Consider the following 42245-nt stretch of genomic DNA (forward strand, 5'->3'; position numbering starts at 1 on the left):
GCGTTCCAGATCAAGTTTGGCTAAATCCCGTACTGCGATAGCTTTTGCCAACTGATGCCTGACGGTTTGTAATCCGTTGTTGGACTGGTCAATTTCTTCTTGTGACATCGCCTGAATCCCTAAACGTTGCCGCCGACCGGACTCACGCTGTTTCTCCGCCGCCAGTGTTTGGTAATAGGCCACATCGGCCTCGGCTTCAGCCAACGCCTGCTGGTAGCGCGGTTGGTCAATAACAAACAAAATCTGCCCTTTCTGCACCAGTTGATTGTCTTTTACCGGCACATCGGTGATCAAGCCACTGACATCCGGTGCGATAGCCACCACATCGGCAGTGAATTTGGCATCACGGGTCCAGGGTGATTCGGTATAAAAAGCCCAAACGTTGAAAATAGCGATAACCGCCAGTAAAACCACCAATAAGGTGATGCCGATACGGATTATTTTTAATGAAAAAGTACTCACGGCGACCTCAGGAAAAAAGACGGGATATTAAATAGAAAAGACAACAATACAGCGCGGTATTAAAGAGTGCCGGATGCCAGACAAACTCATAAATACCAGTAGGTTGTAGCACACGGCGCAAAATAAAGAACAGCGCCAGCGAAAGGAGCAACTCAAAAAATATTGGCGGAAAAGAGAGGCCAAATATCACCATCACCGGAAGCAACGTCATTCTGTAGATCCTTTCTATTATAGGGTGCCGGTGAACCAGCCATAAGACTAACTTGTAGGTTAAACTTAACTAAGCAACATGACTGTAACCTTAGCGAGGCGAGATAACACTTCGACAGCGTGGCTTGCAAACCTAAAACGATTCTCCCGACAGCAGTATATTAGCCTGCTTATTATCACCTTATCTACGATGTGTGATCTAAATCACTTTTAAGCTACAGTTAACAATCAAGCGTTAGCAATCAACTCAGGGTGGACCATGGAAAGACTAAAACGGATGTCAGTATTTGCCAAGGTGGTTGAATGTGGGTCTTTTACTGGCGCCGCACGGCAGTTAGAAATGAGCGTGTCGTCGATTAGCCAAACAGTGTCAAAACTGGAAACCGAGCTGAATGTTAAGCTGCTTAACCGCAGTACTCGCCGCATTGGTTTAACTGAGGCAGGCCGAATTTACTATCAGGGTTGTCGGCGCATGTTGCAGGAAGTACAGGAAGTCCATGAACAACTCTATGCCTTTAACAACACCCCAACCGGAACCTTACGCATCGGCTGCTCATCAACGATGGCACAAAATGTACTGGCAACGATGACAGCAGAGATGTTGAAAGAGTATCCCGGCCTATCCGTTAATCTGGTTACCGGCATTCCGGCACCGGATTTAATTGCCGATGGTTTAGATGTGGTGGTCCGCGTTGGTGCATTACAGGATTCGGGGCTATTTTCACGCCGCCTTGGTTCCATGCCGATGGTGGTCTGCGCCGCCAAAAGTTATTTAGCACAACATGGCACACCAGAAAAACCCAGTGATATGACCAATTTCTCCTGGCTGGAATATAGCGTGCGACCAGACAGTAACTTTGAGCTAATCGCACCAGAAGGTATTACCACGCAAATATCGCCCCAGGGCCGCTTTGTCACCAATGACTCACAAACCATGATCTGTTGGCTTAAAGCGGGTGCCGGTATCGCTTACGCACCGTTAATGTGGGTAATAGAGGAAATTAAACGCGGCGAGGTGGAAATACTGTTTAAAAAATACCATTCAGATCCGCGCCCAGTATATGCACTCTATACCGAGAAAGATAAAATGCCACTTAAAGTTCAGGTCTGTATCGACTATTTGACCGAGTACTTTAAACGAGTGGCTGAGGTATATCAGGGATATCGCTAATACCTCTTTAGAGGTATTAGCGATATAATGCTCTATAGCAATATAAGAATTAATCTCATCTGATTGAGAAATATCCCATTGATAATAATCCGACCTATTATTGGATTGTAAATGCATGTTATTCCTACAAGTTGACAAAAATCACCACTACCTTTCCAATATGTGAAATAGACTAACAATTATATATCAATATATATTGCAGTCTACATATGGCGCATTTAACTACAACAAAGTGGTGCATATGTTTCTCTCAAAAAATTTGCTGGTATTTATTACTACGGTTCAGGAAGGCTCGCTGACCAACGCGGCCATTAAATTATTTTCCACACCGCCGCCAATGAGCAGGAGTATAAAAATACTCGAGGATGAACTTGGTTTTAAACTATTCACGCGTACAACCACTGGGCTAAAACTAACGGATATGGGAGAAGCACTTTATAATGACATTTACCCTGCGTACATCTGTTTAACTGAACTTAGCACGGCCTGCAAAAAAAACAAAAGTGGCACGATCAATATTGGTACGCATCAACTTAAATCAGAACATGCAGGTTTTCTGTGTGACTACTTCTTAGATTCCGGCAACTGTAACATTACGTTAAAGGAGAACACTCCAGACGTAAATCAGCTAGATATAATATTAAGCACCAAAGAAATAAAAGACTGTGGTTTTGATGTGGGATTAGCCACCAATTGTAAAGCAATTTTGCTATACGGATCACATATAAACGGATTACCGAATAAATCAGCGCATTTAAAACAGCTTACATTACTACAAAGCACTGTTTTTTCCTCTTCATGCTGTTTTAAGAATTTTTTAAACCATATGAAAAAACAAGGTTTCAGAGGAAATGTATTAAACGTTGATGACCCCAGAACTCGACATAATTTAATCAAAAAAGGGGCAGGTATATCACTGACAGTAGAAGGATTTAATACAAAACAAGTGAACTATCGTGCTTCCAATATAAGCTGCGATAAAAATATAAATTTCAACATTGACTATTATATTTTTTTTAAAAGTAGAGCTATCTGTAAAGAGTCTTTTATCAAGTATGTGCGAGCAAACTCATCGTTATCATGGCGAGAGGTGAAAGTTAGAAATTAATAAAAATTACTGTTCCCATAGAGAGCTCAGTCTATCGCTATGTTGAGCTCTCTCATCCCCTAAAGAGATAGAGGTAGGTTATGCAAGATAAAACAAATAATACCACGTCAATTAAAGTGAATAAAAATCACGCGGAGCAACGCGCACAGCAATTACGTAGTGATCCTGTGCTAAATGGAATCAAAAAAATGCATATCTTCGAAGAGGCAGCCCCTCGGCGGAACTCAGGTACAGCACTGGCCGACAATGCTATTCCAGAAAGAACAGATAAATATGTCGATCCGGCATCGATTCAATCCATATTCTCCCCAGTCCGCTATTTGTGTGAGCTATACAACGTTGCGCAAGAGCTACACAGCGAAGAGAACTCACTGCATATTGATAAACGTCGCCCGGATCTGAATAGTCTGGAATTGAGCGAAACCATGATGCAGCAAGAAGTTTCCACACTGGATATTTTGCTGGAAACATTGCGGGAAAGGATCACTTTATCAGACTTGTCGGTTCCGACAATTAACTCTGCCGATGATTCATTCACCCTGCCTTATGATGATAATCTCACTATCATCAATGCGGTACTGGAGAGTCAATCAACCAACTTGCGCAATATTGCAGCTCTGTTGGCAGACAATGCTGATATACAAGCATTAGAACTGACCCCAGCGTTGGTACAGGAACAATTAGGGCTAAATCCAGTCAGTTATGAGTTGCTTAAAACCAAGCCGACACAAGAGGCCAACCGTCAACGTTTGGCCCATGCGACTAAACTCAGTGTCGATCAGCTCAATACGTTAGTATCCAGTATTCAAGATGGCGGTGTAAACGAAGAACAGATTCTGCCAGTACTATCTGAGTATGTGCGGCTTAATCGCCAATATGGTCTGTCGGCTGATAAGTTTACCATGATGGCTGGCAAACAAGAGGTGACTGCTGATGATCAGAAAGAGCCTCGCATGGCGACTATCGCATCTCTGTTTGGCCTGAGCGCCGCACAAGCGGAAATGTTGCTCACCTTATGCGGAAAACCTGAAGCATGCCAGAACATGGCTGAAAAGAATGCATCTCAGGTTCTGGTTACCGTCAATCTACTGGAAAATATTGTGCAATGGATGAGTGAGCAAAAACTGGATCTTGCCGCACTCAACGCCATGTTAACCACCCAATACAGCAAAACCGCCACACCGGAGCTGTTTAATTTCCTCTCCAATATCTACCATTCGGTGGATGAATCAGCTGATGCTACCTTATTAAAACAGAATCTGTATCGCAGTCTGGCTGCCGGTTTCCATTTGAAAACAGAAGTGGTCGCCGGTTTAGTCAGTTGGCTGGAAAGCAATGATAGTGAATTTACTGCCCAAAAATTCAATCAGGCTGTTATTGAGATCTTTAGCAACCGCCCAACAGTGGAAAAACTGGAACATCATCCACTGTTGGTGACTCAATGCCAAAAACTGAGCCAGTACGTGCTGATCGCTCAATGGGCTGGATTGACTCAGCAAGATCTTGCATTACTGTTGCAACCAAAATTGTTCAATGGCGATGAACAACCATTACACATTAGCCTATCATCATTGCGTTTACTGGCTGAATTTAAAGCCTGGCAACAGCAGGTAACAGTGCCAGTCTCTGAGGCATTACGTTATTTCTCATTATTCAGCTCTCACACTGATGTGGATCAGTTACAGATAGAACAAAAGGGATTAGAAAAGCAATTAGCAGAAGAAAATAGCAAACTAAAACCCATCGATGATCAACGGAAAAAAATATCAGGAGAGCTTGAATTATCAAATGAACTATTACATAACTTGAATTTAGAAATAAAAAAAATAGCATTATCCATCGCTGAAAAAAAAGATTTAATTAAAAAAATAACCATCTTAAGTAGTCAAGAAGCTAATGATCTCTTCGGCACCGGTATTTTTGGTGATAATGAAGTGAACAAGAGAAAAAAAGAAAAATATCTAGAAGAGTGTAATACACTAATATCAGAAATGGAAGTTAAAAACAAGGAGAAACAGAGTAAAATCTTAAGAATACAACTGTTAAATGACTCCTTGCATTTAATTAATTCTGATAAAACCCAGGAAGATAAAAAGATAGAATCACTTAGAGAAAAAATAAAAAACAACAATAAAATAATTACTGAAATTAATATTTCAGAAGAAAGGATGCTAGTCAAAATTCATGGCTGGGATAAGCAACAAGCTAACGAAATGATTGCCAGTATCTTCCCTGAACAATATCCAGTAAATTTTATGGCTGTAAACCAACTCTGTAAACACATGAACATGATCGACCAACTAAAAATCACCGACAAAGATGTACTGAATTTAAAATCTTTAGCATTAGGTACTAATGATGACAAATCAGTGATTGAAATAATGGCTGAAAGCTTTCTTCCCAGCCTGTAATACCTAATTTAAATCTAAAAACTTATAGGATATAACATTATGTCTAATGCTATCGTATTGAAAAAAATCAGTGAATCACGCCGTGACGCATTGGTGAACTATGCCCTGGCCAAAAAAACATTTGGCAAAGAAATTAAAACTGCTGACGAATTGTATCAACACCTGCTGCTGGATACCAAAATTGGCAGCGAGGTAAAAACCTCAAAAGTTGCCGAAGCTATCAGCAGCCTGCAACTCTATATTGAACGCTGTATTGACGGGGCCGAACCTGACGCGGCCGCCGATAAAGTTGCCAGGCATTTCAGCACGGATAACTTCCTGCATAACTGGAGTGTTTATAATAAACGTTACTCTCGTTGGGCGGGTAAAGAAAAGCTGAAATACTATGCTGCCGATTATATTGATCCGACCTTACGTTATAATAAAACAGAACTGTTTACCGAGTTCGAACAAAGTATTAACCAGGCTAAATTGACTGAGAATTCAGTGACGAAAGCGATGCAAAAATATCTGATTAGCTATGAAAAACTAGCACGATTGGATACCATCAGCCACCTGGTCACACCTAAAAAAGATACCCACTTCTTTATTGGACGCACTAAAGAAAAACCCTATCAGTATTTTTGGCGCAGTTGTGCAGAAGATAGCACTGTAAATAAAAATCAATTCATTTGGTCAGAATGGAAGGCAGTTAATAGTAATATCGATGGTTCACAGAAAGATCATATTACCGTTTTTTGGCAAAGAAATAGATTGCATCTCTCATGGGCATCGAGTGAGGTTAGAAAATCAGCAGATAACAAAGAAATAACCATCAATTATATTAACTTTTGTTATAAAAATGATGATGACAATTGGGTAAATAATGGTAAATATGAAGTAGAAAATGACATTAACAAGTTTAATATTGATCAATTAAATAAAATAGATGGTGAGTATACTGAAGGGATTGGTTATCGTTATAAAGTAAACACAATAGAGAACCCAACAGGATTAACCGCAGAAGGGGCGTTGACATTAGTTTATAATGAAACCACGACACTAGTGCATCAACTGAGGACGTTTAGATCAACATCAATAAGTGCTGAATATATCACCATCACCCATATAAACATTCATTTTAAAGATGGTTCAGTAGAAAGAATTGAAAATAAAATAATAGAGGGGACTACACTGAATGGAAAAGAAAAACCTACACATATTTCCTTCAGTTGGGAAATACCTGCGAGGAAAAGTAACTCTGATGGCTCAAATATTATTATTACTGACCAACCAACGAAATTGGGGGTAAGCGATCCTCTGGATTTAATCAGTAACTTACAAGTCAGCATCGACAAGTTTTTTGATTACAACCTACAAGATGAGTCCGTTACTCTGAAAGCCTTTTACCAGTCTTATGGCATTTATCTGTGGGAACTGTTCTTCCATATTCCATTATTAGCATCTGCCCGTTTCCTTACCGAACAACGCTTTGATGAAGCCGAACGCTGGTTAAAATTCCTGTTTAATAGTGCCGGCTATCGCAATGAAAAAGGTGTTTTACAAACGGATGGCGATAAACCCCGCTATTGGAATATATTGCCACTGCAAAAAGATACTGACTGGGACAGCAATACCACACTGGCAACAACCGACCCTGACGTTATTGCCATGAAAGATCCGATGCAATATAAGTTAGCGGTCTTTATGCGCACACTGGATGTATTAATTGCCCGTGGTAATCAGTCCTATCGTCAGTTGGAGCGCGACACTCTGGTTGATGCCAAGATGTATTACGTGCAGGCCAGCCAATTATTAGGGCCACGCCCTGAAATTACTGTCGCACATGACTGGAACGATCTGAGTTTAAAAGATAACGCGAAGTCCATCTCCGGCAACACATCAGACGGCAACTTCCTGCCACCGTACAACGAAGTGCTGCTTTCCTATTGGGATAGGCTCGACATTCTGCTGTATAACCTGCGCCATAATCTTAGCCTGGAAGGGCAACCGCTGTATCTGCCGCTGTTTGCAACCCCGATTGATCCAAAAGAGTTACAACGCCAGCACACTGCCGGTGACGGGATCAGTACATCTCTGACCCCAACTGCTGTTGCCACCAGCCTGTACCGTTTCCCCCTGCTGTTGGAACGAGCCAAAGGTGCCGTCAACTCAGTGATGCAGTTTGGTAACTCATTACAAAATGCGTTAGAGAAACAAGATAACGAAGCCTTGACGCTACTGTTACAACAACAACAGCAACGGGTATTGCAGCAAACCCGCGATATTCAAAATGCCAATATCGAACTTATGCAAAGTAGCCGTAAAGCCACCCGAGTGATGAAAAGCAGCGCCGAAGAACGCCGGGATTACTATAAGAAATTAATTAAAGAGGGTATTTCCAGCGATGAGCAGAACGTTTTAACAGCCCGTACTGCTGCATATGTTCTGAATATGAGCTCGATAGCACCAATCAGTGTCGGAGCAGCACTCGATCTGGCACCTAATATCTTCGGGCTCGCTGACGGGGGTTCTCGTTGGGGAGCGGTTGCACAAGCCACTGGCTATTCCATGCAGATCACCGCCAATGGCATCGAACAGGGGGCAAACATCAGCGATATCAGGGCCAACCATGCGCGCCGTGCGCAAGAGTGGCAGTTACAGCAAACCCTGGCCGAGAAAGATGTTGAGCAGTTGCAAGAGCAGCTCGTCGGGCTGGATCTTCAGATCTCAATGGCGCAGAAACAGAGCAATCTGGCTGAAATGGAGCAATCCCACGCGCAGGCCGTTTACCAAATGCAGAGCACCCGCTTTAGCGGTAAAGAGCTGTACAACTGGATGGTTGGCCGCCTGTCTGGTCTGTATTACCAACTGTTCGATGCCGCGCAGCCACTGTGCCTGATGGCAAAAAGTGCACTGGAACGTGATATCGACACCAGCAAAACACAGCATCTGTTCGCGCGCTCAGGTTGGAATGATCTATATCAAGGGCTGCTGGCCGGTGAAGATCTGATGCTGAATCTGCAAAAACTGGAAAATATCTGGCTGATGGAAGATGAACGCGCATTAGAAGTGGATCGTACCATTTCGCTGGCGCAAGTTTATCATCGCTCTACCACCAATAACTTTGATTTATCCAGCGCAATTTCTGATGCTATCAATGCCAAACAGGATACCAGTGGTGATCCTATTAGCATCACAGAGGGCATCTTAAGCGCCAAAATCAACATCCGTGATCTGGCATTGGAGCAAGACTACCCGGCAACCATGAAACTGGGCAAAAAACGTCGTATCAAACAGGTTAGCGTGACACTGCCTGCGGTGTTAGGGCCATATCAGGATGTACAAGCCGTTCTGAGCTACACCGGGGATAAGACAACCTGCGCCAAAGGCTGTGAGGCTATCGCCATTTCGCGCGGCATGAATGACAGTGGCCAGTTCCAACTGGACTTCAACGATGGTAAGTACCTGCCCTTTGAAGGGATTGATATTACCGATAATGGCAGTTTCGAGCTGCGCTTCCCTAATGCGAATGCGAACGGAACGCAACAGGAGCTGTTACAACGCCTGAGCGATATCATTTTGCACATTCGCTACACCATCCGTTCCTAAAACCGCAGTTACTTACTTAACCCAACAGGCCTTCGTCAGGAGGCCTGACAGGAGTCCATTATGGAAAACAACAAACAACAGATTGGTGTAGCGCCATTATCGCTCCCTAAAGGGGGCGGTGCTATGACAGGAATGGGGGAATCACTGGGTGCTATCGGCTCAAGTGGATTAGCCAGCTTAACCGTGCCTTTGCCTATTTCTGCTGGCCGTGGCTATGCACCGGCACTGGCATTAAGTTACAGCAGTGGCAGCGGTAATGGCCCGTTCGGCCTCGGCTGGAATGTGGGAATAATGGCGATTCGCCGTCGCACCGAGCGTGGCGTCCCTCACTATGATAGTCGTGATGAGTTTATTGGTCCCAATGGTGAAGTCCTGATTGCCGTTTCTAAATCAGACAGCGAATTTAAATATCAAGATAGTGCATCAAATAACTTTAGCGTTACCCAATATCAGCCGCGCGTAGAGGGCGGTTTTGCTCGTATCGAATTCTGGCAGCCTAAAGACACCACATCCAACCAAACCGCTTTCTGGCGGGTTTACAGCACTGATGGCCAGCAGCATTATCTGGGTATAACCCCACAGGCACATATTGCCGCTGCTGAGCATCCAGCACATATCGCAGAATGGTTATTGGAAGAGTCTATCTCCGCCACCGGCGAGCATATTTGCTATGACTATCAAGGTGAAGATGACGCCCACGTTGATGCAGCAGAAAGTGCTGCTCATCCACAAGCCAGCGCTCAGCGTTATTTGCAGCAAGTACGCTACGGCAATCTGACGTCAAGCGAGACGCTATTTAGCGGCCAAAAAACGCGCCCCCAAGACGACAAGTGGCTATTTACGTTGGTATTTGATTATGGCGAACGCCCAAATACCTTATCTGAGGTTCCACCACGTGATTCAGATGCTGTCTGGTCAGAGCGGCAGGATCCTTTCTCGCGTTACGAATACGGTTTTGAAGTCCGCACTCGCCGCCTGTGCCAACAGGTCTTGATGTACCATAACCTACAACTGTTGTCTGGCGATGAAAACCAAAGCGATGCGGCACTGGTGGCTCGCCTGCGCCTGAACTATCTGGCCAGTCCGTATGCCAGCCAGCTCATCAGTTGCCAGCAAGTGGCCCATGAAACAGACGGCACCACTCTGACCTTACCGCCACTGGAATTTGATTATCAGGAGCTGCAAACTGGCGCAGAGAACCACTGGCAGGCGATGCCTGAATGGGACAAATTTAGCCCCTATTATCAGTTAGTTGACCTGAACGGTGAAGGGTTGCCGGGCATGTTGTATCAAGACAGTGGCAGTTGGCGCTATCACCCGCCAGTGCGCACCGCGGATAGTGAAGATGGCGTCAGCTTCGGCGCGGCACAAATTTTGCCCACTATCCCTACCTTGCGTGATAGTGCCAGCCTGATGGATATCAATGGCGATGGCCGTCTGGACTGGGTTATCAGCCAACCGGGACTGGCGGGTTATTACAGCCGTAACCCTGATCAAAGCTGGACCCAGTTCACCCCGCTGTCTGCATTGCCCGCCGAGTATTTCCACCCACAAGCCCAATTGGCGGATTTGATTGGCAATGGCTTATCTGATCTGGCGTTGATCGGGCCGAACAGTGTGCGCCTGTATGCTAATCAGCGCGATGGTTTTGCTGCCGCGCGGCAAGTCTATCAAGACCCTGCCATCGTTCTGCCGATCCCCGGTGCCAGTAATGCTGAGTTAGTGGCTTTCAGTGATCCACTGGGGAGCGGGCAGCAACACCTGATGCGGGTGCGCCACAATAACGTCACCTGTTGGCCGAACTTAGGTCATGGCACCTTTGGCAAACCGGTCACATTGAGCGGTTTTAATCAGCCGGTGGACAGTTTCAACCCGCAACATATCTGGCTGGCAGATATCGACGGCTCTGGCAGCGTTGATTTGATCTATGCCAACAGCGATCACCTGCTGATTTACCGCAATCAGAGCGGGAATAGTTTTGCCGCCCCACTGAAACTGCCCTTGCCGCACGGTGTTCGTTACGATAACACCTGCCAACTGACATTAGCCGATGTACAAGGTCTGGGGGTCACCAGCCTGCTGCTGAGTGTGCCACATATGGTAAATCGCCATTGGCGCTACGACTTCACGACCCGCAAGCCTTATCTGTTATCCACCGTCAATAACAATATGGGGGCTGAGAGCCGCTTGTCCTACCGCAGTTCAGCGCAGTTCTGGCTGGATGAAAAAGCGGCGGCGGCCAGTAAAAAACAGAAAATTGCCTGTGGCCTACCTTTCCCGATGCATTTGTTGGCGCGCACCACGCAATTTGATGAAATCACGCAAAATAGCCTGAGCCAGCAAGCTTATTACTACCACGGCTTTTATGATGGTGCCGAGCGCGAGTTCCGTGGTTTTGGCCGTGTGGATACGCTGGATACCCATGTTGATGCCCAGGGTTCCGCTCAGGAACGCACGCCACCGTCGCTCACTCGCAGTTGGTTCCATACCGGCCGTGCTGATGATGAAACCCGCTATCAAGCAGAATATTGGCAGGGAGATGACCAGGCATATCGGCCAGCCACGACCCGCCTCACTGAATTCAATCGTCAATCTGAAACTGATGATTTACTGGCAGACATCACACCAGAACAGGGCTATTGGCTGTATCGGGCGTTGAAAGGCAATCTGTTGCACAGCGAACTCTATGGCCTGAACGACGTGCCTTACACCACCAGTAGCGCCCGCTATCAGGTGCGGCAGGTACGGGCGGCGGATAGCCGCGCGGTCTCACCCATCGTAATGCCAATGTCACTGGAGCAACTCAGTTACCACTATGAGCGCATTGCGCAAGACCCACAATGCAGCCAGCAAATTGTGCTGCGTTGTGATGAATATGGTCATCCGCTGCACTCGGCTGCTATCAATTATCCGCGCCGCCCTCAGGACAAAGTGACGCCTTACTCCTGGTTGGCAGACCAGCACTGGGCCAGCAGTTATGACGAACAACAACGGCTGTTGCGCATCAGCGAAAGCCAGCAATCCTACCGGCATGTGATTGAGGACAACGGATTACTGCTCGGCCTGCCGTGGCAGCAACGCGGCGATGCACTGACTTATGCTGCTGATGCAGTCCCGGCTAATGGCCTGAATTATGAAGTTGTGTTAGATAAAGAAAACAGACTTGGCACACCACTTGAACAGGTTTTTGCTGGCCAAAATGAAGTGTTTTATCACCAAAAATACCCGCTGCAAGGGCTGGTTATTTATAGCGAAACCGCTGAGTTTGATGACAGTTCACTCACTGCGCTAAATAAGATGCTACCGACCTATAGAGAACAGAGTCAGCAACTGCGAGCCGCAGGTTACACCCTTGCCCCACGTTTGTTTGATCATAATGAAGAGATCTCTGTGTGGGTGGCCCGCCGTGGCTTCACTGAGTATGCCGGTGCCAGCAACTTCTATCATCCATGGTCACAGCAGAGCTCTCAATTAGTGGGTAAAACTCATCTACATTGGGATCGACACAATTGTGCTGTTACCGCCATCACGCTGGCTGATGGCAGTACCACTACAGCCGAATATGACTATCGCTTTATCACCCCGTACCAGTTGACTGATATCAACGATAACCTGCATCAGGTGGCATTGGATGCCTTTGGCCGGGTCACTTCCTCACGCTTTTGGGGTACGGAATTACATCAGGGCCGCGTGGTTGACAGCGGATTCACTGAGGCACCCTTTACTGCACCAAATAGCATCGAAGAGGCGATTGCCAAAGAGAATGAGATAGTCGCTGTGGCTCAATTCTCTTTTTATCAGCCATTTAGCTGGATGATAAAACCGGACAATGAGTTTGTTGATGGATGGCTCAACAATTCTTCACTGGATTTTAACACCTTAATCCAAAACCAATTCCTCACGGAAGACGGTTATCTCTGCGCTCTGGGTTCACGCCGTTGGCTGCGACAAGGTAAGTATCCATTAGATGAATATATGAGTATGGAAATTCACGATAGCCAAGAACGCCACCCGCCTCATGCCATAACCGTAGCCACTGACAGCTACGATCGCGAGGCGATAAAACAACAGCACCAGCAAGTGATTGTGTGCAGTGATGGTTTTGGTCGTGTGCTGCAATCGGCACAACGTGTTGAGTCTGGCGAAGCTTATATCCGCGATACAGATGGCCGGCTGCAAACCGACAACAACGGGATAACTGTCAGTAATACAACCTCGCGTTGGGCGGTTTCTGGCCGGGTCGAGTATGACAATAAAGGGCTGGCCATCCGTGCCTATCAACCTTACTTCCTTGATAACTGGCGTTACATCAGTGATGACAGCGCCCGCAAAGATACCTATGCCGATACCCATGTTTACGACCCACTGGGGCGTGAAATCAAGGTAATTACCGCCAAAGGTTATCTGCGCCGGGCGCAATACTTCCCGTGGTTTGTGATCAGTGAGGATGAAAACGATACCGCAGCAGAAGTCAGCGCAGCTAAAAACTAACACTATCAGCCATTAACCCTGATCGGCATACATTGGCGGTCAGGGCCACTGATGGCTAACAACCAAAGGTAACCCAAATGCACTTACTGGCCCCCGGCGATAACTTTGTTCTGACCTGGGTCATTATCGGCGTTCTTTCAGCCTGGGGAGGTCTGGTTCGCTACATCTTGAATAAGGATACCCAAGAGGACGAATGGAGTTGGGCTGCGGTGATAAGTCAGGTCATTGTTTCCAGTTTTACCGGCTTGCTGGGTGGCCTGTTCTCTTTCGAAGGTGGCGGAAGTCCCTATATGGCTTTTGCCATTGCCGGCCTGTTTGGCGCCATGGGCAGCACTGCCCTGCAATATATCTGGAACCGTTTTTTTGGTCACCATAACCCTCCTAAATAACAGAGGTCACTATGCAACAGGATAAACCACAGTTTCGCTTTGGTCAGATTAGCGAACATAACCTACGCGGCATTCATCCCGACCTGGTATTAATTGTGCGCCGTGCATTAACCCTTAGCACTATCGATTTTCGTGTTATCGAAGGAATTCGAACCCCTGAGCGCCAGCGCCAATTGGTGCGTAACGGCAGCAGCAAAACCCTTAATAGTCGCCATCTGACTGGTCATGCCGTCGATTTGGCCCCGATGGTTAACAATCAGATCCCATGGGAAGACTGGAGCACTTTTCATCAGGTGGCAAAAGCGATGAAGCAAGCCGCCAAAGAGATGGAACTACCGCTGCAATGGGGTGGTGACTGGAAAACCTTTAAAGATGGCCCACATTTTGAACTACCCAGAGAGGTCTACCCATGATTGGTTTACGCATACTCCCCGGACTGGCCAAAGTCGCCCTATCACTGGTGGTGGTGGCTATCGTGATGTGGCTGGTACAAACCGGCCGAACCCTGGAACGACTGAATATGGAGAATGTCGCGCTAAATACCCAACTAGTTCGTTTTGGCGAGATTAATCAAAGACTTAATGAGCAAATTTTACTCACTACCAGCTACCTGCAAAAAGTTCAGGAACAAGAACGTATTGAGGGAGAAAAAAGCGGTGAACTACAAAAACGCTTACGTGCGGCACAAAAAGGTAACAAATGTGCTGATGAGCCTGTGCCTGATGATGTTATCCGCATGCAGCAGCAAGCCATCGGTAACCATAAATGAGTGTTTGCCTTTCCCTACTGCTTTATTACCACCGTGCCAAATGCCGGAGTTTAATGTGAAAACCTGGGGTGACTACCCGCAGTATGTCGAACAAACCCGTCTGGTACTGACCCGTTGCAATACTAACCGTGAGTCAGCGCTATTTTTCTTACAACAACGCAAGGAATAAATTTATGTCTAAAAATGTCTCGATGAGCGCACCAACCCCCGCCATCGCCATCAGCGATAACCGCGGGCTGGGTATTCGTGCACTGGCCTATAACCGCGCTGATGTCAGTCAGGCAGCCGATGAGCTGATCACTTGCAACCGTTATAATCCACTGGGGCAACTGATTGCCAGCCGTGATGCCCGGCTTGAAATCGATAACTTCCGCTATCAGTATAACCTTGCCGGAACCGCGCTGCGCACCGAGGGTGTCGATAATGGCACCTTGCTGCAACTGGCTGATATTGAAGGCCGGCCAGTGATGAGTTTGGATGCCAAAGGCACCCGCAGTTGGGTTACCTATGAGCCAACACTGGGCCGCCCGCTGGAGCATCATCAGCACATTGAAGCGGGGCAGAAAACCATTACCGACCGCTTCTTCTACGCAGATAACAGCCAACAGCATAAAGCCGCCAACCTCAACGGCCAGTGCATCCGCCATTACGATACCGCCGGATTACAGCAGCTTATCAGCCTGTCTATCACCGCTGCGCCACTGCAACAACAGCGCCAGTTGCTCACCGACACCCTCGGGCCGGTGGACTGGTTTGATGACGAACAAAGCTGGGCCTCCCGCCTTAGCGATGAACAGTTTATCACTCGCGGCACCACCGATGCCCTCGGCCAGCCATTGACCCAGACTGATGCCAAAGGCCATACCCAGCAGATGGCTTATAACCGCGCCGGTCAGCTCAGTGGCAGTTGGCTGACACTGAATGGCGGAGCTAAACAGGTGATTGTAGCATCCCTCACCTACTCCGCTGCCGGGCAAAAACTGCGCGAAGAGAGTGGCAATGGCGTGGTGACTGAATATCGCTATGAAGCACAAACTCAACGGCTTATCGGTATTAAAACCACCCGTCCGGCCCTGAAAGACCGGCCAACCCTGCTGCAAGACCTGCGCTACGACTATGACCCGGTTGGCAATATTCTGGCTATCCATAATGATGCCGAAGCCACCCGCTTCTACCGCAATCAAAAAATCGTGCCGGAAACCACTTACCGCTATGACACCTTGTATCAGTTGATTGAGGCCACCGGCCGTGAATCCGATAAAAACAGCGCGCAAAGTGCCAACCTGCCCGACTTAGTCTCACTGACTGACGGCAACCAATATGTCAATTACACCCGCCGTTACAGCTATGACCGCGCCGGTAACCTGCTGAAAATCCAGCATACCGGTGCCAGCAACTACACCACAAACATCACAGTATCCGATACCAGCAACCACGGCATTCAACAGCAGGATGGGTTAACTGCCGCTGATATCCGCAGTCAGTTTGATGCCGCCGGTAACCAACAACAACTGCAACCCGGCCAGCCGCTGCAATGGGACGCCCGCAATCAGTTGCAACAGGTGATTACCGTTAGGCGTGATAGCGACGACAATGACTACGAAAGCTACCTGTATGGCAGTGATGGCGACGACAATGACTACGAAAGCTACCTGTATGGCAGTGATGGCATGCGCATCGTTAAGCAAAGTATTCAGCAACGCCAAACCAGCAAAGTAGTGTATTTGCCGGGGCTGGAACTGCGCACTCAGCATAATAACGATAAGCTGACGGAAGATTTTCAGGTGGTAACCGTCGGCGCCGCGGGTCGCGCCCAGGTGCGGGTATTACTGTGGCAACACGGTAAACCGGATGATATTGCTAATAATCAATTGCGCTACAGCTTTGATAACCAAATTGGCTCCAGTTTATTAGAGCTGGACCATAACGGCGATATTATCAGCCAGGAAGAGTATTACCCGTTTGGTGGTACAGCGGTATTTGCCTCGCGTAATACGCTGGAAGCGAAATATAAAACTGTGCGTTATTCCGGTAAAGAGCGCGATGCCACCAGCCTATATTATTATGGCTTCCGCTATTATCTGCCGTGGCTGGGAAGATGGCTCAATGCCGATCCGGCAGGAACCATTGATGGGCTGAATTTGTTCAGGATGGTCAGTAATAATCCGGTAAATTTCTTTGATGGAAACGGGTTTCAGAAAAGTAAAGATATGCGATTAAGTATTGCAAAGGAAATGATTTCTAAAATTAGCAAACATGAACCAAAGGCAACAAAAATACTCGATGAAATAGCCTATAAATTAGGAGCTGAGCTTTATGGAAGAGAGTATAGACTAAAAACAAAAGAATCCTTAGCTGAAAAATTAACAATCGCTGAACCACATGAGATGAACGATGTATTGCGTTACACTATAGGTTTTCCATATGGACGAAACGATGAGAGTATATCATTAACTCAAGAGCAGGAATTTGTTTCAAATGTTGTATTTACATTAAATACCTTAGCAAGAAAAGGATATAAAGCTGTTCTCCTCAGAAACACATTTCATGAATCTCAAGCATACAGAGGTATTAATGCTAACTTCACATTACCAGATAACTCAGCAAAATTTGAAATACAAATACATACTGCACAAAGTTTCAAAATTAAAAGTGAAGGACATATACGTTATGAAGGTATAAGAGACCTCGAGCGTGGGATGCAATCTGGAAAATATGAGGGCAATAATGAAAATAAATCTAAGCTTATAAAACTTAAAGAGAACCACCTCAAAGCATCTGAAGTAATAGCTTCACCAACAGGAATTCATGAATGGATCCCTTCTATAGGAGCTAAAAACCTCAATTTCAAATGGAAAGATAAGAGAATGCTTTCTTCAGAAGAAACTACATTTTTCAGGGGCAGGATAAAGGAAAATATGAAAAAACTTAAAAAGTTACCGTATTAATAATATTAATATAATATGCCCAGTATGATTAATCTGCTGGGCTAAATTATCAGTAAGAACCAAAGTGAAGAAAACGCTCTACCTGACACATTCAAAACGACTTCACAACTTGACTTCACTTTCAATCTCCTTACAATGGCTTCACATAGTGACATCATGGAAGATCACATGAAAAGTGTAGTTACCAATCTGAGGAATAAACAAAAGAACACACTGGAAAAAATATTTAAGTCCCCCACCCCAACAGGAATAAAGTGGCCTGATATTGAGTCACTCATCAAAGCTCTGGGTGGAGAAATCAATCAGGGAAGCGGTTCACGAGTAAGATTGCGGCTCAATAACAGTATTGCCAGATTTCATCGGCCTCATCCATCCCCCGATACCGACAAAGGCGCAGTAGTCAGCCTGCGAGAGTGGTTAGAGAGCATAGGAGTTAAGCCATGTCCCAAACAATAGCAGCACCTAATATAATGAATGTCGCCGGGCAAGCAGCCCTTATCACTTATGTTCCTGAAATCGGAATGTTCCGTGGGAAATTTTTAGGGCTATCTGGATACTGTGATTTTGTCTCTGATAGCATTCAGGGGCTACAAAAAGAAGGGGAGATTTCTTTACGTGAATATTTGGATGATTGCCAGAGTAGTGGTATAGAACCTTACGCAAGTCAGGAAAAAATCAAGACATTTACCTTGCGCTACCCAGAATCTTTTGGTGACCGATTAAGCCATGCTGCGGCCGAACATCAAGTATCGATTAATGCTTTTATTGTTGAAACACTCAACGATAAAATGAAACACGCTTAATAAATAACACCAGCTTTTGTGCTTAATATTGATCGTTTAACGTACTGACTCATCCCTTCCTATCATTAGGGAAGGAATGAGTGATAAACAACCCCTACGCCGTGCCCCCCACCGTCAGATTGTCTAGCTTCAAAGTAGGTTGGCCAACGCCAACTGGCAGGCTTTGGCCCTCTTTGCCGCAAACGCCGACACCTTTATCCAGCGCTAAATCATTGCCGACCATCGAAATCTGCTGCATGGCTTCGATGCCAGAACCAATCAAAGTGGCCCCTTTCACCGCACGGGTGATTTTACCTTTTTCGATTAAGTACGCTTCGGAGGTTGAGAACACAAACTTGCCGGAAGTAATATCCACCTGACCGCCGCCAAAGTTAGGTGCGTACAGGCCATATTCCACACTGGCGATAATCTCTTCCGGTGTCGATTTACCGGCCAGCATATAGGTATTGGTCATCCGTGGCATTGGTAAGTGCGCGTAGGATTCACGGCGGCCATTACCGGTCGGTGCAACGCCCATCAGGCGCGCGTTCAACTTATCCTGCATGTAACCTTTCAGAATACCGTTCTCAATCAGCACGTTGTATTGGCCCGGCACCCCTTCATCGTCGATAGCCAGCGAGCCACGGCGGCCTTGCATAGTGCCATCGTCCACCACGGTACACAGTTCTGACGCCACCAATTTACCCATTTGGCCGCTGAAGACTGAGCTGCCACGGCGGTTGAAATCACCTTCCAAACCATGACCGACCGCTTCGTGCAGCAGCACCCCCGGCCAACCTGCGCCTAAGACGACTGGCATAGCACCGGCAGGGGCGGCAACAGCCGACAGATTTACCAGTGCCATTCTGACCGCTTCATTGGCAAAGTTATCGGCACGCACTTCACCGTCCACCGTTTCGAGGAAATAGTCATAACCAAAACGACCACCACCACCACTGGCACCACGTTCGCGTTTGCCGTTGTCTTCCACCAATACGCTGACCGACAGCCGCACCAATGGGCGCACATCTGCCGCCAGCGTGCCGTCGGTGGCCGCGACCAGGATTTGCTCATAGACGCCGGTCAAACTGGCACTGACTTCCTGCACCCGCTTATCAGCAGCACGGGCCACTTTATCGACCCGATGGAGCAGCGCAATTTTATCTTCGCGTGACAAACTTTGTAGTGGATCGAGCAGCGGATAGAGCGCCTGATAGTGAATCTCGCCCAAGGTATGCACTTTACCGTTACCGTTATCACGCACAATACTGCGTGCGGCATGAGCACTTTGCTGTAAAGCATTCAGGGTGATTTGGTCGGCATAAGCAAAACCGGTCTTTTCACCACTGACCGCGCGCACACCCACACCCTGATCAATATTGTACGAGCCATCTTTGATGATGCTGTCTTCCAACACCCAGGCCTCGTGGTAGCTGGACTGGAAATACAGGTCAGCATAATCGAGGCGGCGTTCAGACAATTGCCCCAACACTGAGAACAAGTCCTGATGGTTCAGCTTGTTAGCAGCGAGTAACTGCTCACTGACAAACGAGAGGCTCATAGTTTTCACTCTTTAATTAGATGATGGTTTATGCGATGACGGCAACGGAGATGGCAGGAAGCGATTGTGCTGCAACACTGGCATCTGATTACGGATAGTATTCAAACCTGTGGTTTCAATTTTTACTTTTAAGGCAGCAACCGCATCTGGGTTCTGCCCTAATATTTTACCCCAGGCATCAACCGCCATAGTGTGGCCCCAGGTGCGGCGGGTGGCCCCATGACGCCCTACCTGTGCTGCGGCCAGTATCACGCACTGGTTTTCAATCGCCCGTGCGCGCAATAAAATCTCCCAGTGAGCTTCACCGGTCATTTTGGTAAAGGCCGCCGGCACTGAAATAATCTCAGCCCCCTGCGCCCGCAAAGCCTGGAATAAGCCTGGGAAACGTAAATCATAACAAACCGTCATGCCCAAGCGGCCTACCGGTGTATCAACCACCGTCAGTTGTTCACCCGGCTGATAAGTATCAGATTCACGATAGCGGCCATGAATATCGTTAATATCCACGTCAAACATGTGAATTTTGTCGTAACGAGCTTTAAGTTCGCCCTGGTCATCAAACAGCAAGCTACTGGTAGTGATAAGCTCCGGTGACTCGCGGCTTATCATCGGCATGGAGCCAACTTGAATCCACACACCGTAATGGCGTGCCATCTCGCGAATTTGCTGTTGCAGCGGCCCGTCATTATGTTGCTCGGCATGGTGCCGATAAGAGGCAGCATTGGCAAATAACAGGGCATTTTCCGGCGTCATAACCAGTTTAATACCAGAGTTTAACTGTTTGATCTGCTGCTCAATTTGAGCCAGATTGTCACGGGTATTTTCACCGCTGCATAACTGCAATAATGCAACATTGGCATTTTTCATGGCGCCTTACTCTCCTTTAGCTGGCGTAATACTTCATGGATGGTTGGTTGATCCAAGCTACCGGTAATCTGGTAACGAATCAGCGAAACCTTGCTCCATAATGGCCCTAATATCTTCGAGGCCGCAAATACCGCAGCCCCAACCACTGGGTTGATCGCAAAGGCTGTTGCGACGCCGACAGTGGCAGAAATCTCTGGTGTAATAACCGCTTCCATGGCTATCTGGCGTTTAACCAAGTCCACATTACCACTCATGGCAATATCGGCCGCCAATCCATCCACCACTAAATCATTGGTGTGCATTACACCATTTTTAATGTTGGCCGTGCCACGAATAGAATCAAACGCAAAGTCACGACTAAACGTATCACTAAAATCAAGCTGGAGCTTACGTAATAGTGCGTCAAAGCTGACCAAACGCAGTAGCTGACCGGCGCGCCCACCACCGAGATCGCTCAGTTGGCCTCTGCCCAATCTACTCTTTAATGTCCCATTCAGGGTATTAATCTGTGGCTGCCACGGGACTCCACGCCAGTTAACATCGGCATTGATATCAAAAGAGGCATTTTTTATCGGGGTTGTCAGACCGAAGAACGAAATGGTTTCATCGATTTTTGGCCCGCTCAGCGCGATATTAAGCGCGGTTTTATCACCACTGCTGTCTTGCTGCCATTGGCCGGAAACTTTAGCCCGCCCATTGCCAGCCTCAATCAAGCCGTTAGTTAACGCCAGCACCGAGCCTTTCGGCGTCAGATCTGCGTTAATACGCCCGACATTTTGCCCCAGAATCCAACAAGATTTGCAGCGTAATTGCAGCGCAGGCCAATCACGGAATGAAATTTTACTGGCAGTTTGTGGCTCCTGCAACGCAGCTTGCGCCAGAGGATCTTGTGCTTCGTGCGTGGTCCATTGCGGGTTGTAATAAAGATAATCGATATCAGCATGCCATGGCCCATGTTCGGCCATCAGCAGGCTACCATCCACTTCCTGACCTTTTGCCGTGACGTGAGTACCGGTTAATAATGGCTCAACCAGCAGTGTCAGTTGGTGCCAAGCCTGCCCACCGACCAAAAGCTGTGGCGTCTGTAAAGTCAGCCGGGTAGGAAGGATGACATTGGATTTATTGCCTTTTATTTTTGGTGGTACTGATGCGCTAAAAGGTGCGCTGACACTGGTAAACTCCGGTGCCAGCAACGCCAACCAACTCTCACCATCCAGTGCCGGTAGTTTAAGGACCAAACCTTTATCCTCCGGCAGTGGCGGGACTTTTTTGCTGTCGGATTGCCAGATAGCCCGCGCCAGCTCTACTTGTTCTTTTTGCAACAACCATTGGCTGTTGAATGTATTGTTGCTGCCAGCACTGCCGGAGAGGGTAAACGCCTCCAGCCCCCCCACCACCTGTACATGCATGGGTAATGCCTGACCACTTGTTTTATCTAGTGGAGCAGGTAAGTGACTGCTTACTTTCTTCAGGTCAGCCGTCAGATCAATTTTATAGCCTGGCTTGCCATTTTTCGGTAATTGTACGGCGACTTTGCCTTGCCAATTGGCGCTACCACTGAGCAATTTCGCAACATCAGCGGGAACACCGGGCAACTTGGCCGGTAACCAGTCACCACGCAACCCAACATTCACCAAAAAGTTTTTTGGCTGCTCTTGCGTAGTGAAATCAACCGCCAATGGCTGCCCAAACCAGTTAGCAGATAAGGTATCGCTAGCAAGATTGCCATCGTTGAAGCGGAACTTGCCACTGATGTTTTCCAGTTGGCTTTGCAATGGCTTCACCAACAAGCTGTTGTTATTGAGCGTCACTTCGCCGCTGGCGTGGGTAATACGGTCTTCTTCCAACGGAATATCCAAATGTAAGCGCCCACTAACTTTACCGCCGACTTGCAGCTCTTCCAGTGTTTCCGCCACAGAATCATGCAGTGGTGTCGCCGTAAAGTAGTCATGAATATCACGCCCTTCGCCAACCACTTCGGCGTCGACATACAGCTTTTCTTTCAGATAGTCAGGGATAATCGCGCTGATATTACTGCCAGTGACCTTACCCAACATCGCGTGAGGGGCATCCATCCACAAACCTTCGTTGAGGAAATTGAGGTCGATAGCCAAATTCTCTAACGCAGGCCAATCTGGTTGGAATTGGAAGGTGGCGTTACGCAGTGGCACATAAACCTGGAACTGGCCTTCTTTATGTTTATAAGGGAAATCATGAGGATTGCCGTTATAGATAAGTGTTGCGTTGTCTACCTGCCCACCCTGTAACGCCTCGGTCAGATAATCTGCCAACTTCTTACCCATCAGCGGTTCAGGGAAATAGCGCCATGCATCGGCCGCATCATACAGGCGGATGCCGGTCAGGATTTTCAGCCATGGCTGCCCAATATCAGGTTGCTGATAGTGGAAGCTGCCGTTGCCCCACAGCGATTTAGCTCGGACATCGAGCTGGTCACTCCACAGTTCCCAGCCTTTATCATCAATCTGCCAGTTGACTGCACCACTGGCCTGACTGACTTCCAGCGGCGCGCGGAACATATCACCATAGGGTAATAGGCTGTCTTTGAGATTGATATCCAACCGCCCACGCGCTGCGGAACCGCTCAGCGCACCGGCAAAATTATTAACCCCCGGCAACAAATCCCATTGTTGCCAACTGATATTGTGCCATTTGGCCTGAAAACGGGTTTTTTCTGGTTGGCTGATAGGAATGTCCAATGCCAGTGCATCGATATTCCCTTGTGGCCGCAAATCCGCCCAACGATTCATCAGCTCAGGGGTAAAAAGTGACAAGGTCGGTAACAGTGGCCCCACCCGCTCCAACTGAATATTGGCGGCGCGAATGCGTAACTCCTGGGATTGGTCTGGGCCAATAAACTGCGTGTTTTCCGGTAACCACAGGGCAGATAAATGCCCTTTAGGCCATGCCTGACCATCGGTTTTCAGTCTTAGCTCCGGCGCATCAACCTGCCAGCCATTACCCTGACGGCGGCCTTCCAACACAAAATTATCTACCGCCAACTGATGTGATTTGCCCGCGACAGTCCAATTGGCCTGCCCCTCACTGAGTAACACATTGCCACTGTAAATAGTGCCACTCTTGATACTCAGCCAGGCCGCCAGGCTAAATTCCGCATTATCCAGCCCGGTATTGGTGTGCAGCCAGCGGCTGATCCACGGTTTCAGGTCGATCTTGTCGGCCTGCATATAGACCATGCCATTATTGAGGATGCCCTGATTATCGTGTAGATCCATCCGCACCTGCACCACACCGTGCTGACCATTAATGGTCGACAGGCTAATCTGCCCCTCGGCGCGATGCCGGTTCCGGGAGTTAAGCCAGGTGAGCTGTGGAATCTCTAATTCAGCGCGCGGGCCAGATGGGGTGAGGAATGAGACACGGCTGTTACGCAGATCAAAGTGATCTAATTGGCGCAAGAAGATATCAGTCAGATTACTCGCTTCAAGATTGCGGCTGCTGTTTTGCTGCATATCCAGTGTGGTGTTCAAATCTAACTGTAACTGATAGAAGGTCATATCGCGGAACTGCCAGCGCCAGTGCAACAGTGACTGCCACACATCAAGCGCAAGGGTCACCCGCTGCACCTGCCAATCGGCTTTCGGCAATTTAGCGCGAATATCGCGCAATTCCAACGTTGGGCCGAACGGTTCCCACGATCCCTGCATGAACCCCACTTCCAGTGGAATACCGCTGATGGACTGAACCTTGGCCACGATTTGCAGACGATAGTCGTTGATGAGAGGCAGCATCATGCGTAGCCCACTGACCAACAGTGCCACCACAACAATCATTGTGGCGCCTGTCGCAAATATTATCCTGGGCAGTCGCCTCACACATCTCTCCTTGCTATCCGCTGCAAGTGTGGCAGCGGGAAATCTTACATCATCACCACATCAAACTGTTCTTGGTTATACAGTGGTTCAATCTGCACTTTGACCTGCTTGCCGACGAAGATCTCCACTTCAGCCAGAGCATGTGACTCCTCACCTTTCAGTGCTTCTCCTACCGCTGGAGACGCATAGACCAGGAAGCGATCAGAATCGTAAGCGTGGTGAACTCGGACAATTTCACGCAATATCTCATAGCACACGGTTTCTACCGATTTAACGGTGCCACGACCACGGCAGGTTGGACATTCGTTGCATAAAACATGCTCGATGCTCTCCCGCGTGCGTTTGCGGGTCATTTCGACTAAGCCTAGCTGAGAGAAACCGTTAATACTGGTTTTTACCCGATCTTTACTCAATGCCTGTTCTAATGAATGCAATACACGACGACGATGCTCTTCATTACTCATATCAATGAAATCAATAATGATAATCCCCCCCAAATTACGCATGCGTAGCTGGCGGGCAATGGCCTGAGTGGCTTCAATATTGGTATTGAAAATAGTCTCGTCGAGATTACGATGCCCCACAAAAGCACCGGTGTTGATATCCACGGTGGTCATGGCTTCAGTTTGATCAATAATCAGGTAACCACCTGATTTTAGCTCAACTTTACGTTCCAATGAGCGCTGGATTTCATTTTCGACATCGTAAAGATCGAAAATCGGCTGTTTGCCCGAGTACAAATCCAGCTTTGCGGTCATTTCAGGAATGTATTCGCTGGTAAATTCCACCAGCAGGTCATAAGTCAGCTTGGAGTCGATTCGGATTTTATCCAGTGCCGCACCGGCAAAATCACGCAGTACGCGTTGCGCCAGTGCCATCTCGCCATACAACTTATATTTGGTGATATTGCGTTTCTTCCTCTCCTGGACTTTAGTCCACAGGCGTTTGAGGAAGGCAGCATCGGCTGATAGCTCTTCTTCGCCAATTCCTTCAGCGGCAGTACGGATAATAAAACCGCCCTGTTCATCGCAGTAAGCCGCCACGGTTTTTTTCAGGCGTTCGCGTTCGACTTCACTTTCAATTCGCTGCGACACCCCAACATGGGCCGCTCCTGGCATGAGTACCAGATAGCGAGAAGGTAGAGTGATATCCGTGGTCAAACGTGCGCCTTTAGTGCCGAGGGGGTCTTTCACCACCTGCACCATTAAATCCTGCCCCTGGCGCACCAGTTCAGCGATATCGCGCACATTGAAATTTTTCTGTTCATCCCCGGCCACGCATTCGGTGTGGGGCATGATATCGGAGGCATGGAGGAAGGCGGCCTTATCCAGACCAATATCGACAAACGCCGCTTGCATACCCGGTAAAACCCGGCTGACACGACCTTTGTAGATATTACCGACGATCCCTCTTTTCGCTTCTCGCTCAATGTGTATTTCTTGCAAGATGCCACCATCAATGTAGGCAACTCGCGTTTCAGACGGTGTGATATTGACCAGTAATTCAGCTGTCATGTATTCCTCTCACATTACGTAGCGCAATGAAATTACTTAGTAATTCATGGGTTTCTACCAACGGCAGCCCCACTACGGCATGGTAACTGCCGGTAATAGTTCTGACGAAACAACCACCTTTCCCCTGAATACCGTAAGCGCCCGCTTTGTCCATGGGTTCACCGGTAGCAATATAGTCACTGATTTCCAACTGGGATAACACACGAAATGTCACATCTGTCACCACCATGGCAGATAACACATCTTGCCGATCAGCCAGAGACACCGCAGTAATCACCTGATGTTGCTGACCGGACAGCGCATTCAATATTCGCTGCGCATCGGCTTTATCCCGTGGTTTTTCTAAAACTTGCCCATTTAACACCACGATGGTATCGGCCCCTAATACCGGCAGATCCTGTGGTGCGACCTTCACCCCAGCCTGAGCTTTCTCCAACGCTAAGCGCCGGACATACTCTTGCGCACTTTCATCTGGATGGCGTTGCTCTTCGACCTCGGTTTTCAGTACCTCAAAAGGGACATCAAGCAGGGCCAGTAATTCACGGCGACGCGGAGAGCCAGAGGCAAGATACAGGGCAGTCATGGGTCTTAAGTCCTTATTGCACCGCAAATTGGCGGCGAATTTTACGCATTAACAAAAATAGCCAAGGCCACAAAATACCGTTAACTACACTACTCCAGAATACTTCTGGGCGGAATGAAACATTAATCACTAAAAACTCAGACCAGAACACCACGACATCCATGGTAAGCGAAAGCAGCATCACGATGAGTGCCTGCTGCCACAGTGCCATATTGCGGAATAGTTGAAACTTAAAAGCGACCAGATAAGCAATAATACTGAGTGCCAGCGCCCGGACCCCAAGTGTTGAACCCAAAATAAGATCCATAATCAGCCCGAGAACAAAGCCAGTGCCAACATTCACACGGTGGGGTAATGCCATCACCCAATAAATTAATACCAATGCCAGCCATGACGGTCGGAACATATAAATCTGTTCCGGCCACGGCATAATTTGCAGCACCATGGCAATCAGGAAGGATAACCAGATAACCCAACGGCCATTGCTGCTGTAACGGTTCATGGCGATACTCCCGGTGCAGTCACTGCTGTTGGTGTGGCGGTTGTAGCGGCCGATGGTGCCGGTGGCCCCATAGCATCTGCGGCAGGCAGCACTTGTGACATCATCGGAGCCAGTCGTTCATTGGCTACGCGGCGAACTTCATTTGGCGGCAATGGCATCTCGCCATTACGGTCGGCCCCCCACAATAACAACAAGTAGCGTAGGCGCTGTAAATCAGCGGTTGGTCGAGCCTGAATCACGGTATAAGCCCGCTGATTATCAACTTTGACAGAAGAGACCACCGCGACCGGATAACCTTCAGGGAAACGTCCACCTAACCCGGATGTCACTAATACATCACCCACGCGAATATCTGTATTGCTGGGTAAATGCTCTAGTAATAAATCATCGGTACAGCCACTCCCTGCGGCAATCACACGAATATCATTGCGCAGCACCTGAATAGGTAGCGCATGGGAGGCATCACAAATTAATAATACACGGCTGGTTAGTTTACTCACCGCGACAACCTGGCCGACCACACCCCGGTCACTAATAACCGGCTGGCCTTCGTATACCCCGTTGTTAGAACCTTTATCGATAACCACCTGATCACTGTAAGGATCTGTCCCGCTGGACATCACCTGCGTGACCATTTTTTGTTCATCCTGACGCAAAGGAGAACCCAGCAATTCACGTAAGCGGTTATTTTCCTGCTTAAATTGCCCGAGCAACTGAAGGTCAGTATTTTTAAGCAACAACTCTTGGCGTAACGCACGGTTTTCCAACTCTAGCTGTTCACGGGTAGCCAGAGTTTCAGAAACGTTGTCGAGAACTTTGCGTGGCCCATTGGCCAGAAAATAGAAAGGGCTAACGGCAGTGTCCATATAGGTACGTATTTTGACAAACGTGCCCAATCGGCTATCAGCGATAACCAAAACAATGGCTGCAAGAACGGCAAAGAACAGTCGCAGTTGCAGGGATGGACCCCGGCTAAAAATCGGCTTCATAAATTATGCGTATTCCTCGACGACAAAAGGAGGCGCTAAATCGGACGAATTTATCCTTCTTACGTTGAGTAAGCTGGATATCGATTCATCTGATCTAGTTCTCCTCCTTTTTGGCTGACTATTATTCTTCGCTGAACAAATCGCCGCCATGCATGTCGATCATTTCCAACGCTTTGCCACCGCCGCGAGCGACGCAGGTCAATGGATCTTCTGCCACCACTACCGGAATACCGGTCTCTTCCATCAGCAGGCGGTCCAGATTACGCAGCAATGCGCCACCACCGGTCAGCACCATACCGCGTTCAGAGATGTCAGAGGCCAATTCTGGCGGGCACTGTTCCAGCGCAACCATTACCGCGCTAACGATACCCGTCAGCGGCTCTTGCAGCGCTTCAAGGATCTCATTGGAGTTCAGTGTAAAGCCACGAGGTACACCTTCAGCAAGGTTACGACCGCGCACTTCAATTTCCAGAACTTCATCACCCGGATAAGCAGAACCGATGCTGTGCTTGATACGTTCGGCAGTCGCTTCACCAATCAATGAACCGTAGTTACGGCGCACATAATTAATGATCGCTTCATCAAAGCGGTCGCCACCGATACGGACAGAAGAAGAGTAAACTACGCCGTTCAGAGAGATAACGGCCACTTCTGTGGTACCGCCACCAATATCCACAACCATCGAACCGGTTGCTTCAGAAACCGGCAGCCCGGCACCAATGGCCGCAGCCATAGGCTCTTCAATCAAAAACACTTCACGAGCGCCAGCGCCCTGAGCGGATTCACGGATCGCACGGCGCTCAACCTGAGTAGCCCCGACCGGTACGCACACCAATACACGCGGACTTGGGCGCATAAAGCTGTTGCTGTGAACCTGCTTGATAAAGTGTTGCAGCATTTTCTCGGTAACAAAGAAATCGGCAATAACGCCGTCTTTCATTGGGCGAATAGCTGCGATATTGCCGGGGGTGCGCCCAAGCATCTGTTTGGCATCATGGCCCACAGCCGCAACGCTCTTCGGTGAACCGGCACGATCCTGGCGAATAGCAACCACTGAAGGTTCATTCAGTACAATGCCTTGTCCTTTAACATAAATAAGGGTATTGGCGGTACCCAAGTCGATGGACAAGTCGTTGGAAAACATGCCACGAAATTTCTTAAACATAACGAAAGGATAATCCTGCAAGCTGGGGGCGGAAAATAAAATCCGCCTACTTTACCAACCACACGAAGCAGCGACAAGGCGCAAAAACGTCCTGATTCGGTGAAAAAGTAGCTGCGTTGTTGACATCTCGTTCCATCACGAACCCATGTCGCTTGAAAAGGTTGAATAAACCCTCGGCACAACACAGATTCTGCGTAACGACCGGCGTAACACAGCACATAAAATCTAACATTTAACCTGATTCTCGTCGGAAGTAAGCGCCCACCAACGATTTACGGAAATGACTGGCACATTCTACGTTAATTTTTGCTCAACGATCAGGCTAAACATACTCCTAATACGAATATTTTTTCTTTCCGGGGTTTAAAAGTGTTGGCGGAGCAAAAAAATTGCCCTGTCCACCATAAATCCCCTTATCCTTCAGCGTTTGCCATTCTTCACGGGTAAGCACTCCTGCGGCAAAAACTTTTGTATTCGTCCCTGCACTGGCACCGGTCAGACTTTCCACAAACAACTGATTTTCATAACGTAAATTAATGCTTCTTACTAACCCAGGATGAAGTTTAATCATTTCAACCCGCAGTGATTTGATGTAAGAGGTGCTAACAACCGTTAATCCGGCCTGCGACACCATCACCTTGCAGCCCACGCCGAGCAATAAACGCATCATCGGACGGATTTGGTCGATATGTTGACACACATCTGCCTCTGCAAGTTCAAAGATAATGCGCTTTCTATCAGACGTTCTGCACTGTAAGAGCGTATCACGCAGCCAACGCTGGAAAGAACGCTGCAATAATGAATCAACGCAGATAGAAAATGCCAGAGTTTCGTCCGGCCATAAAGCTAATAAAGGAATTATCCGATCAATTTTTTGACGGTCATAACGCTCAGCCAGACCGAGCAACTGCACTAATGGTGTAAATTCAGCAGCCAACAACTCTTGCTCACCATCATATATACGGCTGATTATTTCACGGTGATGAATTTTACCGTCAACAGTAATCACCGGCTTCTGATAAAGCCTTGGCCCGCCGTTAGCCAGCGTCTGCTCCAGCAAAGTGCGCCATTTGACACTACCACGCCCTTTTTCTGACACTTGAGTATCGAATACATACCAGCCATTCCCCCCATACATCGCCGCATTTTTAGTCGCTTGTCCAGCATTATCCATAATCTGTTCAACGGACTCACCACTGCGATACGCCACAATCCCCATATGCAGCAATGATTCGCGGTCAATAACATGGGGTTCAGGTAACGCCCCGACCGCATGAACCAATTGGGCAGCCATAACATCGGCATCTTTCAGCGTCTTATGGGGCAGCAAAATCGCGATATCACTCTGATGGTAACGCGCTAATAGTGCAGAGGGATGACGAGCAACAAAAGAAGAAAGCAGGTTAATCAACGAATGCATCAGTTCTTGTACCTGCTGATGGTCATCCGTATCATTTAAACTATCAAAATCAGGCAACTGCACCATTATTACTACCCCATGGGCGCCCTCTTCCTCCAATTGGGTAGTCAGTTGATTATCAAAAAACTGGCGATTACTGAGACCGGTTTTGGCATCTCGGGCGGCAAAAGCGCGAATCAGTGTATCAACACGGTTACGCTCCTCCCTCACCTCTATCAATTCGGCCAATAGCCGATCAATGGCACGACTGGCGCAAGGCGGCCATTCATGTCCGTCGCTACTGATAGCATATTCACGTTCGCCGTTAAGAATACGCCTCGCTCGGCGCTCCAGTTTTTCCTGGCCTGCGGTCTGATCACGCAACCAGCGAAAACTTAGCAGTAGCATCATGGCAATCACCACAACCACCAGCGATAAAATAGCCGCAGCGTAAAGAGAGCGGGCGTAGCTGCTCAAAGGGTCAATATAGGTGAAATGCATCGAAGCCCCGGGTTGATGCAGCATCGGTACCACCAGGTTGCGGTGCCTACTTTCGCTATTCCAGGGTGTATAAATTGCAGGGAGCTTGAGATGATATAGCGTGTTGGCTTGATCCTGAATGCTGAGCTCCACCACACCAACTGTTCGCATCATAATAGGCAGCCACTCTCGCGCTTTATCCGCCGGTTGCAGCAGAAGCGACTGATCATAAGCTGTCACGATACTTTGAAGACGATGCTCCATTTTTTTCTGGCACAAATAGAAGAAACTTACCGTGCTACCCAGTAGCACTAAGCACATAGCCGAGACGACCAGTAGCGTCATAAACGCAGAAAGTTTGGTTGTAAATCGCATCCCTTAGCCTTGCGAAGCGCAATTAAGTGAAGAAAAGCCCTCATTTCCCTTGAGGAGCACACTATATGACAAAAATAGGCTATAAAACTGACTTTTTACTTCATAATGCGACAATAACACAATATTTTCGCCCCTTTCCCTGATGTTCGATTAGTCCCTCTTCAAAGGATAGCCATGATAAAAATCAATGAATTGATTTTTGTTCTTGATCAGGCTCGAAGGTTGCTGTTACCGCTATATTAGCTCACTCTTAACCCATCCCTTTTTTGAATTATCCACACTATTTATACCCAACGTTATTGGCGTTGCAGAAAAATATATCGGGAGAGTGATACATGCGAGCACTTGTACTTGAGCAAATTGAAGGCCGTACTGTCGCCGAAGTGCGTGAAATATCGCCCTCGCAATTGCCAGCCGGTAATGTCACGGTTGATGTCAATTGGTCCAGCCTGAATTATAAAGACGCGCTAGCCATCACCGGCAAAGGGAAGATTATCCGCGAATTCCCTATGGTTCCGGGCATTGATTTTGCTGGCACGGTTCACAGCAGTGAAGACCCACGTTTTCATATCGGTCAGTCAGTGTTACTGACCGGCTGGGGGGTGGGCGAAAATCATTGGGGCGGTTTAGCCGAGCAAGCGCGTGTTAATGGCGACTGGCTGGTCCCCATGCCTGAAGGATTGGAACCCCGAAAAGCCATGATTATCGGTACCGCAGGGTTCACTGCCATGTTGTGCGTCATGGCTTTGGAAGACGGCGGTGTCACCCCTGAAAGCGGCGAAGTGGTGGTCACCGGTGCCAGTGGTGGCGTAGGTAGCACCGCAATTGCCTTACTGTCGGCGCTCGGTTACCAGATTGCGGCGATCTCGGGTCGTGACAGCAACAGTGACTATTTGAAAAGTCTCGGGGCGCATCGGGTGCTCTCTCGCAATGATTATCTTGATGCGTCGCGCCCACTGGAAAAACAGTTGTGGGCTGGTGCAATCGATACTGTCGGTGACAAATTGCTGGCCAAAGTGCTGGCACAGATGAATTACAACAGCACCGTTGCCGCCTGTGGCTTGGCGGGTGGCTATACTCTGCCCACCACCGTGATGCCATTTATTCTGCGCAACGTGCGCTTGCAGGGCGTGGATTCGGTGATGACACCTCAACCGCGCCGCCAGCAAGCCTGGCAGCGGCTGCTGAAAATCTTACCTGACAGCTTCTATCAGCAGGCATCACAATCAATCACACTAGCAGATGCTCCAACTATCGCCGCACGCCTGCTGGCGAATGAAGTCACTGGCCGGACGTTGGTTAAAGTTCGCTAATTATTGATTTTGCAAAAGTCACCGGGTGGATATTGTTATCACCCGGCCCTATCACTCCGCTCTCAGAAATTTCATATTTTTCCCAGCAGCCTCGCACTTGTGTCCATAAGCCGCCATGATTAATACCATAACGGTCAGTATGACTCCCCTGCCCGATGGAGTAGGTCTATGCACAACTTTTTCTCTCATTCAAAAAATAGTCTTCGTGGTAGCAGTACCAAACCACGCAAGCTGACCGAAGCTGACGTCACGCCAGAAAGTATTTTCTATCAGCGCCGCAAGGTGTTGCAGGCGTTGGGGATCACGGCGGCGTCACTGGCCTTGCCCACCGCGGCACAGGCCGACTTGTTAGCATGGTTTAAAGGCAATGATCGCCCTAAAGCGCCCTCAGGTAAGCCACTGGAGTTTACCAAATCAACGGTGTACCACCCGGATCTGGCGATGACACCGGAAGAGAAAGTGACTGGTTACAATAACTTCTACGAATTTGGTCTGGATAAAGCTGATCCCGCCGCCAATGCTGGCACGCTAAAAACTGAGGGTTGGCAGATACGTATCGACGGTGATGTGGCTAAACCAATGACACTGGATATCGATGACCTGATAAAACGCTTCCCGCTGGAAGAACGCATTTATCGTATGCGCTGCGTCGAAGCCTGGTCCATGGTGGTGCCGTGGATTGGTTTTGAGTTAGGGAAACTGCTCAAGCTGGTTGAACCGACCAGTAATGCCCGCTATGTCGCATTTCAAACGCTGTATGCACCGGATCAGATGCCGGGACAGGAAGACCGTTTTATTGGTGGCGGGCTAAAATATCCGTATGTCGAAGGCTTACGACTGGATGAAGCTATGCATCCACTCGCCTTTATGACTCTGGGGGTGTATGGCAAAGCCCTGCCACCGCAAAATGGTGCCCCGCTGCGGCTTATCACACCGTGGAAATATGGTTTTAAAGGGATAAAATCTATCGTTCATATTCGCCTGACCCATGATCAGCCGCCCACCACTTGGAACCTCAGTGCGCCTAACGAGTATGGTTTTTATGCCAATGTGAATCCCCATGTCGATCATCCGCGTTGGTCGCAAGCTACTGAGCGCTTTATCGGCGCCGGCGGTATCCTTGATGTGCAGCGCCAACCTACTCTGCTGTTCAACGGTTATGCGGACCAAGTTGCATCCCTCTACCGTGGCTTGGATCTGCGGGAGAATTTCTGATGCGCCTGAGTCTACGGCAGATTAAAGGGTTAAAAGTGGCTATCTGGCTGGCAGCAGCGCTGCCTTTGCTGTGGCTTATTTTATCGGTTAATCAGGGTTGGCTCAGTGCCGACCCCGCCAAAGATATTCAGCATTTTACCGGCCGCATGACACTGAAACTATTGCTAGCCACTTTAGTGGTCACGCCGCTGGCGCGTTATGGTAAACAGCCCCTGTTGATCCGCTGCCGCCGGTTATTAGGCTTATGGTGTTTTGCCTGGGGAACCCTGCATTTAGTCAGCTACTCCTTGCTGGAACTGGGGCTGAGTAATATTGGCCTGCTGGGGCGCGAGCTGGTCACCCGCCCCTATCTGACATTGGGAATTATCAGTTGGTTATTGTTACTATCACTGGCCGCCACCTCCACCTTATGGGCGCAACGGAAAATGGGACCCAACTGGCAAAAACTGCATAATTTGGTGTATGTTGTCGCCATCCTTGCGCCAATTCATTATCTTTGGTCGGTGAAAACGCTTTCGCCACTGCCGATTATCTACGCCGTGGCGGCGGTTATATTGCTGGCACTACGCTATAAAAAATTTCGGCAATGGTGCCGTTAGTGGCCGGAACTTATCATGATTCTCCCCGTCATAAATAATGCTGAACGCACAGTTCGCACTCTTTTCTATTGAATATCTTCGCTGATAAGACCAGTATTTAGCTGCTAATTGCTACGATATCATTATAATGCCCGACCTTAGTGCCGATCGCAGTGTCAAATTCGTCGTAAAAAGGTGACAAATCGGTGACATCAGGTTATTTTTTACGATGATGGACTAATTGCCGGAGATACCAGCACAATGTCGGATAAGTTGCACATTTTGCTTCTGAATGGCCCTAACCTGAATCTGCTTGGAACGCGTGAACCGGAAAAGTACGGTTACACTACATTGGCTGAGATTGTCAGTCAGTTAGAGGCTCAAGCCCAGGGATTGGATGTGGCGTTGTCTCATTTGCAGTCAAATGCAGAACACGCGCTGATCGATAGAATTCATCAGGCACGGGGTAATACCGATTTTATCCTGATCAACCCAGCAGCGTTTACGCATACCAGCGTGGCACTGCGTGATGCATTGTTAGGTGTACAGATCCCGTTTATCGAGATCCATTTATCTAACGTGCATGCCCGGGAGCCTTTCCGTCATCATTCATATCTCTCTGATATTGCAGTTGGCGTAATCTGTGGACTTGGCGCAGATGGCTACAACTTTGCTTTACAGGCAGCGGTAAATCGCTTGTCAAAATCCAACTAATGCAACACACAAAGAGTACGGAATCACACTCATGGATATTCGTAAGATTAAGAAACTGATCGAACTGGTTGAAGAGTCCGGCATTTCAGAGCTGGAAATCTCAGAAGGCGAAGAGTCAGTACGTATCAGTCGTGCTCCCGCCGCACCAAACTACCCAATGATGCAACAGCCATATGCTTTTGCTGCACCACAGCAACAGCCCGCACTGGCTGCCGCCGTTGCACCAGCACCTGCTGAAGCGGCTGCACCAGCAGCAATCAGTGGCCATATCGTGCGCTCCCCAATGGTCGGTACCTTCTACCGCACCCCGAGCCCGGATGCTAAAGCCTTCATTGAAGTAGGTCAGAAAGTTTCTGCTGGTGACACTCTTTGCATCGTTGAAGCGATGAAAATGATGAACCAAATCGAAGCAGATAAATCCGGTACTGTAAAAGCCATTCTGGTTGAAAACGGTCAGCCGGTTGAATTCGACGAGCCTCTTGTCGTCATCGAGTAACGAGGCGTTCCATGCTTGATAAAATCGTAATCGCTAACCGTGGTGAGATTGCGCTGCGTATCCTGCGAGCTTGTAAAGAGCTGGGGATCAAAACTGTGGCAGTTCACTCTACTGCGGATCGTGATCTTAAACATGTGTTATTGGCTGACGAGACTGTTTGTATTGGTCCCGCACCTTCTGTTAAAAGCTATCTGAACATCCCGGCAATCATTTCTGCGGCTGAGATCACCGGCGCGGTGGCTATTCACCCCGGCTATGGTTTCCTGTCTGAAAATGCTGATTTTGCCGAACAGGTAGAACGTTCAGGTTTCATCTTTATCGGCCCACGTGCCGAAACTATTCGCCTGATGGGTGATAAAGTTTCAGCAATAAGCGCGATGAAGAAAGCTGGTGTACCTTGCGTACCTGGCTCTGACGGCCCATTGACTGACGACACTACCAAGAATAAAGCCTTTGCCAAACGTATCGGTTACCCGGTCATTATCAAGGCATCTGGCGGTGGTGGTGGTCGTGGCATGCGTGTGGTTCGTCATGATAAAGATCTCGAGCAGTCCATCAACATGACCCGTGCGGAAGCCAAAGCGGCTTTCAATAACGACATGGTTTATATGGAGAAATACCTTGAGAACCCACGCCATATCGAAGTTCAGATTTTGGCTGACGGTCAGGGTAATGCTATCTATCTGGCTGAGCGTGACTGTTCTATGCAGCGCCGCCACCAGAAAGTGGTTGAAGAGGCACCAGCACCGGGCATCACCAGCGAATTGCGCCGTTATATCGGTGAGCGCTGCGCGAAAGCCTGTGTAGAGATCGGCTATCGTGGTGCGGGGACTTTCGAGTTCCTGTATGAAAACGGCGAGTTCTATTTCATTGAAATGAACACCCGTATTCAGGTTGAACATCCGGTTACCGAAATGATCACCGGTGTCGATTTGATCAAAGAACAACTGCGTATCGCTGCGGGCCAACCTCTCTCCATCAAACAAGATGAAGTGAAGGTACACGGCCACGCCGTGGAATGTCGGATCAACGCCGAAGACCCGAATACCTTCCTGCCAAGTCCGGGTAAAATTACCCGTTTCCATGCGCCGGGCGGTTTTGGTGTGCGTTGGGAGTCTCATATTTACGCCGGTTATACTGTGCCACCATATTATGACTCCATGATCGGCAAGCTGATCACTTACGGTGAAAACCGTGACGTGGCGATTGCTCGTATGAAAAATGCGCTGGCAGAACTCATTATCGACGGTATCAAAACTAACGTTGAGTTACAGCTGCGCATCATGAACGACGAAAACTTCCAGCACGGTGGCACCAATATCCACTATCTGGAGAAGAAACTCGGGTTACAAGAAACCTGATATTTCGCCTTTCATGCTGTTAGTCTTTTATATCAAGGCCGGTTAATCACCGGTCTTTTTTCTTTTGAGACTTTATTTCGACTTATCTATCTGAAGTTATTGGTGTTGTAGTCAAGCGGCAATCTAATGAAATCCGATAAGTTAATTCGGATGGGTGAGAGCGGCTAACAACGCTGTAGCGCCAAGTACGAAGGTATTATTACCCACAGTAATTGGTGTGACAGCTAGGCAGCAAACGAACACATCCCGATGAGCTGACTCACGTCAGTGATTCGGGTGGGTGAGAGCGGCTAACAACGCTGTAGCACCAAGTACGAAGGGTATGGGGAGAACTATGGAAACAAGATTTATACAAGCCCACAAAGAAGCGCGCTGGGCCTTTGGTTTAACATTGGCTTATTTGGCGGGCTGGATATTGACTGCGTATTTGCCCGGTAATATCCCTGGTATGAGTGGCTTGCCAGTTTGGTTTGAAGCCGCCTGTATTGCACTGCCACTGGTGTTTATTGTGTTGTGCGCTCTGATGGTGCGTTTCGTCTTCCGCGATATTCCGTTGGAGGATGAGAATGCAAACTGATGTTGTCCTGCCATTAGTGGGCTATCTGGCAATGGTATTTGGCTTATCAATTTATGCCTATACCCGCCAAAAAACCGGAAGTTTTCTAAACGAATACTTTATCGGCAATCGCTCGATGGGAGGATTCGTACTGGCAATGACCCTGACCGCCACTTATATCAGTGCCAGTTCATTTATTGGCGGGCCGGGTGCTGCCTATAAGTATGGCCTTGGCTGGGTGTTATTAGCGATGATCCAGTTACCTGCGGTCTGGCTGTCGCTGGGTGTTCTGGGCAAGAAGTTTGCCATTCTGGCGCGCCGCTATAACGCTGTAACCCTCAACGATATGCTGTATGCCCGCTATCAGAGCCGATTGCTGGTGTGGCTGGCCAGTATCAGTTTGTTGGTGGCGTTTGTCGGTGCCATGACCGTGCAATTTATTGGTGGTGCACGTTTGCTGGAAACTGCGGCAGGCATTCCTTACGATACCGGCTTATTAATATTTGGTATCAGTATCGCGTTATATACCTCTTTTGGTGGTTTCCGCGCCAGTGTATTGAACGATGCCTTGCAAGGGCTGGTGATGTTGATCGGCACTATTTTGCTATTGGTTGCAGTGATCCATGCCGCAGGCGGGCTGCATAAAGCCGTCGATACACTACAACATATTGATCCAGCGCTAGTTTCACCGCAAGGTGGTGACAAGATCCTTGATTTGCCGTTTATGGCCTCGTTCTGGATCCTGGTGTGCTTTGGCGTGATTGGCCTGCCACATACTGCCGTGCGCTGTATTTCGTATCGTGATAGCAAAGCGGTACATCGTGGCATTATCATCGGCACCATTGTGGTCGCCATCCTGATGTTCGGCATGCATTTGGCTGGCGCATTGGGCCGGGCTATCCTGCCGGACCTGAAGATCCCCGATCAGGTGATCCCGACACTGATGATCACCGTGTTACCGCCCTTTGCTGCCGGGATCTTTCTGGCGGCACCCATGGCGGCGATTATGTCGACCATCAATGCCCAGTTGCTGCAATCTTCTGCAACCATCGTGAAAGATTTATATCTCAATCTGTGGCCGGAAGAGTTGAAGAATGAACGCAAGTTGGCGCGTATTTCCAGCTTATCGACGCTTATTCTGGGGCTGTTACTGTTACTTGCTGCCTGGCGGCCGCCGGAAATGATTATCTGGCTGAATCTTTTGGCCTTTGGTGGTCTGGAAGCGGTATTCCTCTGGCCATTGGTGCTGGGGCTGTACTGGGAGCGCGCCAATGCTCACGGAGCCCTTAGCTCTATGATTGTCGGTGCGGTATGCTATACGGTATTGGCCAGTTTCAATATTAAGATAGCTGGCCTACACCCGATAGTGCCGTCGCTGGTGCTTAATCTGCTGGCGTTTTATATCGGTAATCAGTTTGGCGACAGGGCTAGAGCGCGACAGCCCGTGGTAGTTAGCGCTGATTAGAAACGATTAATTTATATCAGCTCAATTATATACCCAATAGATTTCAAGATGCAGGAAGGCGGCAAGCGAGGGCATCCCGATGAGCTTACACAGTCAAGTGATTCGGGTGGCGTGAGCATAGCCAACCCCCCTGCGACTTGAAAGATGAAGGGGATTGAGCTTTTGAGAGAAAAGTTATGCCTTGGATTCAACTAAAATTAAACACCACCGGCAATCAGGCCGAATCCCTTGGGGACGCATTGATTGAAAGTGGCGCGGTGTCAGTTACGTTTCAGGATACCCACGATAATCCGGTGTTTGAGCCGCTACCAGGCGAAACTCGACTGTGGGGCGATACTGATGTGATTGGCCTGTATGATGCTGAAACGGAGATGGCCGCAGTGATCGCCATGCTGGAATACAACCCGCAACTCGGTAAAGGCTTTATCCATAAGATTGAGCAGTTGGAAGATAAGGATTGGGAACGTGAATGGATGGATAATTTCCATCCGATGCGTTTCGGTGAGCGCCTGTGGATCTGCCCGAGCTGGCGTGATGTGCCGGACCCAACCGCGGTCAACGTGATGCTGGACCCCGGTTTGGCATTTGGTACCGGTACCCATCCAACCACCGCATTGTGTCTGCAATGGCTCGATGGCCTCAGCCTGGACGGTAAAACTGTTATCGACTTCGGTTGTGGCTCTGGCATCCTGGCAATTGCAGCGCTAAAACTCGGTGCAACGCGCGCTATTGGCATCGACATCGATCCGCAGGCCATTCAAGCCAGTCGTGATAACGCACAGCGTAACGGCGTTTCAGAGCGTCTGGAGCTGTATCTCGCCAAAGACCAGCCAGCAGACTTATCTGCTGATGTGGTGGTCGCCAATATTCTGGCAGGTCCCTTGCGCGAACTGGCGCCACTGATTAGTGTACTACCGGTAACCGGCGGTCATTTGGGTCTGTCCGGGGTACTGGCGACCCAGGCGGAGGGCGTCGCACAGGCTTACGAGGATAAGTTCACCCTCGATCCAGTGGCAGAGAAAGAAGAGTGGTGCCGTATTACCGGTATCAAGCGGTAAACGCGCAAAAACCGACGCCCCTGCCAGGGCGGTTAAACCTTAGCAGGGGGCCATCACATCCCTTGCTGAGTTAGCATTTCTGGCAATCGACCACACTCTCTTTTTAATCAAAATGGGAGGTCTGACTCATTTCCATCTGTGCTTTATCATTGATTTGATGAATAAATCAGCACTTTCGACCAGGCAGATGTAGCATAACTAGTCGATAATTGTGATGTTTAGGAGAAAATCCTGAAGCGCACAAATTAATCAATTTCAGTTAACACCATGTTATATATGGATAAATAATTAATTAGCACAGCTTGGCGGGTATTTTATCGCTCTTTTTTCATCAATTGGTCAAAGTTTGGCCTTTCATCTGGGCGCAAAAATGCGTAATATACGCGCCCTTACGGACACAGTGTGGTCATTCTTTGTCTATGCGTATTGGACACTTCCAGCTTACAAATTGCCTGATTGCCGCCCCGATGGCTGGTATAACAGACCGCCCCTTCAGAGCGCTATGTCATGGCATGGGGGCTGGGATGACGGTATCTGAAATGCTCTCCTCGAATCCCGAGGTCTGGCGGACGGATAAGTCGCGTTTGCGTATGGTTCATAGCGATGAGCCTGGGATTCGTACCGTGCAAATTGCCGGTAACGACCCGGATGAGATGGCAGCAGCAGCCAGAATCAATGTGGCTAATGGTGCACAAATCATCGATATCAATATGGGATGTCCGGCCAAGAAAGTGAATCGCAAGCTGGCAGGTTCTGCATTATTGCAACATCCTGATTTGGTTAAACAAATCCTCTCCGCAGTGGTTAATGCGGTAGATGCGCCAGTAACGCTGAAGATCAGGACGGGTTGGTCGACCGAACACCGTAATTGTATAGAAATTGCCCAACTGGCCGAAAATTGTGGTATACAAGCCCTGACGATTCATGGCCGAACCCGTTCTTGCCTGTTTAATGGTGAGGCGGAATACGACAGCATTCGGGCAGTTAAGCAGATTGTTTCCATTCCCGTTATCGCGAATGGCGACATCACTGACCCGCATAAAGCCAGAGCGGTGCTCGACTACACTGGGGCTGATGCTCTGATGATAGGACGTGCCGCTCAGGGAAGACCTTGGATCTTCCGGGAAATCCAGCATTATCTGGACACTGGGGAGCTGCTGCCACCGATGCCACTTGGCGAAGTGCAGCGCTTGTTAAACGGGCATATACGGGAATTGCACGACTTTTATGGTCCAGGCAAGGGATTTCGTATTGCACGTAAGCACGTCTCTTGGTATCTCCAGGAGCACGCCCCTAACGACCAGTTTCGGCGCACATTCAACGCCATTGAGGATGCCAGCGAACAGCTGGAGGCGTTGGAGGCATATTTCGAAAATCTTGCGTAAACAGAAAAAAGAGCTGACAGAACTATGTTCGAACAACGCGTAAATTCTGACGTACTGACCGTTGCAACCGTAAATTCACAAGATCAGGTGACTCAAAAGCCTTTGCGTGACTCGGTTAAACAAGCACTGAAGAACTATTTTGCTCAACTGAATGGTCAGGATGTGAGTGACCTGTATGAGTTGGTACTGGCTGAAGTTGAACAGCCATTGTTGGACATGGTGATGCAATACACCCGTGGCAACCAAACCCGTGCTGCCCTGATGATGGGCATCAACCGTGGTACGCTACGTAAGAAATTGAAAAAATACGGCATGAACTGATACTAGTCAGTTAACTTGTTGTTTAAAAAGGCGTTACCCTTGATTGGTTAGCGCCTTTTTTATTGCTTGTTATATATATTGTTATACATAAAATCTCGCAAAAACCAGTAAACATACGAACAATAAGTAAGAAAAAAGACCGCCTGAGCGATCTTCTTATTG

34 protein-coding genes (1 of these 34 cut by a window edge) are annotated in these 42245 nt (G+C 48.4%); 23 read left to right on the top strand and 11 right to left on the bottom strand.

The features are described 5' to 3' along the window. Positions 1–462 carry the start of a p-hydroxybenzoic acid efflux pump subunit AaeA gene (aaeA, locus tag V1956_RS23650; RefSeq protein ID WP_372560411.1) on the bottom strand. The gene continues 474 nt to the left of window position 1, outside the view, so only the first 462 of its 936 coding nucleotides appear in the window; it begins with the start codon at positions 460–462; its stop codon lies beyond the left edge, outside the window. Positions 463–469: 7 nt separating this feature from the next. Beyond that, complete coding sequence (gene aaeX / locus V1956_RS23655) at positions 470–673, bottom strand: p-hydroxybenzoic acid efflux pump operon protein AaeX (protein WP_372560410.1); 204 nt, start codon at positions 671–673, stop codon at positions 470–472. Positions 674–931: 258 nt separating this feature from the next. On the opposite strand from aaeX, the gene aaeR reads away from it, so the two are divergent. The 12 genes from aaeR (at position 932) to V1956_RS23715 (ending at position 18353) form a co-directional block, all read left to right on the top strand. Continuing rightward, complete coding sequence (gene aaeR / locus V1956_RS23660) at positions 932–1843, top strand: HTH-type transcriptional activator AaeR (protein ID WP_372560409.1); 912 nt, start codon at positions 932–934, stop codon at positions 1841–1843. 241 nt (positions 1844–2084) lie between these two features. Then, positions 2085–2951 carry a LysR family transcriptional regulator gene (locus tag V1956_RS23665; protein WP_442825760.1) on the top strand — a complete coding sequence of 289 codons (867 nt, stop codon included), beginning with the start codon at positions 2085–2087 and terminating at the stop codon, positions 2949–2951. An 80-nt stretch (positions 2952–3031) separates the two neighbouring features. After that, a complete protein-coding gene (locus V1956_RS23670) occupies positions 3032–5362 on the top strand; it encodes a Tc toxin subunit A (RefSeq protein ID WP_442825761.1) in 2331 nt (776 codons plus the stop codon). 39 nt (positions 5363–5401) lie between these two features. Then, positions 5402–8953 carry a neuraminidase-like domain-containing protein gene (locus V1956_RS23675; protein WP_442825762.1) on the top strand — a complete coding sequence of 1184 codons (3552 nt, stop codon included), beginning with the start codon at positions 5402–5404 and terminating at the stop codon, positions 8951–8953. Between the two features lie 60 nt (positions 8954–9013). Further along, complete coding sequence (locus V1956_RS23680; RefSeq protein ID WP_442825763.1) at positions 9014–13444, top strand: SpvB/TcaC N-terminal domain-containing protein; 4431 nt, start codon at positions 9014–9016, stop codon at positions 13442–13444. A gap of 77 nt (positions 13445–13521) precedes the next feature. Further along, the gene (locus V1956_RS23685; RefSeq protein WP_420071340.1) at positions 13522–13833 is read left to right on the top strand and encodes a phage holin family protein; all 312 of its coding nucleotides are present in this window, start codon (positions 13522–13524) and stop codon (positions 13831–13833) included. Between the two features lie 11 nt (positions 13834–13844). Further along, positions 13845–14246: a M15 family metallopeptidase gene (locus V1956_RS23690; protein WP_442825764.1), complete on the top strand. Its 402-nt coding sequence runs from the start codon at positions 13845–13847 to the stop codon at positions 14244–14246. Further along, positions 14243–14602 carry a DUF2570 domain-containing protein gene (locus tag V1956_RS23695; protein ID WP_372560401.1) on the top strand — a complete coding sequence of 120 codons (360 nt, stop codon included), beginning with the start codon at positions 14243–14245 and terminating at the stop codon, positions 14600–14602. The genes V1956_RS23690 and V1956_RS23695 overlap by 4 nt, the downstream gene beginning before the upstream one ends. Then, positions 14559–14771 (top strand): Rz1-like lysis system protein LysC, encoded by a 213-nt coding sequence (gene lysC, locus V1956_RS23700; RefSeq protein WP_420075121.1) that lies wholly within the window; start codon positions 14559–14561, stop codon positions 14769–14771. Before V1956_RS23695 ends, lysC begins: the two co-directional genes overlap by 44 nt. Before the next feature lie 4 nt (positions 14772–14775). Beyond that, on the top strand, positions 14776–17550 hold the full coding sequence (locus tag V1956_RS23705) for an RHS repeat-associated core domain-containing protein (protein WP_442825765.1): 2775 nt from the start codon (positions 14776–14778) through the stop codon (positions 17548–17550). A gap of 168 nt (positions 17551–17718) precedes the next feature. After that, positions 17719–18006, top strand: a complete 288-nt coding sequence (locus V1956_RS23710; protein ID WP_226715789.1) for a type II toxin-antitoxin system HicA family toxin — start codon at positions 17719–17721, stop codon at positions 18004–18006. After that, entirely contained in the window at positions 17991–18353 is a 363-nt protein-coding gene (locus V1956_RS23715) for a type II toxin-antitoxin system HicB family antitoxin (RefSeq protein WP_226715787.1), read from the top strand. Before V1956_RS23710 ends, V1956_RS23715 begins: the two co-directional genes overlap by 16 nt. A gap of 94 nt (positions 18354–18447) precedes the next feature. Here the strand turns inward: V1956_RS23715 and tldD are convergent, their stop codons facing one another. From tldD to csrD, 9 genes are all read right to left on the bottom strand, one after another. Continuing rightward, positions 18448–19893, bottom strand: coding sequence for a metalloprotease TldD (gene tldD / locus V1956_RS23720; protein WP_083162204.1), 1446 nt, complete (start codon positions 19891–19893; stop codon positions 18448–18450). A 12-nt stretch (positions 19894–19905) separates the two neighbouring features. Beyond that, positions 19906–20760, bottom strand: coding sequence for a deaminated glutathione amidase (nit1, locus tag V1956_RS23725; RefSeq protein ID WP_372560396.1), 855 nt, complete (start codon positions 20758–20760; stop codon positions 19906–19908). Beyond that, a complete protein-coding gene (gene yhdP, locus V1956_RS23730; RefSeq protein WP_442825766.1) occupies positions 20757–24614 on the bottom strand; it encodes an AsmA2 domain-containing protein YhdP in 3858 nt (1285 codons plus the stop codon). The genes nit1 and yhdP overlap by 4 nt, the downstream gene beginning before the upstream one ends. A gap of 44 nt (positions 24615–24658) precedes the next feature. Next, positions 24659–26128, bottom strand: coding sequence for a ribonuclease G (gene rng / locus V1956_RS23735; protein ID WP_102970524.1), 1470 nt, complete (start codon positions 26126–26128; stop codon positions 24659–24661). Next, positions 26118–26711: a Maf family protein gene (locus V1956_RS23740; protein WP_372560394.1), complete on the bottom strand. Its 594-nt coding sequence runs from the start codon at positions 26709–26711 to the stop codon at positions 26118–26120. Before V1956_RS23740 ends, rng begins: the two co-directional genes overlap by 11 nt. Before the next feature lie 13 nt (positions 26712–26724). After that, complete coding sequence (gene mreD, locus V1956_RS23745) at positions 26725–27213, bottom strand: rod shape-determining protein MreD (RefSeq protein WP_032814839.1); 489 nt, start codon at positions 27211–27213, stop codon at positions 26725–26727. After that, positions 27210–28202 carry a rod shape-determining protein MreC gene (mreC, locus tag V1956_RS23750; protein WP_372560393.1) on the bottom strand — a complete coding sequence of 331 codons (993 nt, stop codon included), beginning with the start codon at positions 28200–28202 and terminating at the stop codon, positions 27210–27212. The genes mreD and mreC overlap by 4 nt, the downstream gene beginning before the upstream one ends. A 121-nt stretch (positions 28203–28323) precedes the next feature. Beyond that, positions 28324–29367 (bottom strand): rod shape-determining protein MreB, encoded by a 1044-nt coding sequence (gene mreB, locus V1956_RS23755; protein WP_002228205.1) that lies wholly within the window; start codon positions 29365–29367, stop codon positions 28324–28326. A gap of 334 nt (positions 29368–29701) precedes the next feature. Continuing rightward, the gene (csrD, locus tag V1956_RS23760; protein WP_372560392.1) at positions 29702–31621 is read right to left on the bottom strand and encodes an RNase E specificity factor CsrD; all 1920 of its coding nucleotides are present in this window, start codon (positions 31619–31621) and stop codon (positions 29702–29704) included. Positions 31622–31956: 335 nt separating this feature from the next. Here csrD and acuI point away from each other — a divergent pair, with 335 nt between their 5' ends. From acuI to fis, 11 genes are all read left to right on the top strand, one after another. Beyond that, positions 31957–32934, top strand: a complete 978-nt coding sequence (gene acuI, locus V1956_RS23765) for an acrylyl-CoA reductase (NADPH) (protein ID WP_372569711.1) — start codon at positions 31957–31959, stop codon at positions 32932–32934. Between the two features lie 168 nt (positions 32935–33102). Then, on the top strand, positions 33103–34149 hold the full coding sequence (gene msrP, locus V1956_RS23770) for a protein-methionine-sulfoxide reductase catalytic subunit MsrP (protein ID WP_420074348.1): 1047 nt from the start codon (positions 33103–33105) through the stop codon (positions 34147–34149). Further along, positions 34149–34748: a protein-methionine-sulfoxide reductase heme-binding subunit MsrQ gene (gene msrQ, locus V1956_RS23775; protein ID WP_372560389.1), complete on the top strand. Its 600-nt coding sequence runs from the start codon at positions 34149–34151 to the stop codon at positions 34746–34748. Before msrP ends, msrQ begins: the two co-directional genes overlap by 1 nt. A 240-nt stretch (positions 34749–34988) precedes the next feature. Next, entirely contained in the window at positions 34989–35441 is a 453-nt protein-coding gene (gene aroQ, locus V1956_RS23780) for a type II 3-dehydroquinate dehydratase (protein WP_083162188.1), read from the top strand. A gap of 31 nt (positions 35442–35472) precedes the next feature. Continuing rightward, a complete protein-coding gene (accB, locus tag V1956_RS23785) occupies positions 35473–35937 on the top strand; it encodes an acetyl-CoA carboxylase biotin carboxyl carrier protein (RefSeq protein WP_004701474.1) in 465 nt (154 codons plus the stop codon). Between the two features lie 11 nt (positions 35938–35948). Next, positions 35949–37298, top strand: coding sequence for an acetyl-CoA carboxylase biotin carboxylase subunit (accC, locus tag V1956_RS23790; RefSeq protein WP_083162186.1), 1350 nt, complete (start codon positions 35949–35951; stop codon positions 37296–37298). Between the two features lie 334 nt (positions 37299–37632). Then, positions 37633–37875: a YhdT family protein gene (locus V1956_RS23795; RefSeq protein WP_372560388.1), complete on the top strand. Its 243-nt coding sequence runs from the start codon at positions 37633–37635 to the stop codon at positions 37873–37875. Next, positions 37865–39319: a sodium/pantothenate symporter gene (panF, locus tag V1956_RS23800; RefSeq protein WP_372560387.1), complete on the top strand. Its 1455-nt coding sequence runs from the start codon at positions 37865–37867 to the stop codon at positions 39317–39319. The genes V1956_RS23795 and panF overlap by 11 nt, the downstream gene beginning before the upstream one ends. Before the next feature lie 176 nt (positions 39320–39495). Further along, positions 39496–40377, top strand: coding sequence for a 50S ribosomal protein L11 methyltransferase (gene prmA, locus V1956_RS23805; protein ID WP_372560386.1), 882 nt, complete (start codon positions 39496–39498; stop codon positions 40375–40377). 419 nt (positions 40378–40796) lie between these two features. Next, the gene (gene dusB, locus V1956_RS23810; protein ID WP_083162177.1) at positions 40797–41762 is read left to right on the top strand and encodes a tRNA dihydrouridine synthase DusB; all 966 of its coding nucleotides are present in this window, start codon (positions 40797–40799) and stop codon (positions 41760–41762) included. A gap of 24 nt (positions 41763–41786) precedes the next feature. Next, positions 41787–42083, top strand: a complete 297-nt coding sequence (gene fis, locus V1956_RS23815; RefSeq protein ID WP_002210061.1) for a DNA-binding transcriptional regulator Fis — start codon at positions 41787–41789, stop codon at positions 42081–42083. Positions 42084–42245 lie beyond the last annotated feature (162 nt).

The organism is Yersinia sp. 2540 StPb PI, assembly GCF_052217165.1.
Taxonomy (GTDB): domain Bacteria; phylum Pseudomonadota; class Gammaproteobacteria; order Enterobacterales; family Enterobacteriaceae; genus Yersinia; species Yersinia enterocolitica_E.

Excerpts from the sequence above, each read along its gene's own strand:
- V1956_RS23710 (WP_226715789.1), top strand. The coding sequence starts at position 17,719 with ATGAAAAGTGTAGTTACCAATCTGAGGAATAAACAAAAGAACACACTG.
- V1956_RS23705 (WP_442825765.1), top strand. The coding sequence starts at position 14,776 with ATGTCTAAAAATGTCTCGATGAGCGCACCAACCCCCGCCATCGCCATC.
- accB (WP_004701474.1), top strand. The coding sequence starts at position 35,473 with ATGGATATTCGTAAGATTAAGAAACTGATCGAACTGGTTGAAGAGTCC.
- aaeX (WP_372560410.1), bottom strand. The coding sequence starts at position 673 with ATGACGTTGCTTCCGGTGATGGTGATATTTGGCCTCTCTTTTCCGCCA.
- csrD (WP_372560392.1), bottom strand. The coding sequence starts at position 31,621 with ATGCGATTTACAACCAAACTTTCTGCGTTTATGACGCTACTGGTCGTC.
- mreB (WP_002228205.1), bottom strand. The coding sequence starts at position 29,367 with ATGTTTAAGAAATTTCGTGGCATGTTTTCCAACGACTTGTCCATCGAC.
- V1956_RS23685 (WP_420071340.1), top strand. The coding sequence starts at position 13,522 with ATGCACTTACTGGCCCCCGGCGATAACTTTGTTCTGACCTGGGTCATT.
- nit1 (WP_372560396.1), bottom strand. The coding sequence starts at position 20,760 with ATGAAAAATGCCAATGTTGCATTATTGCAGTTATGCAGCGGTGAAAAT.
- acuI (WP_372569711.1), top strand. The coding sequence starts at position 31,957 with ATGCGAGCACTTGTACTTGAGCAAATTGAAGGCCGTACTGTCGCCGAA.
- rng (WP_102970524.1), bottom strand. The coding sequence starts at position 26,128 with ATGACAGCTGAATTACTGGTCAATATCACACCGTCTGAAACGCGAGTT.
- V1956_RS23680 (WP_442825763.1), top strand. The coding sequence starts at position 9,014 with ATGGAAAACAACAAACAACAGATTGGTGTAGCGCCATTATCGCTCCCT.
- dusB (WP_083162177.1), top strand. The coding sequence starts at position 40,797 with ATGCGTATTGGACACTTCCAGCTTACAAATTGCCTGATTGCCGCCCCG.
- mreD (WP_032814839.1), bottom strand. The coding sequence starts at position 27,213 with ATGAACCGTTACAGCAGCAATGGCCGTTGGGTTATCTGGTTATCCTTC.
- msrP (WP_420074348.1), top strand. The coding sequence starts at position 33,103 with ATGCACAACTTTTTCTCTCATTCAAAAAATAGTCTTCGTGGTAGCAGT.
- aroQ (WP_083162188.1), top strand. The coding sequence starts at position 34,989 with ATGTCGGATAAGTTGCACATTTTGCTTCTGAATGGCCCTAACCTGAAT.
- panF (WP_372560387.1), top strand. The coding sequence starts at position 37,865 with ATGCAAACTGATGTTGTCCTGCCATTAGTGGGCTATCTGGCAATGGTA.
- V1956_RS23690 (WP_442825764.1), top strand. The coding sequence starts at position 13,845 with ATGCAACAGGATAAACCACAGTTTCGCTTTGGTCAGATTAGCGAACAT.
- V1956_RS23670 (WP_442825761.1), top strand. The coding sequence starts at position 3,032 with ATGCAAGATAAAACAAATAATACCACGTCAATTAAAGTGAATAAAAAT.
- V1956_RS23740 (WP_372560394.1), bottom strand. The coding sequence starts at position 26,711 with ATGACTGCCCTGTATCTTGCCTCTGGCTCTCCGCGTCGCCGTGAATTA.
- V1956_RS23715 (WP_226715787.1), top strand. The coding sequence starts at position 17,991 with ATGTCCCAAACAATAGCAGCACCTAATATAATGAATGTCGCCGGGCAA.
- V1956_RS23795 (WP_372560388.1), top strand. The coding sequence starts at position 37,633 with ATGGAAACAAGATTTATACAAGCCCACAAAGAAGCGCGCTGGGCCTTT.
- V1956_RS23675 (WP_442825762.1), top strand. The coding sequence starts at position 5,402 with ATGTCTAATGCTATCGTATTGAAAAAAATCAGTGAATCACGCCGTGAC.
- V1956_RS23695 (WP_372560401.1), top strand. The coding sequence starts at position 14,243 with ATGATTGGTTTACGCATACTCCCCGGACTGGCCAAAGTCGCCCTATCA.
- tldD (WP_083162204.1), bottom strand. The coding sequence starts at position 19,893 with ATGAGCCTCTCGTTTGTCAGTGAGCAGTTACTCGCTGCTAACAAGCTG.
- lysC (WP_420075121.1), top strand. The coding sequence starts at position 14,559 with ATGTTATCCGCATGCAGCAGCAAGCCATCGGTAACCATAAATGAGTGT.
- aaeR (WP_372560409.1), top strand. The coding sequence starts at position 932 with ATGGAAAGACTAAAACGGATGTCAGTATTTGCCAAGGTGGTTGAATGT.
- mreC (WP_372560393.1), bottom strand. The coding sequence starts at position 28,202 with ATGAAGCCGATTTTTAGCCGGGGTCCATCCCTGCAACTGCGACTGTTC.
- prmA (WP_372560386.1), top strand. The coding sequence starts at position 39,496 with ATGCCTTGGATTCAACTAAAATTAAACACCACCGGCAATCAGGCCGAA.
- V1956_RS23665 (WP_442825760.1), top strand. The coding sequence starts at position 2,085 with ATGTTTCTCTCAAAAAATTTGCTGGTATTTATTACTACGGTTCAGGAA.
- msrQ (WP_372560389.1), top strand. The coding sequence starts at position 34,149 with ATGCGCCTGAGTCTACGGCAGATTAAAGGGTTAAAAGTGGCTATCTGG.
- accC (WP_083162186.1), top strand. The coding sequence starts at position 35,949 with ATGCTTGATAAAATCGTAATCGCTAACCGTGGTGAGATTGCGCTGCGT.
- fis (WP_002210061.1), top strand. The coding sequence starts at position 41,787 with ATGTTCGAACAACGCGTAAATTCTGACGTACTGACCGTTGCAACCGTA.